Origin of the sequence: Cupriavidus sp. USMAA2-4, from assembly GCF_001854305.1 — a bacterium.
Lineage (GTDB): Bacteria > Pseudomonadota > Gammaproteobacteria > Burkholderiales > Burkholderiaceae > Cupriavidus > Cupriavidus malaysiensis.
Genome location: NZ_CP017748.1, coordinates 3209805 through 3265665, shown reverse-complemented (window position 1 = coordinate 3265665; position 55861 = coordinate 3209805). Strand labels below are relative to the sequence as shown.

Annotated in this window: 56 protein-coding genes (2 of these 56 only partly in view); 41 read left to right on the top strand and 15 right to left on the bottom strand. The window is 66.3% G+C overall.

The annotated features are described in order from the left end of the window. The 6 genes in view from BKK79_RS14495 to BKK79_RS14470 are tightly spaced (at most 30 nt apart) and all read right to left on the bottom strand, a layout consistent with a single transcriptional unit that may run on beyond the window. Window positions 1-18, bottom strand: the start of a protein-coding gene (locus tag BKK79_RS14495; RefSeq protein ID WP_008642580.1) for an SDR family oxidoreductase. It extends 765 nt beyond the left edge of the window; 18 of the gene's 783 nt are visible here — the first part of the coding sequence; it begins with the start codon at window positions 16-18; its stop codon lies beyond the left edge, outside the window. 30 nt (window positions 19-48) lie between these two features. Continuing rightward, the gene (locus BKK79_RS14490) at window positions 49-849 is read right to left on the bottom strand and encodes an enoyl-CoA hydratase/isomerase family protein (protein WP_008642581.1); all 801 of its coding nucleotides are present in this window, start codon (window positions 847-849) and stop codon (window positions 49-51) included. Next, window positions 846-2027, bottom strand: a complete 1182-nt coding sequence (locus tag BKK79_RS14485) for a thiolase family protein (protein ID WP_008642583.1) — start codon at window positions 2025-2027, stop codon at window positions 846-848. Before BKK79_RS14485 ends, BKK79_RS14490 begins: the two co-directional genes overlap by 4 nt. 27 nt (window positions 2028-2054) lie before the next feature. Beyond that, window positions 2055-3731, bottom strand: a complete 1677-nt coding sequence (locus tag BKK79_RS14480; RefSeq protein WP_008642585.1) for a long-chain-fatty-acid--CoA ligase — start codon at window positions 3729-3731, stop codon at window positions 2055-2057. A gap of 11 nt (window positions 3732-3742) precedes the next feature. Continuing rightward, window positions 3743-4801: a CaiB/BaiF CoA transferase family protein gene (locus tag BKK79_RS14475; protein ID WP_008642587.1), complete on the bottom strand. Its 1059-nt coding sequence runs from the start codon at window positions 4799-4801 to the stop codon at window positions 3743-3745. 2 nt (window positions 4802-4803) lie between these two features. Continuing rightward, on the bottom strand, window positions 4804-5949 hold the full coding sequence (locus BKK79_RS14470) for an acyl-CoA dehydrogenase family protein (RefSeq protein ID WP_008642589.1): 1146 nt from the start codon (window positions 5947-5949) through the stop codon (window positions 4804-4806). Window positions 5950-6143: 194 nt separating this feature from the next. Between BKK79_RS14470 and BKK79_RS14465 the strand changes: the two genes are divergently transcribed. The 22 genes from BKK79_RS14465 (at window position 6144) to BKK79_RS14365 (ending at window position 28014) form a co-directional block, all read left to right on the top strand. Then, a complete protein-coding gene (locus BKK79_RS14465) occupies window positions 6144-7184 on the top strand; it encodes an AraC family transcriptional regulator (RefSeq protein ID WP_034201272.1) in 1041 nt (346 codons plus the stop codon). A 305-nt stretch (window positions 7185-7489) separates the two neighbouring features. Further along, window positions 7490-8539, top strand: coding sequence for an MBL fold metallo-hydrolase (locus tag BKK79_RS14460; RefSeq protein WP_021025934.1), 1050 nt, complete (start codon window positions 7490-7492; stop codon window positions 8537-8539). Between the two features lie 399 nt (window positions 8540-8938). Further along, the gene (locus BKK79_RS14455) at window positions 8939-10306 is read left to right on the top strand and encodes an MFS transporter (RefSeq protein ID WP_017234568.1); all 1368 of its coding nucleotides are present in this window, start codon (window positions 8939-8941) and stop codon (window positions 10304-10306) included. Window positions 10307-10330: 24 nt separating this feature from the next. Continuing rightward, window positions 10331-12115, top strand: a complete 1785-nt coding sequence (locus tag BKK79_RS14450) for an acyl-CoA dehydrogenase (RefSeq protein ID WP_034201270.1) — start codon at window positions 10331-10333, stop codon at window positions 12113-12115. Between the two features lie 12 nt (window positions 12116-12127). Then, window positions 12128-12598, top strand: a complete 471-nt coding sequence (locus BKK79_RS14445) for a MaoC family dehydratase (protein WP_008642609.1) — start codon at window positions 12128-12130, stop codon at window positions 12596-12598. Window positions 12599-12619: 21 nt separating this feature from the next. Then, window positions 12620-13369, top strand: a complete 750-nt coding sequence (locus BKK79_RS14440; RefSeq protein ID WP_008642611.1) for an electron transfer flavoprotein subunit beta/FixA family protein — start codon at window positions 12620-12622, stop codon at window positions 13367-13369. 34 nt (window positions 13370-13403) lie between these two features. Then, the gene (locus BKK79_RS14435) at window positions 13404-14336 is read left to right on the top strand and encodes an electron transfer flavoprotein subunit alpha/FixB family protein (protein WP_008642612.1); all 933 of its coding nucleotides are present in this window, start codon (window positions 13404-13406) and stop codon (window positions 14334-14336) included. A 14-nt stretch (window positions 14337-14350) separates the two neighbouring features. After that, complete coding sequence (locus tag BKK79_RS40340) at window positions 14351-14551, top strand: hypothetical protein (protein WP_124988613.1); 201 nt, start codon at window positions 14351-14353, stop codon at window positions 14549-14551. Between the two features lie 158 nt (window positions 14552-14709). After that, window positions 14710-15621 (top strand): LysR family transcriptional regulator, encoded by a 912-nt coding sequence (locus tag BKK79_RS14430; protein ID WP_008642614.1) that lies wholly within the window; start codon window positions 14710-14712, stop codon window positions 15619-15621. A gap of 25 nt (window positions 15622-15646) precedes the next feature. Next, window positions 15647-15877, top strand: a complete 231-nt coding sequence (locus BKK79_RS14425; protein WP_008642615.1) for an EexN family lipoprotein — start codon at window positions 15647-15649, stop codon at window positions 15875-15877. 226 nt (window positions 15878-16103) lie between these two features. Beyond that, the gene (locus BKK79_RS14420) at window positions 16104-18134 is read left to right on the top strand and encodes a conjugal transfer protein TraG (protein ID WP_008642616.1); all 2031 of its coding nucleotides are present in this window, start codon (window positions 16104-16106) and stop codon (window positions 18132-18134) included. Beyond that, entirely contained in the window at window positions 18131-18586 is a 456-nt protein-coding gene (locus tag BKK79_RS14415) for a ribbon-helix-helix protein, CopG family (protein WP_008642617.1), read from the top strand. The genes BKK79_RS14420 and BKK79_RS14415 overlap by 4 nt, the downstream gene beginning before the upstream one ends. Then, window positions 18583-19620 (top strand): P-type conjugative transfer ATPase TrbB, encoded by a 1038-nt coding sequence (gene trbB / locus BKK79_RS14410; RefSeq protein ID WP_008642618.1) that lies wholly within the window; start codon window positions 18583-18585, stop codon window positions 19618-19620. The genes BKK79_RS14415 and trbB overlap by 4 nt, the downstream gene beginning before the upstream one ends. Next, window positions 19617-20000, top strand: a complete 384-nt coding sequence (locus BKK79_RS14405) for a TrbC/VirB2 family protein (protein ID WP_008642619.1) — start codon at window positions 19617-19619, stop codon at window positions 19998-20000. Before trbB ends, BKK79_RS14405 begins: the two co-directional genes overlap by 4 nt. Next, window positions 19997-20281 carry a VirB3 family type IV secretion system protein gene (locus BKK79_RS14400; RefSeq protein ID WP_008642620.1) on the top strand — a complete coding sequence of 95 codons (285 nt, stop codon included), beginning with the start codon at window positions 19997-19999 and terminating at the stop codon, window positions 20279-20281. Before BKK79_RS14405 ends, BKK79_RS14400 begins: the two co-directional genes overlap by 4 nt. A 10-nt stretch (window positions 20282-20291) precedes the next feature. After that, the gene (trbE, locus tag BKK79_RS14395; RefSeq protein ID WP_008642621.1) at window positions 20292-22739 is read left to right on the top strand and encodes a conjugal transfer protein TrbE; all 2448 of its coding nucleotides are present in this window, start codon (window positions 20292-20294) and stop codon (window positions 22737-22739) included. Further along, entirely contained in the window at window positions 22736-23473 is a 738-nt protein-coding gene (trbJ, locus tag BKK79_RS14390; protein ID WP_008642622.1) for a P-type conjugative transfer protein TrbJ, read from the top strand. The genes trbE and trbJ overlap by 4 nt, the downstream gene beginning before the upstream one ends. A gap of 12 nt (window positions 23474-23485) precedes the next feature. Continuing rightward, on the top strand, window positions 23486-24793 hold the full coding sequence (trbL, locus tag BKK79_RS14385) for a P-type conjugative transfer protein TrbL (protein ID WP_034201269.1): 1308 nt from the start codon (window positions 23486-23488) through the stop codon (window positions 24791-24793). Between the two features lie 11 nt (window positions 24794-24804). Further along, window positions 24805-25509, top strand: a complete 705-nt coding sequence (trbF, locus tag BKK79_RS14380) for a conjugal transfer protein TrbF (protein WP_008640769.1) — start codon at window positions 24805-24807, stop codon at window positions 25507-25509. Next, window positions 25506-26504, top strand: a complete 999-nt coding sequence (trbG, locus tag BKK79_RS14375; RefSeq protein ID WP_008640770.1) for a P-type conjugative transfer protein TrbG — start codon at window positions 25506-25508, stop codon at window positions 26502-26504. Before trbF ends, trbG begins: the two co-directional genes overlap by 4 nt. Window positions 26505-26506: 2 nt before the next feature. Beyond that, window positions 26507-27769 carry a TrbI/VirB10 family protein gene (locus BKK79_RS14370; RefSeq protein ID WP_034201268.1) on the top strand — a complete coding sequence of 421 codons (1263 nt, stop codon included), beginning with the start codon at window positions 26507-26509 and terminating at the stop codon, window positions 27767-27769. Further along, a complete protein-coding gene (locus BKK79_RS14365; protein ID WP_008642645.1) occupies window positions 27766-28014 on the top strand; it encodes a DUF2274 domain-containing protein in 249 nt (82 codons plus the stop codon). The genes BKK79_RS14370 and BKK79_RS14365 overlap by 4 nt, the downstream gene beginning before the upstream one ends. A gap of 336 nt (window positions 28015-28350) precedes the next feature. Here BKK79_RS14365 and icd read toward each other — a convergent pair whose 3' ends face one another. Then, window positions 28351-29601, bottom strand: a complete 1251-nt coding sequence (gene icd, locus BKK79_RS14360; protein WP_071037923.1) for an NADP-dependent isocitrate dehydrogenase — start codon at window positions 29599-29601, stop codon at window positions 28351-28353. Between the two features lie 258 nt (window positions 29602-29859). On the opposite strand from icd, the gene BKK79_RS14355 reads away from it, so the two are divergent. The 3 genes from BKK79_RS14355 (at window position 29860) to BKK79_RS14345 (ending at window position 31480) form a co-directional block, all read left to right on the top strand. Next, window positions 29860-30486 (top strand): pseudouridine synthase, encoded by a 627-nt coding sequence (locus tag BKK79_RS14355; RefSeq protein ID WP_071015213.1) that lies wholly within the window; start codon window positions 29860-29862, stop codon window positions 30484-30486. 125 nt (window positions 30487-30611) lie between these two features. Beyond that, the gene (locus BKK79_RS14350; RefSeq protein WP_071015215.1) at window positions 30612-30833 is read left to right on the top strand and encodes a hypothetical protein; all 222 of its coding nucleotides are present in this window, start codon (window positions 30612-30614) and stop codon (window positions 30831-30833) included. 176 nt (window positions 30834-31009) lie between these two features. Continuing rightward, on the top strand, window positions 31010-31480 hold the full coding sequence (locus tag BKK79_RS14345; protein WP_083384141.1) for a DUF192 domain-containing protein: 471 nt from the start codon (window positions 31010-31012) through the stop codon (window positions 31478-31480). 23 nt (window positions 31481-31503) lie between these two features. Here BKK79_RS14345 and BKK79_RS14340 read toward each other — a convergent pair whose 3' ends face one another. Further along, on the bottom strand, window positions 31504-31989 hold the full coding sequence (locus BKK79_RS14340) for a YajQ family cyclic di-GMP-binding protein (RefSeq protein WP_071015218.1): 486 nt from the start codon (window positions 31987-31989) through the stop codon (window positions 31504-31506). 127 nt (window positions 31990-32116) lie between these two features. Between BKK79_RS14340 and murB the strand changes: the two genes are divergently transcribed. After that, entirely contained in the window at window positions 32117-33127 is a 1011-nt protein-coding gene (gene murB, locus BKK79_RS14335; protein ID WP_071037922.1) for a UDP-N-acetylmuramate dehydrogenase, read from the top strand. Window positions 33128-33152: 25 nt separating this feature from the next. Here the strand turns inward: murB and BKK79_RS14330 are convergent, their stop codons facing one another. The 3 genes from BKK79_RS14330 to argF form a co-directional block, all read right to left on the bottom strand. Then, on the bottom strand, window positions 33153-34193 hold the full coding sequence (locus BKK79_RS14330) for a patatin-like phospholipase family protein (protein WP_071037921.1): 1041 nt from the start codon (window positions 34191-34193) through the stop codon (window positions 33153-33155). Between the two features lie 61 nt (window positions 34194-34254). Next, the gene (gene ppnP, locus BKK79_RS14325) at window positions 34255-34566 is read right to left on the bottom strand and encodes a pyrimidine/purine nucleoside phosphorylase (RefSeq protein WP_071037920.1); all 312 of its coding nucleotides are present in this window, start codon (window positions 34564-34566) and stop codon (window positions 34255-34257) included. 179 nt (window positions 34567-34745) lie between these two features. Continuing rightward, window positions 34746-35669, bottom strand: coding sequence for an ornithine carbamoyltransferase (gene argF / locus BKK79_RS14320; protein ID WP_071037919.1), 924 nt, complete (start codon window positions 35667-35669; stop codon window positions 34746-34748). 396 nt (window positions 35670-36065) lie between these two features. Here argF and BKK79_RS14315 point away from each other — a divergent pair, with 396 nt between their 5' ends. Then, window positions 36066-36365 (top strand): DUF3579 domain-containing protein, encoded by a 300-nt coding sequence (locus BKK79_RS14315; RefSeq protein WP_071015232.1) that lies wholly within the window; start codon window positions 36066-36068, stop codon window positions 36363-36365. A gap of 251 nt (window positions 36366-36616) precedes the next feature. On the opposite strand, the gene rpsT is transcribed toward BKK79_RS14315, so the two are convergent. Next, the gene (rpsT, locus tag BKK79_RS14310; protein ID WP_071015234.1) at window positions 36617-36883 is read right to left on the bottom strand and encodes a 30S ribosomal protein S20; all 267 of its coding nucleotides are present in this window, start codon (window positions 36881-36883) and stop codon (window positions 36617-36619) included. A 371-nt stretch (window positions 36884-37254) separates the two neighbouring features. On the opposite strand from rpsT, the gene murJ reads away from it, so the two are divergent. Then, window positions 37255-38805: a murein biosynthesis integral membrane protein MurJ gene (gene murJ, locus BKK79_RS14305; protein ID WP_071015237.1), complete on the top strand. Its 1551-nt coding sequence runs from the start codon at window positions 37255-37257 to the stop codon at window positions 38803-38805. A gap of 82 nt (window positions 38806-38887) precedes the next feature. Then, window positions 38888-39736, top strand: coding sequence for a SirB1 family protein (locus BKK79_RS14300; protein WP_071015240.1), 849 nt, complete (start codon window positions 38888-38890; stop codon window positions 39734-39736). 91 nt (window positions 39737-39827) lie between these two features. On the opposite strand, the gene BKK79_RS14295 is transcribed toward BKK79_RS14300, so the two are convergent. Beyond that, on the bottom strand, window positions 39828-40481 hold the full coding sequence (locus BKK79_RS14295; RefSeq protein ID WP_071015243.1) for a VTT domain-containing protein: 654 nt from the start codon (window positions 40479-40481) through the stop codon (window positions 39828-39830). Between the two features lie 138 nt (window positions 40482-40619). On the opposite strand from BKK79_RS14295, the gene mutL reads away from it, so the two are divergent. From mutL to BKK79_RS14280, 3 genes are all read left to right on the top strand, one after another. Beyond that, on the top strand, window positions 40620-42665 hold the full coding sequence (mutL, locus tag BKK79_RS14290) for a DNA mismatch repair endonuclease MutL (protein ID WP_071037918.1): 2046 nt from the start codon (window positions 40620-40622) through the stop codon (window positions 42663-42665). Continuing rightward, window positions 42665-43615, top strand: coding sequence for a tRNA (adenosine(37)-N6)-dimethylallyltransferase MiaA (miaA, locus tag BKK79_RS14285; protein ID WP_071037917.1), 951 nt, complete (start codon window positions 42665-42667; stop codon window positions 43613-43615). Before mutL ends, miaA begins: the two co-directional genes overlap by 1 nt. Before the next feature lie 87 nt (window positions 43616-43702). Next, window positions 43703-44224, top strand: coding sequence for a GNAT family N-acetyltransferase (locus BKK79_RS14280; protein ID WP_071015250.1), 522 nt, complete (start codon window positions 43703-43705; stop codon window positions 44222-44224). Window positions 44225-44329: 105 nt separating this feature from the next. On the opposite strand, the gene purM is transcribed toward BKK79_RS14280, so the two are convergent. Next, window positions 44330-45382 (bottom strand): phosphoribosylformylglycinamidine cyclo-ligase, encoded by a 1053-nt coding sequence (purM, locus tag BKK79_RS14275; protein WP_071015253.1) that lies wholly within the window; start codon window positions 45380-45382, stop codon window positions 44330-44332. Between the two features lie 189 nt (window positions 45383-45571). On the opposite strand from purM, the gene BKK79_RS14270 reads away from it, so the two are divergent. The 9 genes from BKK79_RS14270 (at window position 45572) to BKK79_RS14230 (ending at window position 55799) form a co-directional block, all read left to right on the top strand. Further along, window positions 45572-46642, top strand: coding sequence for an AI-2E family transporter (locus BKK79_RS14270; RefSeq protein WP_071015256.1), 1071 nt, complete (start codon window positions 45572-45574; stop codon window positions 46640-46642). Between the two features lie 30 nt (window positions 46643-46672). Further along, window positions 46673-47380 carry a DnaA regulatory inactivator Hda gene (gene hda, locus BKK79_RS14265; RefSeq protein ID WP_071015258.1) on the top strand — a complete coding sequence of 236 codons (708 nt, stop codon included), beginning with the start codon at window positions 46673-46675 and terminating at the stop codon, window positions 47378-47380. 90 nt (window positions 47381-47470) lie between these two features. Further along, window positions 47471-48145 (top strand): HAD family hydrolase, encoded by a 675-nt coding sequence (locus BKK79_RS14260; protein ID WP_071037916.1) that lies wholly within the window; start codon window positions 47471-47473, stop codon window positions 48143-48145. Window position 48146: 1 nt separating this feature from the next. Next, entirely contained in the window at window positions 48147-49649 is a 1503-nt protein-coding gene (gene pcnB, locus BKK79_RS14255) for a polynucleotide adenylyltransferase PcnB (RefSeq protein WP_071015263.1), read from the top strand. After that, window positions 49646-50158 (top strand): 2-amino-4-hydroxy-6-hydroxymethyldihydropteridine diphosphokinase, encoded by a 513-nt coding sequence (gene folK / locus BKK79_RS14250; RefSeq protein ID WP_071015267.1) that lies wholly within the window; start codon window positions 49646-49648, stop codon window positions 50156-50158. The genes pcnB and folK overlap by 4 nt, the downstream gene beginning before the upstream one ends. 45 nt (window positions 50159-50203) lie before the next feature. Then, window positions 50204-50845 (top strand): deoxynucleoside kinase, encoded by a 642-nt coding sequence (locus BKK79_RS14245; protein WP_071037915.1) that lies wholly within the window; start codon window positions 50204-50206, stop codon window positions 50843-50845. 137 nt (window positions 50846-50982) lie between these two features. Beyond that, on the top strand, window positions 50983-51804 hold the full coding sequence (gene panB, locus BKK79_RS14240) for a 3-methyl-2-oxobutanoate hydroxymethyltransferase (protein WP_071015273.1): 822 nt from the start codon (window positions 50983-50985) through the stop codon (window positions 51802-51804). Between the two features lie 312 nt (window positions 51805-52116). After that, a complete protein-coding gene (locus BKK79_RS14235) occupies window positions 52117-54858 on the top strand; it encodes a cation-transporting P-type ATPase (RefSeq protein WP_071037914.1) in 2742 nt (913 codons plus the stop codon). A gap of 44 nt (window positions 54859-54902) precedes the next feature. Next, window positions 54903-55799 carry a universal stress protein gene (locus BKK79_RS14230; RefSeq protein ID WP_071015280.1) on the top strand — a complete coding sequence of 299 codons (897 nt, stop codon included), beginning with the start codon at window positions 54903-54905 and terminating at the stop codon, window positions 55797-55799. A 58-nt stretch (window positions 55800-55857) separates the two neighbouring features. Here the strand turns inward: BKK79_RS14230 and BKK79_RS14225 are convergent, their stop codons facing one another. Then, window positions 55858-55861 carry the final stretch of a chorismate-binding protein gene (locus BKK79_RS14225; RefSeq protein ID WP_232346320.1) on the bottom strand. Its footprint extends 1742 nt past the window's final position, so the window shows 4 of its 1746 coding nt (coding positions 1743-1746); the start codon falls outside the window, past its right edge; it ends in the stop codon at window positions 55858-55860.

Below are 55861 nucleotides of genomic sequence, written 5' to 3'. Positions count from 1 at the left end.
GTCGGAATTGAGTTGCATGATTTTTGCTCGATGGATGAGAGACAGGCGCTATTGGCCCGTGAAGTGGGGGAGGCGCTTGCCGAGGAATGCGGCTTGCCCCTCCAGGTTGTCGGCCGAATGCAAAGCGACGAGGAAATTACGCTTCTCATGCTCCAGGCCTTGCGCGAGCGGAGTTTCAAAGCTGGCCAGTGCCGCATCTTTCGCCAGTGCCACGGCCAGCGGCGAATTGGATGCAATCCGGTTGGCCATCGCCAACGCCGTCGGCAGGGCCTGGCCGTCAGCCGTCACCTCGGCGACCATGCCCGCATCGCAGGCTTTGCGGGCGTCGATGAAATCGCCGGTCAGCAGCAGGGCCATAGCCTTGGACTTGCCGATGGCATGGATCAGACGCTGGGTGCCCCCGGCCCCGGGAATGGCGCCCAGCTTGACTTCAGGCACGCCGAACTTGGTGGACTCGCCAGCGATAGCAATGTCACAGGCCAACGCCAGTTCCGTGCCGCCGCCCAGCGCGAGCTTTTCCACGGCTGCGATGACGGGCTTAGGGAAGCGCTCCAGTTCCGCCCAGAAGTGGCCACCTGCCGCCGCACGGTCGCCCAGCAGCGGTTCGGCGCGCAGAGAGTCGAAGGCCGTGATGTCGGCCCCTGCACAAAACACGCCCTCGGCGCCGGTGATGATGACCGCGCGTACGGCATCGTCGTCGCGCAGTTGCACGAGCTGTGCACGCAGGCCATCGAATACTGCGCGGTTCAAGCTGTTCTTCGCGCGCGGGCGGTTGATGATCAAGGTGACGATGGCGCCTTCGCGGCTGACGAGCACTTCGCTGGCTTCGCTCATGGTGGCCTCGTTCATGCCAGGCGCTCGATGATGGTGGTGTTGGCCGTGCCCGAAGCCTCGCAGATGGTCTGCAAGCCATAGCGGCCGCCTCGGCGCTCCAGCTCGCACAGCAGGTCGGTGAGCATGCGCGCGCCAGTGGAGCCCAGCGGATGGCCGATGGCCACCGAGCCGCCATTGACGTTGAGGCGGTCGTCCGGAATGCCGAATTCCTGCTGGAACATCAGCGGCACGCCGCCGAATGCCTCATTGACTTCAAACAGGTCGATGTCGGCCGGGGTCAGCCCCGATTCCTTCAACGCCTTGCGGGTGGCATCGAGCACAGCAGTGAACTGGATGACAGGGTCGGCTGCCGCCACTGCGGTGCTGACGAAGCGCGCACGCGGCTTCAGGCCGTGCTGCTGGGCGTAGGCGCGGCTGGCGATCAGCAGCGCGGCGGCGCCGTCGCTGATCTGCGAGGAGTTAGCAGCCGTTGTAGCGCCGTCTGCGGCAAACACGGGCTTAAGCGTAGCCATCTTCTCGGGGTTGGGGTCGGCGCGCATGCCCTCGTCGGCGGTGACGAGCGGGCTGTCTGGGTCGGTCGGATCCTCATGCAGCCGCACGAGTTGGTCTTGGACACGACCAGCCCGCGAAGCCTCAATGGCGCGCCGATGGCTGCGCACGGCGAAGGCGTCCAGCGCCTCGCGCGTGAGGCCGAAGCGCTTGTTCATCAACTCCGACGAAGCGCCTTGCGGTATCAGCGGGTTGCCCTGGTAGCGCGCCAGCTCACGCGGGCTGTATTGCGCGCCGAGCGGCGCGCCGGGCTTGAATGACGGCGGCATGGGCGCCTGCGACATCGACTCTACCCCGGCGCCGATGGCCAGTTGGTAGGCGCCCGCTTGAATACCGTGCACGACAAAGCTCACCGCCTGCTGGCCGGAGCCGCATTGCCGGTCGACCGTCACCGCCGGGACGGATTCTGGCAGCCCCGCCGCCAGCACGGCATGCCGGCCCAGATTGCCGTGCTGCTGGTCCCACTGCAGCACGCAACCGACGATCACATCGTCCAGATCGGCGGGGTTGATGCCGGAGCGCTCGACCAGCTGACGCAGCGTCTCACCCAGCAGATCAACGGGGTGCCATTTCTGCAAGCGCCCGCCGCGCTTGCCCACGGGGGTGCGCAGCGCACCGACGATGACGGGTTCATGGTCATTCATGTTGTTTTCCTGTAGCAAAAGGTTGGCTCACTCGGCGTAGCGGTCCGCATGCTCAACGCGTATGCGCTTCTTGTCGAGCTTGCCGACGCTGGTCTTGGGGATGGCTTCGACGAACAGAACCTGGTCCGGCAACTGCCACTTGGCGAACGCGCTGCTCAGGTGTTCCTGCAGTTGTTCCTGGGTCGCCTGCTGACCGGGCTTCAGCACCACCAGGGCCAGCGGCCGTTCCTGCCACTTAGCATGCGGAATGCCGACCACTGCGGCGTCACGCACAGCCGGATGGCCCATGAGCAGGTTCTCCATGTCAATGGATGAGATCCATTCACCGCCGCTCTTGATCACGTCCTTGATGCGGTCGGTAACCTTGAGGTAGCCGTTCTCGTCCACCGTGCCGACATCGCCCGAGCGCCACCAGCCGCCCTCCAGGAAGCGGTCGCCTGAATCCGGCATGTCGTGATAGCTGGTCGTGATCCAGGGGCCGCGCAGGCAGATCTCGCCAGCCGACTGTCCGTCGTGCGGGAGGTCCTGGTCGTCTGCATCGAGAATGCGGATGTCCACCCCGGTAAGGATCAGGCCCTGCTTGCGCTTGAGGTTCCACTGCTCGTCCTGGGTCAGGCGCTTCTTGAGCGTGGACTTGAGGCGGTTGACCGCCACCAGCGTCGTGGCTTCGGTGGCGCCGTAGCCGTGCACCACCTCGGCACCCGTCAGTTCGTAAAAGCCGATCATCATCGACAGAGGTGGCTCGGTGGCGCCGGACAGCATGCGCATGCGGCTGAAGTCCGGCTTGACCGGCAACGTCTCGATGTACTGCAGCATAGGCTGGAAGATGGCCGGTGCGCCGTTGGTGATGGTCACGCCCTCGGCGATCATGGTGTCGACCAATGGCTTGGTGTCCTCGGCGGCGTAGCGGCCCGGCAGCACGATCTTGTCGCCCAGCAGCGTGGCCGCCTGCGGCAGGCCCCAGCACTGCCCGTGGAACATGGGCGTGATGAGCATGACGCAGTCGTCCAGCGTCATGCCCATGTTGGTGGCCATGCCCGTGGAATGCAGGTAGATTCCGCGGTGCGAGTAGTACACGCCCTTGGGCTTGCCCGTGGTGCCGGTGGTGTAGCAGGCGCTGTAAGCCGAGGTTTCGTCGATCTCGGGCCAGTCGATCTTGGCGTCGGCGGCGGCCAGCAGGTCTTCGTAGTGCAGCAGCGGCGCCAGCGTGGTCTTGACCTGGTCCAGCGGCTTTTCGGTCATAACGATCCAGCCCTTGATCTGGGGCGAGTTCGCTGCGACGGATTCGGCAATAGGCAGCAATGATTCGTCCACGCAAACGTAGGACACGTCGCTATGGCCGACAACGTAGCCCAGGTCCTCGGGGCCCAGGCGCAGGTTCATCTGCAGCATGACCGCGCCCAGGCCGGGGATGGACCAGTACAGCTCGAAGTGGCGCCGGCTGTTCCAGTCCAGGACGCCGACCCGGTCGCCCGGCTCGACGCCGAGCGCGCGCAGCGCATTGGCGCTGCGGCAGACGCGTGCGTAGCAGTCGGCATAGGTGTAGCGGTCCCAGCCGCCGCCGGGTGTGCGATACACGATCTCCTGATCCCCATGGGTGCGTGCAGCGTGGCGGATCAGCGTCGTGGTGTTCAGTTGGCGCTCGTTGCCCGTGGTGGACGGGCAGCCGCGGACAGGCTTGGTGGGCTGGACGGTTTCGGTCATGTGCTTGTCTCCTAGGTAGTTGTGTCGAGTGCCTGGAACCGTGGGGCCGGGGCCGCTTCGATGGCGCCGGAGGGGGTGATCTGGTAGATGCCCCGTGCCGCGTTATGCGGATGCTGCACCGACTCGGCGAGGCTGAGCACGGGTGCAAAGCAAGCGTCGCTGCCTTCGAGCAGCGCGCACCAGTGCGCTCGGGGCTGGCTGCGGATGAGGGCTGCGATGCGCTCTTTCAGCGCCGGCCACGTTGCCGTGTCGTACTGGTCGGCAGGCTCCACGTCCGCCAGGCCCAGCTTCGACAGCAGCAAGGCGTAGAAAGGCGGCTCGATCGCGCCGAGGCTGATGAAGCCGCCGTCGGCGCAGGCGTACACGTCATAAAACGGCGAATCGTGAAACGGACTCGGCTGCGCGCCATCGATCTGCCCATTGGCGCGAATCCAGTGCACCAGGGTGCCCAGCATTGCCACGATGTCAACGATGGCGGCGTCCACGACCCGGCCGCGGCCGGTGGCGCGCGCATCGACCAGCGCGCAGGCGACGCCGAAAGCCATGCCCAGCGCCCCGGCCGCGTCCCCGAGTACCGTGGGCGGAACGATGGGCGCTTGCCCTTTGTGTGCCGACAGCGACAGCAGGCCGGTCAGCGCGACGTAGTTCATGTCGTGTCCGGCGGCCTGGGCGAGCGGGCCGTCCTGGCCCCAGCCCGTCATGCGGCCGTAGACCAGCCTGGGGTTGCGCGCCGCACACTCGGCGGGGCCGAAGCCCAACCGTTCCATCACACCGGGGCGAAAGCCTTCGATCAAGGCGTCTGCCTGAGCGATCAGGTCCAGGGCACGCGCCTTGCCTTCGGGCGACTTCAGGTCGATGACCTCGACCGTCTTGCCGCGGCGCAGCGGGTTCTCCACCGCCCCGCCCAGCCGCCGCGCCGCAGCGGCCTGCTCGGCGCGTGTCAGCGTAATCACCTCGGCGCCCATGTCAGCTAGCATCCTGGCGGCCAGCGGGCCTGGCCCTATGCCCTCGAACTCCACCACGCGGACGCCGTGCAGCGGCATCTGCAGCGTATGCAACGTGTGCGACATGTTCACAGCTTCCTCGAAACCAGGTCTTTCAGGACCTCGTTGGCGCCGCCATAGATCTTCTGCACTCGCGAAGCGGCATACATCCGCGCGATCGGGTACTCGGCCATGTAGCCGTAGCCGCCGAACAATTGGAGGCATTCGTCCACCACGCGGCACTGCTGCTCGGTGCACCACCACTTGGCCATATAGGCGGCCTCGTTATCCAGCGTGCCGTCCAACAGGCGCTGGGTGCAGTCGTTGACGAAGCTGCGCACCACATGCGCGGTAGTGGCCACCTCAGCCAGTTTCTGGCGCGTGAGCTGCATATCGAAGAGGGGCGCACCGAAGGCCTTGCGCTGCTTCGTGTACTCCACCGTGACGGCCAGTGCCTGCTCGATAGTGGCGGCCGCCGGCACGGCAATGAGCATGCGCTCGTAGGGCAACGCGCCCATCAACTGCCCGAAGCCCTTGCCTTCGACCTCGCCCAGCAGTTGGTCGGCTGGCACGCGCACGCCGTCGAAGAACAACTCCGCCGTGTCCGATGCCTGCATGCCGATCTTCTCCAGTAGTCGGCCAACGCGAAAGCCGGGCAGATTCTCGGTTTCCAGCACAAACAGCGACACCCCCTTGCTGCCCGCGCCGCTGGTGCGCGCCGCGACGATCAGCAGGTTGCCAGTGAAGCCGTTGGTGATGAAGGTTTTGGCGCCGTCGATCACGTAGTGGTCTCCGTCACGGCGGGCCCGGGTGGAAATGGCCTTTAGATCCGAGCCGCAACCCGGCTCGGTCATCGCGATGGCGGCCAGCATCTCGCCGTTCGTCACCTTGGGCAGCCAGCGCTGCTTTTGCGCTTCCGTGCCGAAGTCCAGGATGTAGTGCGAAGCGATGGTGTGCACCGCGATATTGACTGGCATCTCGGCCTTGGCTAGCTCGTCCTGCACCACCAACTGGTAGGCAAGGCTGGCGCCGGCGCCTCCATAGGTCTCGGGCATCTCGGGCAGCAGAAAGCTCATCTCGCCGAATGGACGCCAGACCTCGCGCGGGATGTAGCCCTGACGGCGCCATTCATCGAGCCGGGGCGTGAATTCGGCGGCAACGTAGCGGCGCACCTGCTCGCGAAATGCGTCGATCTCGCCGTCCATCCAGGCGTGGCGATAAAGCTGTGGCAACATGAGAGCGTCTCCTTATATGTTGGCTTCTGTCCCCGCATCGGACGTTCCGCGCAGTGCCACTGCCGAAATGTTTTGGGGATGACACAATCGTAGTAATTGGCCCCTGCAAGGGCAATGGCGGATTACCTCAATCAACTGACAATTAACTTCTTTCGGCCTATGCGACCGGCGTTGGCCCCTTAGAATCACACGCCATGCTGGAACCCGTCTTAACCGCTCCCATCTTTGCCGTGCATGGCCTGCTGGACGGTGCGCGCGGCAAGGGGCTGGCCACGCCAGAATGGCTGGTAGGTGTGCTGGGGCGCGCGGGCATCAGTGAATCGCTGCTGGAGTTGGAGGAGTCGCGCGTGACCGTGGAGCAGTTCAACGCGCTGTTCATCGCCGTCAAGGACAGCCTGAACGACGAGTGCCTGGGCTACCTGCATGGGCGGCCGATGCGCCCGGGCAGCTTCGCACTGATGGTGCGCAGTGCGTTCACTGCCCACTCATTGTCGTTCGCCCTGCGCCGCCTGGGTGAATCCTTTGCTTTGCTGCAGGACGATGTGGCGCTAGTCCCCGTGACTGAGGGCAGGCTGACGGGTGTCGCGCTCGATATGCGTGGCGGCCCGGGCGCGCATGCCGACTTCCTGCACGCACATCTGCTGCGCGTGTTCTGGCGACTGCTGGTATGGCTGCACGGCGGCCGACTGGTGCCGCAGCGCTTCGACTTCAACTTTGCGCCGCCACCTCACGCGCAGAACTACCAACGCATCTTTTCCGGCACGTTGTGCTTTGGGCAGCCGCGCACGGCCGCCTGGTTCGACGCCGATGCCTTCAAACAGCCGGTGCGGCGCGATCGGGACGCGCTGCAGTCCTTCCTGCGCGCCACGCCAGGCAACGTGGTGGGGCCGTACCTGAACGAGCGCAGCGCCAGCGCGCGGGTCCGCATGGTGCTGCAGCGGGCCAGTCCCGAATGGCCTGATCTGGCCATCACTGCGCAGCGCCTGCACATGTCGGTGAGTGCGTTGCAGAGGCACTTGGCCTCCGAGGGCACTTCTTTCCAGGCGCTAAAGGACCAACTGCGGCGCGACATGGCGATCGTACGCCTGACCAGCAGCGAAGCCTCGCTCGCCGCCATCGCCGCTGACCTGGGCTTCACCGACAGCACCGCCTTCCAACGCGCCTTCAAGGTCTGGACCGGCAGCGCGCCGGGAGCCTACCGTGCCCGCTCGCGCACCAAGCAGTACCTTACATAGAGGTATCCGACCAATTTCAGCTTGGCCGCCGAGGAGATCGGCGCCTTCATGGCTACCGGGGCCGTGGCCTGCTTCGGGCGAGGCTCTTGTGCGCTCAAGAGACTGTTGACCGCCGTTGGGGGTTGCACCGACGGCAGCGCAGTGACTGGCTGCGCCAGGACGCAGACGTTTTCCGTCAGCCTATCGAGGTCATTCGTCATTGTCACTTGTCAGTGCTGACCTTAAGCTAAAAATGAACTCGCACAGCATAAGAGTGATGGCTGTGCACCATTGAAGCGGCATTGCCAGAATGTAAACCAAGCATCATGACCGACGCAGCCCCGGCACTCTCGTATCCGTTCTCTCATCTCCCGCTGCCTGGTCAAGCCATTGAAATCAAGCCAGGTGTGCTGTGGCTACGCATGCCGCTGCCGTTTTCCCTGGATCACATCAACCTCTGGGTATTGAGCGATGGTTCTGGTTGGGCGGTCGTGGACACCGGAATTCGTAGCGTGGACGTAATGAACGCATGGTTCGCCTTGTTCGCTCCTCAGGGGCCGCTAGCAGGCCGTCCTGTCTCCCGTGTAATGGCGACGCACATGCACCCGGATCACGTGGGCATGGCGGGATGGTTGACACGTCGCTTCGAATGCGCGCTGTGGATGACACGAGACGAGTATTTAAGCTGTCGGGTGATGCTTGCCGATTCAGGGCGGGAAGCGCCAGTCGATGGTGTTCGCTTCTACCGGAGAGCCGGATGGAGCGACACCGAGGTCGATGAGTATCGCACTCGGTTTGGTGACTTCGGCAAAATGATTCATCCTTTGCCTGACAGCTTTGTACGGCTCACGGATGGTCAGATGTTGCGGATCGGGAATCAGGAATGGGAGGTCATTGTTGGCACAGGACATTCTCCCGAGCACGCGTGCTTTTACTCGCGCGAACTGGATTTGCTGATATCGGGAGATCAGGTTCTTCCCAGGATCAGTTCCAATACCTCCGTGTACGCCACCGAGCCGCATGCTAATCCTTTGCAGGGCTGGCTCGACTCCATCGACCGATTGCTGCAACGCGTACCTGGGAGCGTCTTGGTTCTGCCTGCCCACAACGAACCTTTCTATGGCCTGCACCTACGGTTGGAGCAACTACGTGCGAGCGCCGTGAAAGGCACAGACCGTGTCAGGCAACAACTTGCGCAGCCTTTAAGGGTCATCGACCTAGTTCGCGTCTTGTACCGTTCGTCCACTGTTGCGGAGCAAATGCACCTCAACCTCGCGACCGGAGAGACACTCGCCCACCTGAACTATCTCGACCAGCGTGGGGAAATCGTGTCTGCAGAGGATGAAGACGGCGCCATGCGCTATCGGCTCGCCTGATGCGCTAATTTGCCCTCAAGGATGTAGAAGCAACCCAATCAAGCCCAGTCATTGACTGGGTTCTTTGTGGGGGGGTGTTTCGAGAGCAATGGGTATTTGCACCAGCGCGCCGTGTATGGCCTTCGGTCCTTTGAACACCTTGTTTGCGAACTGGTCTTGAAGTGGCACCTTTCACAGATGCTCGACAGGGTTCATCTCAATTTTGCTTGACGCTTGACCTCTTGGCGCACTTGACGGGGCCCTCAGAAAGGGGCCGTTTGTCATTCGATCGGGGCGCTTCGTCATCGCGGATTGCTGCACCGGCACCTACGATTCCTTGCGTGCGCTGGACGATATGTAGCGGTGCGGCGATGACCGCCGTCCCCACGATCCGGAGCCAAGTTCAAAGGAGACAAACACGTGTGCCAAATCGACATGCAGAAGCTCGCCGACGACGCTCGCTTCAACCGCTTTCATGCCAAGGTGCTTCTATGGTGCCTGTTGATTCTCATCATTGACGGCTATGACATCGCCGTGGTGGGCATCGCCCTGCCGTCCATCATGCAGCAGATGGGCGTGAACGCATCGACTGCCGGTTTCATGGCCAGTTCGGCGCTGTTTGGCATGATGTTCGGTGCTATGGTTCTGGGCACGCTGTCCGACCGGATTGGTCGTCGCTGGGCCCTCTCCATTGGTGTCATGCTGTTCAGTGTGTTCACTGCGGCCGCCGGATTCACCAAGGACCCCATCAGCTTCAGCGTGGTGCGCTTCATTGCTGGCTTGGGGATTGGTGGCGTGCTCCCGGTCATCGTGGCACAGATGGTCGAGTATTCGCCCAAGAAGATCCGCAGCCTGATGACGGCACTGATGACTTCGGGCTACGCACTGGGCGGCATCCTGGCTGCGGTGCTGGGCAAGCAACTGATCGGCGAGTATGGCTGGCAGGCCGTGTTCATCGCGGCGGGGGTGCCCGTGCTGCTAGTTCCGTTCATCCTGAAGTTGGTGCCGGAGTCCATGACCTACCTGATCGCTCAGCGTCGCAATGGTGAGCTAGCCGAAGTGGCACGCCATCTCCAGCCGGGCGGCAAGCACCCGGCGGACGCCCAGTTCTTCGTGCCGGCAGCTGACCGCATGGCAGGTGCACCGGTTACCCGCCTTTTCCAGGACGGGCGGGGCCTGAGCACGGCGCTGTTCTGGGTCGCCTTCTTCTCGGGTCTGTTCATGGTCTATGCGCTCAGTAGCTGGCTGACCAAGCTGATGGCGATGGCTGGCTACAGCCTGGGGTCTGCCCTCAGCTTCGTGATCGCGCTGAATGTTGGCGCGATCATCGGTGCCGTGTGCGGCGGGTGGCTCGCCGACAAGTTCAACATCAAGTGGGTGCTGGTGGCGATGTATGCGCTGGGCGGCGTGCTGCTGTACCTGATGACGTTCCAGACCTTGACCGAGGTGCGCTATCTGATCATTGGCGCGGTCGGCGCCTGCACCACTGGTGCGCAACTGGTGGCCTATGCCTTCTGCGGGCAGTTCTACCCGATGTCCATCCGCTCGACCGGTATCGGCATGGCCTCCGGCGTAGGGCGCCTGGGTGCTATTGCGGCGCCTCTGCTGATCGGCCAGATCGTCGCACTGGAACTACCGCTGGAACAGAACTTCCTGGTGATCGGCGGTTTCGGAGTCCTCGGCGCAATCGCCCTGGCGTTTATCAAGTACGGCGGCCCGACGTCGGCGACTCCGCAAGAGGCCGTGCCAGAACTGCGCCCGTTGCAGCCGACACCGCAAAACGCTTGATCGCTACCATCAAAGGAGTCCGCCATGTCTGTCTATACCGCGCCCTTGCGCGACATGCTGTTCACGATGAAGGAAGTCGGAGGCCTGGAAGCGATCTGCGCCCAGCCCGGCCATGAAGAGACCACACCCGACCTGGTCGAGGCCATCCTGCAGGAGGCAGCCCACTATGCCGCCGGCGTGCTGGATTCACTCAACCGTACGGGCGATGTGCAGGGCGCGCGCTGGCACGATGGCGAGGTCACGCCCGCCGATGGCTTTCGCGAGGCCTGGTCCAGCTTCTGCGAGAACGGCTGGATTGGAATGCCGGCCTCCACAGAGTGGGGCGGTCAAGGACTGCCCACGCTGGTGTCCACCGCCGTGCTGGAGATGTGGAAATCGTCCAACCTGGCCTTCAGCCTGTGCCAGATGCTCACGCTCGGTGCCGTGGAGGCGATTGCCCACCACGGCAGCGAGGCGCTCAAGCAGCGCTTTCTGGAGCCCATGGTCGCCGGCCGCTGGACCGGCACCATGAATCTCACCGAGCCGCAGGCCGGATCCGATCTGGCCGCGCTGCGCAGCCGCGCCGTGCCCGAGGGGGATCACTACCGCATCAGCGGCAACAAGATCTTCATCACCTGGGGCGAGCACGACATGACCGAGAACATCGTGCACTTGGTGCTTGCCCGGCTGCCCGATGCGCCGCCGGGCGTGAAAGGCATCTCGCTGTTTCTGTGCCCGAAGTTCCTGGTCAATGACGACGGCTCCCTGGGCGAACGCAACGACCTGGCCTGCACCTCGATCGAGCACAAGCTGGGCATCCACGGCAGCCCCACGGCCTCTATGACTTTCGGCGACAACGGGGGCGCGATCGGTTATCTCGTCGGCGAGCCGCACCAGGGGCTGGCGTGCATGTTCACCATGATGAACCACGCACGGCTGAACGTCGGGCTGGAGGGCGTGGGCGTTTCCGAGCGTGCCTACCAGCATGCCCGGGCCTATGCGCTCGAGCGCGTGCAGGGCAAGCCGGCGCTGGCCGGCAGCAGCACCATCGCTGGCCACCCCGACGTGCGGCGCATGCTGATGGACATGAAGGCGCGCACCGAGGCCATGCGCGCGCTGGCCTATTTCTGTGCCGGCCAGATGGACCGCGTCGCCGGACACCCCGATGCGCAGGAGCGCGCGCAGGCACAGGCCCTGGTTGGCCTGCTGACGCCTGTGGTCAAAGGCTGGTGCACCGACAGCGCACAGGGCATCACCTCCGATGGCCTGCAGATTCATGGCGGCATGGGCTATATCGAGGAAACCGGGGCCGCGCAGTACTTCCGCGATGCCCGCATCACGACGATCTATGAAGGTACCACCGGCATCCAGGCCAACGACCTGATCGGCCGCAAGCTGGCACGCGAGGGGGGACGCACGCTGAAGGGCTTGTTGACACGTATCGACAGCGATGCGCGCCAGTTGATGGATGCGCGCGACCCGGAGCTCTCGTCCATCGGCGACGCGTTGATGAGAGCAGTTCGGGCTCTGGAGGACGGGGCTGACTGGCAGCTGGCCCACAGTGACGCGCAGCCGCAGGACTGCGCCGCGGGGGCGGTGCCTTTCCTGCGATTGGCGGGCACCGTGATCGGTGGCTGGCTGTCGGCGCGCATGGCCGAAGCCGCCACGGCGCAGTTGGCGGCGGATTCCAGCGATGCGGGCTTTCTGCGGGCCAAGCGCATCACGGCCAGCCACTATGCGACGCACATCCTGGTGGAGGCCTCCGCGCTGCGCGACATCGTGGTCCATGGCGCGGCCAGCACGTTGGCATTGTCGGACGACCAGCTCTGAGAGATATAGACGATGAACGACCTGAATGGCTACGACGTCGAGGATCTGCAGCCGGGCATGAACGCCTGCTTCTCGAAGACCATTACCGAAGCGGACATCGTGATGTTTGCTGGCGTCTCCGGCGATACCAATGCGGTACATCTCAACGAAGAGTTCGCGGCCACGACGCGATTTGGCGCACGCATCGCGCACGGCTTTCTGACGGCCAGCGTGATTTCTGCAGCGGTCGCAAACCGGCTGCCGGGGCCAGGTACGGTCTATCTGGGGCAGCAATTGCGCTTCAAGGTGCCTGTCAAACCGGGCGACACCGTTCATGCCGCGGTCACCGTACTGTCGGTGGAGGTGGCCAAGGCACGGGCAGTGCTGTCCACGGTCTGCCGAGTCAAGGACACCGTAGTCATCGAGGGCGAGGCAACGGTGATGATCACTTCGCGTGCGCAGCGCGCAGCAAGCGAGCTCCAGGCCATGCCCTCGGTGGCCTGAACCTCAATAGGAAATCCTCTCATGAAAATTCTCGTATCCGTAAAACGCGTGGTGGACTACAACGTCAAGGTGCGTGTGAAGTCCGACGGCAGCGGCGTGGACATCGCCAACGTCAAGATGAGCATGAACCCCTTCGACGAGATTGCTGTTGAGGAAGCCGTGCGCCTGAAAGAAAAAGGCGTGGTCACCGAAGTGATCGCCGTCTCCTGCGGCGTGGCCCAGTGCCAGGAAACGCTGCGCACTGCCATGGCCATCGGCGCCGACCGCGGCATCCTGGTCGAGACCAATGAAGAACTGCAGCCGCTGGCCGTGGCCAAGCTGCTCAAGGCTCTGATCGAAAAGGAACAGCCCGGCCTCGTGATCCTGGGCAAGCAGGCCATCGACGACGACTGCAACCAGACGGGTCAGATGCTGGCGGCGCTGGCCGACCTGCCGCAAGCCACCTTCGCCTCCAAGGTCGAGATCGCTGGCGACAAGGTGAACGTGACCCGCGAAGTGGACGGCGGCCTCGAAACCCTGGCGCTGAACATACCTGCGGTCATCACCACCGACCTGCGCCTGAACGAGCCGCGCTACGTCACGCTGCCCAACATCATGAAGGCCAAGAAGAAACAGCTGGACACCTTCAAGCCCGAGGAACTGGGCGTGGACGTGGCACCCCGCATCAAGACGCTGAAGGTCAGCGAGCCGCCCAAGCGCGGCGCCGGAGTCAAGGTGCCCGACGCGGCCACCCTCATTGACAAGCTCAAGAACGAAGCCAAGGTCATCTAAGGCTCATCACAACAACATCGAAAGGACACCAGCCATGACCGCACTCGTTATTGCAGATCACGACAACGCAAGCATCAAGAGCGCCACCCTCAACACCGTCACGGCCGCCAAGGCCTGCGTCGGTGACGTGCACGTGCTCGTCGCCGGCGAGAACGCCGCCGCCGCCGCTGCCGCCGCCGCCCAGATCGCTGGCGTCGCCAAGGTCATCCACGCCGACGGCGCGAGCCTGAAGCACGGCCTGGCCGAGAACATCGCCGCCCAGGTGCTGGCCATCGCGGGCAACTACAGCCACATCCTGTTCCCAGCCACCGCCGGCGGCAAGAACGTGGCCCCCCGCGTGGCCGCCAAGCTCGACGTGGCGCAGATCAGCGACATCACCAAGGTCGACGGCCCCGACACCTTCGAGCGCCCCATCTACGCCGGCAACGCCATCGCCACCGTGCAATCGGGCGACGCCACCAAGGTCATCACCGTGCGCGGCACTGGCTTCGACGCCGCGTCCGCCACCGGTGGCGCAGCAGCGGTCGAGACCGTCGCCGCCGTCGCCGACTCCGGCAAGAGCAGTTTCGTGGGTTCCGAGATCGTCAAGAGCGACCGTCCCGAGCTGACGGCCGCCAAGATCATCGTCTCGGGTGGCCGGGCGCTGGGCAGCGAAGAGAAGTTCAAGGAAGTCATCACCCCGCTGGCCGACAAGCTGGGCGCCGCCATCGGTGCCAGCCGCGCCGCGGTGGACGCGGGCTACGCCCCCAACGACCTGCAGGTCGGCCAGACCGGCAAGATCGTGGCGCCGCAGCTGTACATCGCCTGCGGCATCTCGGGCGCCATCCAGCACCTGGCGGGCATGAAGGACTCCAAGGTGATCGTGGCGATCAACAAGGACCCGGAGGCACCGATCTTCTCGGTGGCCGACTACGGGCTGGAGGCGGACCTGTTTGCCGCCGTGCCGGAGATGACAGCAATTATCTAAATAGGAGCATGACTATGGCCTTGCTGCGCCAGTATTTGTTCGAACTGCGAGCGGCCCTTGAGGCAGGCGCGGCAAGTTGCGATAGCCAAGAAGTGCCGAGTATATTGAATCCCTGTTTTACCGAAATTGCTGCTATCGATCCATCAACCATGGCGGAATCAAATGTGCTATTCAGACCATCTTCGATTGTCAACAAGGTACCACTAGTTCAATGAAGCGGGTCTTGTAGTAATCGCACTCAGTCGCTAACTCGCCGACAACGACTTACAGGCTCGATATATTGGTACATCGGCATTACGACCGGTATTCTCCGCCTTCAAAGTCCCAAGAATCCGGGGGGGGCTTGCGTGTCGCAGGAATGGAAAATTTTCCAATGGAGCTTAGACATTTACGCTACTTTCTCACGGTCGCCGAGGAGCTTCACTTTGCTCGGGCTGCAGAAAAACTGCATATGGATCAGTCACCTCTATCCCGTGCCATCAAAGATCTGGAAGACGAACTAGGAGCAAAGCTATTCACCCGTACCACACGCAACATTCGACTGACTCATGCCGGCAAAGTATTTCTGGAGCGGGTTCCACGTATCTTTGAGGCACTGGAACAAGCGCGCGATGGTGCGAAATCGGCCGCCAGTGGGTTTCATGGCCAGTTGCGCATTGCCCTGTCCGACGGTATCACGCCATCGCGGCTGCCTGCCTTGCTGGCCCGTAGCCGCGAGGAAGAGCCCGAAGTAGAAATCCGCCTGTTCGAGGTACCACTGGATCAGCAGATCAGAGGCTTGCAAGAAGACCTGTACGACGCGGGCTTGTCTATGGCGGACGAGGTAGGCGACGGCATCGTGACGACTCCCGCGTGGGATGACGAATTGATGGTGGCGCTGTCTTTGCGCCACCCCTTGCTGGAGCACCGGCGCATTCCGCTGGAGATGGTGTTGCAGCAACGGTTGGTGCTCGGCGACCCGGCCGCATGCCAGGGGCATACTCGCCAGATAGACCGCATCCTGCAGAAGCGGGACGAGGAGTTGCAGATCCTCCAGCGCGTTGCCACCTTCGACGTGATGATGGCCCTGGTATCCGCAGGACTGGCGGTTGGTCTGGCAGGTGCAGCGCATATCGCATCCAGTAAAGAGCCTGGAGTCAAGGCCCGTCAGTTGGCGGGAACGCCACCCATGCTGACAACTTATCTGCTGCGTCGAGATACTGAACCGTCACCGATGCTGACCCGGTTCATTCAACGTGTCGTCACCATGGATTCGGCTGGTGCCGATAACGTGACCGATTCGTGAATCCGAAATCCAAAGGACGCTCGCCATGAACAAAATCGTGATGTCCGTGATTGCCGTTGTGATGACGGCCTGTGGTCCTGCCAATCCTACAGAGACAGTGGATGAGCTGGTGGCGAACCCCGCACGCATCAAGGAAATCCAGCGCCAATGCAAGGAAGATCGCGCGAAGATCGGCGATGAACTTTGCATGCGCGCAGCCGCAGCCGCCGAACGGCGCTTCTTCGGCGACAGGCCGGAGCAGAAGAAAGCCCCGTAGCCCACGCAAGGCGCACCGGCGTCGCGCTTCTGCGACAGCTTGCGCACTGTTACCTCGATACGCCGCAGCGCCTTTGTGCCTGCGGCATTTTTATTGTCTTCGCCACAGCAAGAACTATGGCTTTTTAAGCCTTAATCCCGGCGATTTCAGTCTTTGACCGGTACTCCCTATGGCATTGATCCTGATAGGGGCGGCACGTTGTTGTGCCGTTCTCGGAGGCAGGATCATGCAAGGGACGAACGTGCTGTTCGGTCAGATTGCCGTCGTATTCGGCATCGTGATCGCCGGAGTGTGGAGCGCCACGCAATGGACGGCAGCGGCTCTGGGGTACCAGCTACGCCTGGGATCGCCGTGGTTCGATTTCCTCGGCACGCCGGTCTATCACCCGTGGCGCCTGTTCGAGTGGTGGTTCTTCTTCGATGCCTACGCGCCGCATGTCTTCGACGTGGGCGGGGTCATTGCAGCGGGCAGTGGCCTGTTCGCGGTGCTGGTCGCCATCGGCATGTCGATCTGGCGCTCGCGCCAGTCCAAGCTGGTCACGACCTATGGCTCTGCGCGCTGGGCCAACGCGGAGGACATTCACAAAGCGGGCCTTGACCAGTCCGCGGGCGTGTTCCTCGGCCTGCATCGCCAGCAGTACCTGCGCCATGAAGGCCCGGAACACGTCCTGACCTTCGCGCCCACCCGCTCGGGCAAGGGTGTGGGCCTAGTGGTGCCGACCCTGCTGTCGTGGCCCGCATCCGCCGTCATCCACGACATCAAGGGCGAGAACTGGAGCATTACCGCAGGTTGGCGTTCGCGCTTCTCGCACTGCCTGCTGTTCAACCCGACGGATAGCCAGTCGGCGGCCTACAACCCGCTGCTCGAAGTGCGGCGCGGCGGGCATGAGGTGCGCGACGTGCAGAACATCGCGGACATCCTGGTCGATCCAGAAGGCGCACTGGAGCGGCGCAACCACTGGGAGAAGACTTCGCATGCGCTGCTGGTTGGAGCCATCCTGCATGTGCTCTACGCGGGCGAAGACAAGACGCTGCGCGGCGTGGCGAACTTCCTTTCCGATCCTGCCTGCCCATTCGATCTGACCTTGCACCGCATGATGACCACGCCCCACCTCGTGAATGAGGAGGGTGGTGGCCCGCATCCGGTGGTGGCTTCAGCGGCGCGCGAAGTGCTCAACAAGAGCGACAACGAGCGCTCGGGCGTGCTGTCCACGGCCATGTCGTTCTTGGGCCTCTACCGCGACCCTACGGTGGCCGAAGTCACGTCGCGCTGCGACTGGCGCATCGCTGACCTGATCGCGGCCGAGCATCCGGTGTCGCTGTACTTGGTGGTGCCGCCTTCGGACATTTCGCGGACGAAGCCGCTGATCCGCCTGATCCTCAACCAGATCGGGCGACGCCTCACCGAATCGCTTGACGGCTCCGATGGCATCGAGCGCCGCCACAAGCTGCTGCTGATGCTCGATGAATTCCCCGCGCTCGGGCGGCTGGATTTCTTCGAGACGGCGCTGGCCTTCATGGCGGGCTACGGCATCCGCAGCTTCCTGATCGCGCAGAGCCTGAACCAGATCGATAAGGCCTACGGCCAGAACCATTCGATCCTGGACAACTGCCATGTGCGCGTGACCTTCGCCACCAACGATGAGCGCACCGCCAAGCGGATATCCGAGACACTGGGAACCGCCACCGAACTGCGCGCGCAGCGCAACTATGCCGGCCATCGGCTCGCGCCCTGGCTGGGGCACCTCATGGTGTCACGGCAGGAGACAGCCCGCCCGCTGCTGACGGCCGGCGAAGTCATGCAGCTACCGCCCGACGAGGCGGTGGTGATGGTCTCCAGCGTGGCGCCGATCAAGGCCAGGAAGCTGCGCTACTACGCGGACGCCAACTTCAAGCGACGGGTGCTGCCGCCGCCGGTGCTCGCCGCGGGGCGCTATGCCGACGTGCCGCCGGCCCGTGCGGATGACTGGAGTGGGCTGGCGATTCCCGCCGTGCCCGTCGCACCGGCCGCGGCATCGGCCGATGGCCTGGAGCACCTGGGTTCGACCGATGACGGCGGCCCGCGCCGTCAGCCCGAACTCTCCGAGACCGTCGCCTACGACCCCGACCTGGTTGCGCCCGCAGCCGACCTCGGGCTGCTCGATGACGACGACATGCCTTTGCCTCTTTCGGTCTCCCTCCCGCGCCAGCTCGACCCGGCCCTGCAGCGCACGGCCCGGCTGGCATCCCTCGACCCTGACGACGGAATCGCGCTATGAGTCAGCACCGCTTGAATCTCTTCATCCAGCCCGAGCACGCCAGGCGGCTCGACGAACTGGCCGCCGCCAAGGGCGTGTCCAAGTCCAGCATCGTCGCGGCAGCGCTTGCATCGTGGCTGTCGCCCGACGCTGGCGACCAGCGCGAAGCCGCCATCGCCAAGCGACTGGATCGCCTGTCGCGCCACGCCGAGCGCCTGGAGCGCGACCAGAACATTGCCATCGAAACGCTGGCGCTGTTCATCCGCTACTTCCTGACCGTCAGCACACCTGTTCCCGAGGCCCATCAGGACGCCGCCCGCGCCCAGGGTAAGGCCCGCTTCGAGCAGTTTGTCGAACAGCTTGGCCGCCACCTGCTGCGTGGGCGCAGTCTGGTGCGCGACGTGGTGGACGAACTGAATCCCGATCCGATGCGGATGGCGGACACGGCCGAAGCACAGGAGCGAGCCTCATGAGCGCCGTTCCTTCCTCCTTCACGGCCACATCGCTGGATCGCCGCATCCAGATGCTGCGCACGGCAATGGGGCCGCTGATCGCTGCCGCGCTCGAAGACCCGGACGTGGTGGAAATCATGCTCAATCCCGACCGGACGCTCTGGGTGGATCGCCTGTCCACGGGCCGCGCGCCGATGGGCGTGGAGCTGTCCGAGGCCGATGGCGAACGCATCATCCGCCTCGTGGCTGCCCACGTCGGCGCCGAAGTGCATCGGGGTCAGCCACTGCTGACAGCCGAGCTGCCGGAAACCGGCGAACGCTTCGAGGGCATCCTGCCGCCCGCTGCACCGGGGCCAGCCTTCGCGCTGCGCAAGCGCGCCTTCGGCGTGATCCCGTTGTCGCGCTACATCGAGGACGGGATGATGACCGCCGCACAGGCGGGCCTGCTGGTGCGCGCTGTGCGCGAGCGCCAGAACATCCTGATCGCCGGTGGGACGAGTACCGGCAAGACCACCCTGGCCAATGCGTTGCTGGCCGAGATCGCCGCCACCGGCGACCGCGTGCTGGTGCTCGAAGACACGGTGGAGCTGCAATGCGCAGCCCGCGACCACGTACCGCTGCGCACACGCCAGGGCGTGGTGTCCATGACCGAGCTGGTGCGGTCTTCGATGCGCCTGCGCCCGGATCGTGTCGTCGTCGGCGAGGTGCGCGGCGCCGAGGCGCTGGATCTCATCAAGGTCTGGGGCACCGGCCATCCAGGCGGCGTCGCCACCATCCACGCCGGCTCCGCGCTGGGCGCATTGCTGCGCCTGGAGCAACTGATTCTCGAAGTGGCGGTGAACCCGCCCCGTGCGCTGATCGCGGAAGCGGTCAATGTGGTCATCCACATCGCCGGGCGCGGGCGCAAGCGCCGCATCGAGAGCATCGCCCGCGTCGTCGGCTTCGATGGCGTGGGCTACCAACTGGCGGATGCACTGGAGGCTCCATTCCCGGAGCTGCTGCCGCAGTCCGACCTTTCCTCCCCGTCCCCTGACCACTCTGGAGAACTGCCATGACGCAGATGATCGTTCCTGCTTTCCGTACTTCCGCAAATCCTCTTCGCCGGCCCGCGCGGCTGGATAACCTGGCTCGCCCGGCCATGCAAGGCTTGATGCTCGCGGCGCTGATGCTGCTGCTTGCGGGCACCGCCCAGGCCGCGGGTTCCTCGATGCCCTGGGAAGGGCCGCTGCAATCCATCCTCGAATCCATCCAGGGGCCGGTGGCCCGGATCATCGCGGTCATCATCATCATCGCCACGGGCCTGGCGCTGGCCTTCGGCGATACCTCGGGCGGGTTCCGCAAGCTGATCCAGATCGTCTTCGGTCTGTCGATCGCGTTTGCCGCGTCCTCGTTCTTCCTGTCGTTCTTCAGCTTCTCGGGCGGGGCCGTCGTATGAACGCGGCCCACGATGGCGTGCAGGGCTTCGCTCCCGGCTTTGAGGTGCCGCTGCATCGCTCGCTGACCGAGCCGATTTTGATGGGCGGCGCTCCGCGCACCGTGGCCATCACCAACGGCACCTTGGCCGCTGCCGTGGGCCTGGGCTTGCAGATGTGGATTCCCGGCGTGGTGCTCTGGATCGTCGGTCATGCGCTGGCGGTTTGGGGCGCGCGCGTCGATCCGCAGTTCATGCAGGTCTTCGCCCGCCACATCAAGCACCGGCCGCTGCTGGACGTGTGAGGGGAATGCCATGCTGAACCTTGCCGAATACCGCCAGCGGCCCGCATTGCTGGCCGACTGGCTGCCCTGGGCCGGGCTGGTTGCGCCGGGCGTCGTGCTGAACAAGGATGGCTCGTTCCAGCGCACGGCGCGCTTTCGTGGCCCCGACCTCGACAGTGCCACGCAGGGCGAGCTGATCTCTACGTCAGCACGATTGAACAACGCGTTGCGCAGGCTGGGTTCGGGCTGGGCCTTGTTCATCGAAGCCGAGCGCCGGCCCGCCGCCAACTACCCGCACTCGGAGTTTCCCGAGCCGCTGTCGTGGCTGGTAGACGAGGAACGCCGCGCCGCCTTCCAGGACTCGGGCAACCACTTCGAGAGCGGCTACCACCTGACGCTGATGTATCTGCCGCCCGAGGAGGCACGCGCCCGCGCGGCGGGCCTGCTCTACGAGAACCGTCCGACCGAAGGCGTGGACTGGCGCGAGCGCCTGACGGCCTTCGTCGCGGAAACGGATCGCATCTTTGACCTGCTCGATGGCGTGATGCCGGAGATCGCGTGGCTCGATGACAGCCAGACGCTGACCTACCTGCACTCGACCATCTCCACGCGGTGCTATCGCGTCGGTGTGCCGGAAGTGCCATTCCATCTCGATGCGCTGCTGGCCGATTCCGCGCTCATTGGCGGGCTGGCGCCCATGCTGGGCGATCAGCACCTGCGCGTGGCGACGGTGCGCGGCTTCCCGACCTCGACCTGGCCGGGGATTCTGGATGACCTCAACCGCCTCGGCTTTGCGTATCGCTGGTCAACCCGGTTCCTGTGCCTCGACAAAGCCGATGCGGAAAAGGAGCTTTCCCGCCTGCGCCGCCAATGGTTCGCCAAGCGCAAGAACGTCATCGCATTGCTGCGCGAAACCATCTTCCAGCAGGAAACCCCGCTGGTCGATACCGACGCGAGCAAAAAATCGGCGGATGCCGATGCGGCGTTGCAGGAGCTGGGCAGCGACCAAGTGGCCTTCGGCTATGTCACCACCACGGTGACGGTGCTCGATGCCGACCCGGCGAAGGCCGATGAGAAGCTGCGCATGGTGGAACGCGTCATCCAGGGGCGCGGCTTTGTGACGATCCCCGAAACGCTCAATGCCGTGGATGCCTGGCTATCGTCGATTCCGGGGCACGCCTACGCGAACGTGCGCCAGCCCATCATCTCGACGCTGAATCTGGCACATCTGATGCCGGTGTCCGCCGTATGGGCCGGGCCGGAGAAGAACGACCACCTCGACGGCCCGCCGCTGATCGTCACGCGCACCGAGGGGGCAACGCCGTTCCGGCTGGTGACGCACATTGGCGACGTGGGCCATACCTTGGTGGCCGGCCCCACGGGCATGGGCAAGTCGGTCTTGCTCGCCACCTTGGCGATGCAGTTCCGTCGTTATCGCGGCTCGCGCATCTTCGCCTTCGACATGGGGCGCTCGATGCGCGCCACCATCCTGGGCCTGGGCGGCGAGCACTACGACCTGGGCACGGATGGAGAAATTGCCTTCCAGCCGCTCGCCCGCATCGACCGCGAGGGCTATCGCACCTGGGCGGCCGAATGGCTCGAAGGCCGCTTGCGGCATGAGGGTGTCGCGGTCGGCCCCGACGAGAAGGTGGCCATCTGGTCGGCACTCGGCAGTCTCGCCGGTGCTCCGCTGGAGCAGCGCACGATGACCGGGCTTTCCGTCTTGCTGCAATCGAACGCACTGCGGCAAGCGCTGGCGCCCTATGTGCTAGGTGGCGCACACGGCAAGTTGCTGGATGCGGATTCGGATCGCCTGGGCGCTGGTTCCGTGCAGTGCTTCGAGATGGAGGAACTGATGCACAGCAAGGCCGCTGTCATGGCCGTGCTGCATTACCTCTTTGCGCGCTTCGATGAACGCTTTGACGGTGCGCCGACGCTGCTGATCCTCGACGAAGCGTGGCTGTTTCTCGATGACCCGGTGTTTGCGGCGCACATCCGCCAGTGGCTCAAGACGCTCAGGAAGAAGAACGTCAGCGTCATCTTTGCCACGCAGAGCCTGGCGGACATCAAGGATTCGAGCATCGCGCCGGCCATCATCGAGAGCTGCGCGAGCCGCATCTTCCTGCCCAACCCGCAGGCGACCGAGCCGCAGATTCGCACGATCTACGAAGGCTTCGGGCTCAACAGCCGCCAGATCGAGATCGTGGCGACTGCACAGCCCAAGCGGGACTACTACTACCAGTCGCGTCTCGGCAATCGCCTGTTCGACCTCGACCTGGGCGCCGCGACCTTGGCCTTCGCGGGTGCGTCCACGCCGCAAGACCAGCGCGACATCGACGCGGTGCTCGCTGCCGCCACCACCTCCACATCTTCCGCTTCCACCCCGTTCGCGGCCACCTGGCTGCGCCATCGCGGCCTGCATTGGGCCGCCGAACTGCTGTCCTCGTTTCCTTCCCACCCGCAGGAGAACTCACCATGAAAACCCGCATCCTTCCCGCCGCAATCGCCGCCGTCCTGACCGGCTCCCTGATGTTCGCCCAGCCCGCGGCGGCCCTCATCGTGTTCGATCCGTCCAACTTCGTGCAGAACATGCTGACGGCCATCCAGACGCTGCAGCAGCTCTACAACCAGATCAAGCAGTTGCAGAACGAGGCCAAGATGTTGGAGAACCAGGCGCGCAACCTGGCGAGCTTGCCATCCAGCGTGGTCGGTCAGTTGCGCGCCAACCTGGCGTTGACCCAGCGGCTGATCGACCAGGCCAAGGGCCTGGCCTACGACGTGACGAACATGGACAAGGAGTTCAAGCGCCTGTATCCCGAGCAGTACGCTGCCACCGTGAGCGGCGACCAGATGTACCGGGACACGCAGGAACGCTGGAAGAACACGCTCACCAGCCTGCAGACCGCGATGCAGATGCAGGCCCAGGCCTCGCAGAACCTCAAGGATGACGAGGCCGTGCTGGCTGACCTCGTGGGTAAGAGCCAATCGGCCGTGGGCGCGCTGCAAGCGATGCAGGCCATGAACCAGTTGCTGGCCCTGCAGGCCAAGCAGTCGATCCAGACGCAACGCTTGCAGCTCACGCAGGATCGCGCCGTATCGCTGGAGCAGGCGCGGCAGGCCGCGGCCACGGAGCGCGGGCGCGAAATCACGCGGCGCTTTCTGGGCTCTGGAACGCCATACACGCCGCACCCCGTCGATTTCTACAACCGCTGACGGGGCCGGGCCATGAACGACGTATCGGTCATCGACCGCTTTCTCGATGTTTTCTCGCGCTACATCGACTCGGGCTTTGGGCTGCTGCAGGGCGAGGTGGCGTTTCTGACAGCCACGCTGATCGTCATCGACATGACGCTCGCCGGACTGTTCTGGGCGATGGGCCATGCCAGCGGCCAGGGCGAGGACGTGATCGCCAAGCTGATCCGCAAGGTGCTCTATGTGGGCGCCTTCGCCTACATCATCGGCAACTTCAACATGCTCGCGGGCGTGGTGTTTCGCTCTTTCGCGGGGCTGGGCCTGACGGCCAGCGGTTCCAGCGTGAGCATGGGCAACTTCCTGCAGCCGGGGCGGCTGGCCAAGACCGGCATCGACGCGGCGGCCCCCATCCTGGAGCAGATCAAGCAGATGGCGGGCTTCCCGGAGGTGTTCGTCAACATCACCTCCATCGTGGTGCTGTTCCTCGCGTGGGGCATCGTCCTCCTGTGCTTCTTCGTGCTGGCGGTGCAGCTCTTCGTGACGCTGATCGAGTTCAAGCTGACCACGCTCGCGGGCTTCGTGTTGGTGCCGTTCGCCCTCTGGAACAAGACGGCGTTCCTGGCCGAGAAGGTGCTGGGCAATGTGGTGTCTTCGGGCATCAAGGTGCTGGTGCTCGCGGTCATCGTGGGGATCGGCACCGGGCTGTTTGCCGAGTTCAGGATTCCCGCAGGTGCCGAGCCCTCCATCGACCAGGCGCTGGTCATCATGCTGGCTTCGCTGTCCATGCTGGCCCTGGGCATCTTCGGGCCGGGCATTGCCACCGGGCTGGTGTCCGGCGGGCCACAGCTTGGAGCCGGTGCGATGGCCGGAGCAACGCTGGGGGCCGCAGGCGCTGCCATTGGCGTCGGGGCTGCGGCTGCTGGCGTCGGCAGCGCCGTGGCTGCAGGGGCGCGGATGGCACCTGGTGCAGCCCGCCTTGCGGCCGGCGGCGCGCGCGGCGCCAAGGCGGCTTTCGATGCTGGCTCTACGGCCGCAGGCAGTGGCATCCAAGGCGCTGCCGCTGGCGCGGGCAACGTGGCCAAGACCGCCGGGCAAAAGGTAGCCGACGGCGCACGCTCGATGAAGGAGCGCGTGGCAGCGGCCTTCCGGCCGGATGAGGCGCCGGCATCTGGCGCTGATGCCGCAGATGCGCCTCCATCCAACGAACAGCCTGCCTGGGCCAAGCGCCTGCACCGCAGGCAGCAGCTCACCCATGCCGCGACCACGGCCGCCCACACGCTGCGCGGCGGCGACGGCGGAAGCTCCAGCCAGGGGCCAAGCCTTCGTGATTCCGATTCATAAGGAGAACTCCCATGCGATTCAAACGACCGCAGGTGCGCTACGCCGATACGCCGCAGCCTGCCACCCCGTACCAATCCGCCGCCCAGGTCTGGGACGACCGCATCGGCTCGGCCCGCGTGCAGGCGAAGAACTGGCGGCTTATGGCCTTCGGCTGCCTCACGCTGGCGGTGCTGATGGCCGGCGGCCTGGTCTGGCGCTCGGCGCAGTCCATCGTCACGCCCTACGTGATCGAGGTGGACAACGCGGGCCAGGTGCGCGCTGTCGGCGAAGCCGCCACGCCGTACCAGCCCAGCGATGCGCAGATTGCTTACCACCTGGGCCGCTTCATCGGCCTGGTGCGCTCGCTGTCCATCGACCCCATCGTGGTGCGGCAGAACTGGCTCGATGCCTATGACTACACCACGGACAAGGGCGCCGTGGTGCTCAATGAGTACGCGCGGGTGGCTGATCCGTTCTCGCGCATCGGCAAGGAGTCGGTGACGGTGCAGGTGTCCAGCGTGACCCGCGCCAGCGACCAGTCCTTCAACGTGCGCTGGACCGAGACGCGCTTCGTCAACGGCGCGCTGGATCGCACCGAGCGCTGGAACGCGGTGATCTCCACGGTGCTGCAGACCCCGCGCACGGAGCAGCGCGTGCGCAAGAACCCGCTGGGTATCTACGTCAACGGGCTGGCGTGGAGCCGCGAGCTGGAAGGAAACGAAGGAGCAAAACCATGAATGGACATTTCCGTAAACCCGCCTTGCCTGTGATCCTACTGGCATCCACCGTTTTGTTCTCGGGCTGCGCCACGCAGGGGACTCCGCCGCCATCCATCTCGTTGGATGGGCCGGTGCAGGCCCAGCCGCTGCCCGAGGCGCCGAAGCCCGTGGAGGTCGTGACCGTGCCCGAGGTGCTGGCACTGCCTGGACAGATGAAGCCGCTGGCCGGTGATGCCAAGGCCACACTGGAATCGCCCGACGAGAAGGTGCGCGTGACCCGTGCGAACACGGAGGCCCGTGTTGCGCCCACACGCGAGGGCTATGTGAACGCCATCCAGGTCTGGCCGTTCACTGATGGCGCGCTGTACCAGGTCTATGCGGCCGTGGGTCGCGTGACCGTGATCGCGCTCCAGCCGGGCGAGGAACTGGTGACGGTGGCTGCCGGTGACACGGTGCGCTGGATCGTGGGCGACACATCGAGCGGCAGCGGCGATGCGCTGCGCGTCAATGTGATGGTCAAGCCCATCCGCTCGGGCCTCAAGACCAATTTGGTCATCACGACCAGTCGGCGCACCTACCTGCTAGAACTGACTTCGACCGAGAAGACATGGATGGCTTCGGTGTCCTGGGAATACCCCAAGGACAGGATGCTGGCCCTGCAGCGCCAGGCACAAGCGGCCAGCGCCGCCGCGCCGGTCGATGCCGGGCTGTCGCTGGAGAAGATCCGTTTCCGCTACGCGGTCAGCGGCAGCAATCCGCCGTGGAAGCCGTTGCGGGCCTTTGACGATGGCGAGAAGGTCTATATCCAGTTTCCGGCGGGCATCGCTCAAGGCGAGCTACCGCCAATGTTCGTGATCGGCGCGCAAGGCGACGGACAACTGGTGAACTACCGCTTCCGCTCGCCGTACTACATCGTGGATCGGCTGTTTGGTGCGGCCGAGCTGCGCCTGGGTGGCGATAAGGGCGCCGTGGTGCGAATTGAGCGCACCGATGGCGTGGCACGGAGGAATTGAGCATGAGCCAAGACAACACCCCCGACCATGCCACTTCTCAGGGGGGCAAGGCGGCGCCCGAAGCGATGGCGTTGCGCGCCCAGCCGCGCCCGGTCACGCGCCTGAACCGGCGCACGCTGGCCATGCTCACCGGCGGCCTGTCGGTCGCCGTGCTCGGGGCCACGATCTGGGCCCTGCAGCCGCACCGGCGCGGCGCAGGCTGGCAGAACGAGCTGTACAACGTGGATCGGGTCTCAAAGTCCGAAGGGCTGGATGGGTTGCCGTCCGATTACTCGAAACTGCCGAAGGCGCCCGAGCTGGGGCCGCCGCTGCCGGGCGACCTGGGGCCGGCCATCGTGGCGGCGCAGCAGCCCACCTACATGCCGCCGGGACATGATCCCAACGACGCCTTGCGCAAGGAGGCCGAAGCGGCGGCGGCTTCGGCGGTGTTCTTCCGCTCGGGAAAGCCGGGCCAAGCCGCTGGCGCTGTCGCGCAGGCGGCGCCCGGAGCACCCGGCATGGCCAACGCCTTGGCAGGGTTCGATCCGCTGGCGGCCGGTCCGGCCTCGACGGCGGCCCAGCCCAGTGATCCCACCACCGTGCAGAACCGGCAAGACCAGAAAGAGGCGTTCCTGAAAGGCGGCTCCAAGGAGACTCGCAATTCCGGCAATCTCCAAATGCCAGCCTCGCCGTACCAGGTGATGGCCGGGACGGTGATCGCAGCGGCGCTGGTCACAGGCATCAAGTCCGACCTGCCGGGCGATGTGATCGCCACGGTGACGGAGCCGGTCTATGACACGGCTACGGGCAGGTTCCTGCTGATTCCGCAGGGCTCGCGCATTTTGGGCAAATACAACAGCCAGGTGAGCTTCGGGCAGAGCCGGGTGCAGATGGTGTGGAACCGGATCATCTTGCCAGACACATCCTCGCTGACGCTCGACAACCTTGTCGGCACCGATCCTGCGGGCTACGCAGGGTTGGAGGATGAAGTGGATCAGCATTGGGGCCGCATCTTTGCCGGGGCGGCGCTGACCACGCTGCTGGGTATCGGCGCCGAGTTGGCCGCGCCGGAGAATCGGCAGAACGGCAACCGCATCGTCATTGCCGGGCGCGATGGTCTGCAGGACAGTGTGAACCAAGTGGGGCAGGAGATGACCCGGCGCAACATGAACATCCAGCCGACGCTGACAGCGCGGCCGGGGTTGCCGGTGCGGATCATCGTGGCAAGGGATTTACAGGTTCGACCTTACCAGCCGCTCTTTCTTCAGCGTGGAGGTGCCCGATGAACATGGCCAGAAAACTCCGGCTTGGGCCGCTGCCATCGACCAGCAGCACCAAGCTGACATTCGCTTGTCCAGCCAGCCTGAAAATGGATCTAGACCGGTACGCCGCTCTTCATGCGCAGACCTATGGCGAAGCGGTCGATGCGGCCACGCTGATCCCGCACATGCTCGAAGCCTTCATGGCGGGGGATCGGGGATTCAAGCGGGGTGGCAAGGCCAAGGCCGTCGCCACCCCGAAGTCAGGATGACGATGCTCCGACATAGATTTAATGAAGAACGCGCGGCTCCAGGCCGTGCGTTCTTCGTTTGGGAAGCCGGTAATATGGGAGTTCAGGTCGGTTGCCGACGCTGCACTCCGTGTCCGATGTAGCGCGATCCGGCTTTCTCTCCCAACGCTCTCATGTGGCACCTAGCCCACACCGCCGAGGTGCCATCGGGTGGCACGATACAGAGCTAACTTGCTGTCTCGTATAAGGTTTCAGGCCAAATGGGATGCCTTGAAAATACTTGACACCGAACATTTTTTATTTGCCGGATCTGGCCCGGCAGGGGCCGCAGCGGTACTGCGGCCAGCCCTGTCCCCCTCACATATTGTCGATCATCACCTGGCCGAAGCCCGAGCACGACACCTGCGTCGCTCCTTCCAGCAGCCGAGCGAAGTCGTAGGTGACGCGCTTCGACAGGATGGACTTCTCCATCGAGCGGATGATCAGGTCGGCGGCTTCGGTCCAGCCCATGTGACGCAGCATCATTTCGGCCGACAGGATCTCCGAGCCCGGGTTCACGTAGTCCTTGCCGGCATACTTCGGCGCGGTACCGTGCGTGGCCTCGAACATGGCCACCGAGTCCGACAGGTTGGCACCCGGAGCGATGCCGATGCCGCCCACCTGGGCCGCCAGCGCGTCGGAGATATAGTCGCCGTTCAGGTTCAGCGTCGCGATCACCGAGTACTCGGCCGGACGCAGCAGGATCTGCTGCAGGAAGGCATCGGCGATGGCGTCCTTGATGACGATGTCGCGGCCGGTCTTCGGGTTCTTGAACTTGCACCACGGGCCGCCGTCGACCAGCTGGGCGCCGAACTCCTGCTGGGCCAGTTCATAGCCCCAGTCGCGGAAGGCACCCTCGGTGTACTTCATGATGTTGCCCTTGTGCACCAGCGTCACCGACGGCTTGTCGTTGTCGATGGCGTACTGGATCGCCTTGCGCACCAGGCGCTGCGTGCCCTGCTTCGAGACCGGCTTGATGCCGATGCCGGAAGTATCGGGGAAACGGATCTTCCTGACCCCCATCTCGTTCTGCAGGAAGGCGATCACCTTGCGCGCCTGCTCGCTCCCGGCTTCCCATTCGATGCCGGCATAAATATCCTCCGAGTTCTCGCGGAAGATCACCATGTCGGTCTTCTCGGGCTCGCGCACCGGCGACGGCACTCCCTTGAAATAGCGCACCGGGCGCAGGCAGACATAGAGATCGAGCTGCTGGCGCAGCGCCACGTTCAGCGAGCGGATGCCGCCGCCGACCGGGGTGGTCAGCGGCCCCTTGATCGACACCACGTATTCCTTCAGGACATCGAGGGTTTCGTCGGGCAGCCACACATCGGGACCGTAGACCTTGGTGGACTTCTCGCCTGCGTAGATCTCCATCCAGGAAATCTTGCGCTGGCCGCCGTAGGCCTTGGCTACCGCGGCGTCCACCACCTTGAGCATCACCGGCGTGATGTCGAAGCCCGTGCCATCCCCCTCGATGAAGGGAATGATGGGATTGTCCGGTACGTTCAGCGAAAAGTCCTGGTTGACCGTGATCTTTTCGCCAGCCGGAACTTTGATGTGTTGATACATGACGTCTCCAGTGCGGAACGGGGTTGTAACGGCCGCCGTCGCTTGCGTGAGCGGACAGCGAGATAGGGACACAGCAGGAGATTGTAGCGGGCGAACGTGTCTTGCATCCGCCACATCGCCGTGCCCCGATCGGTGATCGCGCCGAAAGTCTTATATAAGACATAAGACTATATTTAAATTATGCAGCAATTTCCCGGCAGCCGCCATGGCCCGCCGACAGTGTCCGCGTGCATCGAGCCTCGGGCATACTTCGGCCCCATGACCTTGCTCGCCCTCAACAAGCCGTACAACACCATGAGCCAGTTCTCGCCGCACCCGACGCGGCCGACGCTGGCCGAATGCGTGGCCGTGCCCGGCGTCTACCCGGCCGGCCGGCTCGACGCCGACAGCGAAGGCCTGCTGCTGCTGACCGACGACGGTGCCTTGCAGGCCCGCATCGCCGACCCGCAGCACAAGCTCGTCAAGACCTATCTGGCGCAAGTGGAAGGCGTGCCCGACGAGGCCGCCCTGCAAGCACTGCGCGCAGGCCTCGACCTCGGCGACTTCCGCACGCTGCCGGCGCAGGCGCGCCTGGTGGATACGCCAGACACCCTGTGGCCGCGCGATCCGCCCATCCGCTACCGCGCCGCCATCCCCACCACCTGGGTAGAACTGCGTATCCGCGAAGGCAAGAACCGCCAGGTGCGACGGATGACCGCAGCCGTCGGACACCCGACGCTGCGCCTGGTACGCACGGCGATCGGTGGCCTCGACCTGTTCACGCTCGGGCTGATGCCTGGCGAATGGCGGGAAATCACACCGGCTCTGCTCGGCCTGTCCGGCCCCGCCAGCCCCGGGCGGCAGGCTCGCGCGCCGGTGGTGAGGCGCAAGGGTTACAAACGCTAACAAATGCCGGAAAGATTCCTGTCTCTCTCGCGTCAACCGATCGCGTGGTGGCCCCGTTGTTGATCGTGACACGTCCAATTACGCGTCATCACTTCCGAATGCGTTCAAATTTCGAGGGAATCGCAATGAACAAACTGATCGCTGCTGCTCTGGTTTCCGGCCTGTTCGCCACCGGTGCATTCGCCCAAGCTTCGGCTCCGGCTGCTGCTGACGCTGCAGCGCCCGCTGCCAAGGCTGAAGCGAAGCCCGCCAAGAAGAAGCACAGCAAGAAGAAGCACGCCAAGAAGGCCGCTTCGAAGGCAGAAGCCGCTCCCGCCTCCGCTCCGGCAGAAGGCGCTTCGAAGTAAGACTTCGGAAGTCGCTTCGCACCGCCTCGGCGGTGCGTGCAAAGGCAGGCAGTCCCTCGGACGGCCTGCCTTTTTTCATGCGCGTGCCGCGCGGCACGCAAGCCTGTGTCCGGGTTATCCTTGCGCCTGGCCTTTCCCTTCCCCTAACGCAGTAACGCTGACCCCACGCCTACGCCATGTCTCCCGCGTCCAAGATCCTGCTTCAACTTGCCGCCTTGACCGCCACCACGCTCGCCTTCGCACAAGGCGCAGCCGCGCAGGCGCAGACCGGCCTGCCGGAGATCCAGCTGACCGCCGGCATGTACGCGATCCAGACCGAAGTGGCTGCCACACCGGAGTCGCGCGAGATCGGCTTGATGTACCGCAAGACCATGCCGGCGAGCCACGGCATGCTGTTCGTCTTCGAGCAGAAGGCCGGCAACTGCTTCTGGATGAAGAACACCGACCTGCCGCTGTCGATCGCCTTCCTGGCCGATGACGGCACCATCGTCAATATCGAGGACATGGCGCCGCAGACCGAGGACAACCACTGTCCGCGTGCGGCGGTGCGCTACGCGCTGGAGATGAACCAGGGCTGGTTCAAGCAGAAGGGAATCAAGGCCGGCGCGCGCATCGGCGGCCTGCCGAGGGCGCCGCAGATGCGCTGAGGCGCCCGGACGGGCGCCGCCGCTCAGTCGCGGAAGTTGTTGAAGTCGAGCGGCGCCTCGGAAACGTCCTTGCGCAGCAAGGCGATGACGCTCTGCAGGTCGTCGCGCTTGGTGCCCGACACGCGCACGGCGTCACCCTGGATGCTGGCCTGGACCTTGATCTTGCTGTCCTTGATCATGCGCACGATCTTCTTGGCCAGGTCGCCCGTCACTCCCTTCTTGATGGTGACGACCTGCTTGACCTTGTCGCCGCTGATCTTTTCAACCTTGCCGTAGTCGAGGAAGCGCACGTCCACGTTGCGCTTGGCCATCTTGTTGATCAGCACGTCCTTGACCTGGCCCAGCTTGAAATCGTCGTCGGCGAAAGCGGTCAGCTCACCTTCCTTCTGCTCGACGCGGGCGTCGGATCCCTTGAAGTCGAAGCGCGTCGAGATCTCCTTGTTGGCCTGCTCGACGGCATTCTTCACTTCGACCATATTGGCTTCGCACACTACGTCAAACGACGGCATTTCTTTCTCCTGATAAGCAATTGCCCCGGAAGCGCCGCGCCTGGCGCCAGCGCTTCCGTATAATCCTGCCAACTCCGCAGTCCAGGCCGGCCCTCGTCATTCGGCGGCCGCCTCATCCAGATCCCGCATGGCAGATCTCCACGAATTTTATCCCCTGCGCCGCCACAATACATTCGGATTCGACGTCCGCGCGCGCTTCGCGGCACATGTGCGCAGTGAAGACGACCTGGTGGCGGCGCTCGCCGACCCGCGCGTGGCGGGGTTGCCGGTACTGGTGCTCGGCGGCGGCAGCAATGTGGTGCTGACCGCCGACCTGCAGGCGCTGGTACTGCTGATGGAAATCCCGGGATTTTCGGCCCGCGCCTCCGAAACGGCATGGCTGGTCACGGCCGGCGCCGGCGAGAACTGGCACGCGCTGGTGTGCCGCACCGTGACCGAGGGCATGCCCGGACTGGAAAACCTGGCGCTGATCCCTGGCACGGCGGGCGCCGCTCCCATCCAGAACATCGGGGCCTACGGCGTCGAGTTGCGCGAGCGCTTCGCCTCGCTGCGCGCCTACGACCGCGCCAGCGGCACCTTCGTCGAACTCGATGCGGCGCAATGCGCCTTCGGCTACCGCGACAGCCTGTTCAAGCAGGCAGGCAAGGATCGCTACATCATCACGGCGGTCACGCTGCGCCTGCCGCGGCCGTGGCAGGCGGTGCTCGGCTATGCCGAGCTGGCGCGCGAGCTGCACGACGAACCGGCCCCCGGCGCTGCCGCCATCCTCGACGCCGTGGTAGCCATCCGCTCCCGCAAGCTGCCCGACCCGACGCGCATCGGCAATGCGGGCAGCTTCTTCAAGAATCCGGTGGTCAGTGCCGCGCAAGGCGCGGCACTGCTCGCCGTCCATCCCGGAATGGCGCACTACACGCAGGCCGACGGCCGCATCAAGCTGGCGGCCGGCTGGCTGATCGACCAATGCGGTTTCAAGGGGGTGCGCGACGGCGCGGTCGGTGTCTACGAGAAGCAGGCGCTGGTCCTCGTGCATCATGGCGGCGGCAACGGCGCACAGCTGCTGGCGCTGTCCACCCGCATCGCCGACGCGGTGCAGGCGCGCTTCGGCGTGCGCATCGAGCCCGAGCCCGTCGTCCTGTAGGCCGGGCCACGGAGCCAGACCTGCGTCAAAGAGGGTCGTCGGAGAGAAACTCGCGGCGGATGTCCACCGAGCCGCGCTTGCCGACATCCTTGAAGTGGTTGGCCAGCCAGGCCTGCGCCGCCGTGCGGCCGCGCTCCTTCAGCATGACGAGGAAATTCCAGTGCGTGACCAGCTTGGTCGAGGAGGACAGATCGGCCAGCGCGTCATCGGCGCGGATGGAATGCATCAGCAGGTACTTGAGGCGATCGCGGTATTCCGGTCTCAGCCAGTCTTCGTCGAGCAGCTTCTGCACGAAGGCGATGGCGCGGAACTCGCGCAGCAGCGAGGCGTTGAAGGTGATCTCGTTGAGCCGCTCCATCACCTCCTGCGGCTGCGTGGGGACACCGGGGCGACGGATCGGATTGATATGGACGATCAGGATGTCGCGCGTGTCGGTCTGGTAGAACAGCGGGAACAGGGCCGGATTGCCCATGTAGCCACCATCCCAGTAGTGGCGACCCTCGATCTCGACGGCCGGGTACAGGTAGGGCAGGCAAGCCGAGGCCAGCAGCGCGTCCAGCGTGATGTCCTGCTTCTGGAAGACGCGCACATTGCCGCTGTTGACGTCGGTGGCTGCCACGAACAGCTTGGTGCCGGCGCAACAGCGCACGCGCTCGAAATCGACCTGGGCAGCGAGCAGGTCGCGCAGCGGGTTGTACTTGCCGCCCTGGGCCGAGGCATTCCACCAGCCGGCCCACATCTTCGTCCATTCCTGCAGCGGCCAGCCGCCATGGTGGTTGCCCGCCAGCCAGTCGGCCGTCTGCTGGCCGAAGGTGGAGAACGGCGAGCCCGTGCGGGAAACGCCGTACCAGAATTCATGCAATTTCTCGCGGGCGCGCTCGCGCCCGCCTTCAGCCATGCCATCCACCAACAGCACGGCGTTCATCGAGCCGGCGCTGGTGCCGCTGATGCCGTCGAAGTCCAGCCTGCCGTCTTCCAGCAGGGCGTCAAGCACGCCCCAGCCGAAGGCACCGTGGGCGCCGCCGCCCTGCAGGGCGAGGTTGATCATCTTAGGATCGCGCGACATGGCACTCCCTCCCGCTTGCCAGGCGGCCGGCGGCGCGGCAGGCGCTGCCGGCCCGGCGTGCTCAGCCGTAGTGGCAGACGTAGTCCAGCGTTTCCAGTACTTCGATGTCGAAGTTGCTGTTGCCGGGCACGCTGAACTGCTGGCCGGCGCCGTAGGTCTGCCATGCGTCCGACCCGGCCAGGCGGATGCGGCAGCTGCCGCCATTGATCTCCATGATCTCGGGCGCGGCGGTGCCGAAGTTCAGCTTGGCGGGAAAGATCACGCCGAGCGTCTTGCGGGTGCCGTCCGGGAACAGCACCGTATGGCTGACGCACTTGCCGTCGAAATAGAGATTCGCCTTCTTGACGACGGACACGTTGTCGAACTGGGTCATGCAATCACTCCTTGCTGCTGGCCGGTGGCCGGCGCCTGCCGGTTGCCGGCCGGGTTTTCGAATCCTGGCCCACCGTGTGAAAAGAGGGGCCGCGCGGCCCCTCCCCATTCACTTCATCGACTTCATCGACTCGCCCCGCAACCAGCCGCGCGTGCCGCGCCGCCGGCCTCCTTGCGCCTTCAATAGCGGCCGCAGAGCAGGTATTCCATCAGCGCCTTCTGCACGTGCAGGCGGTTCTCCGCCTCTTCCCAGACCACGCTCTTGGGTCCGTCGATCACCGCTGCCTCGACCTCCTCGCCGCGATGGGCCGGCAGGCAGTGCATGAACAGGGCGTCGGCATTGGCGCGGTCCATCATCGCGGTGGTCACCATCCACTGCTGGAAGGCACGCTTGCGGGTCTCGTTCTCGGCCTCGAAGCCCATGCTGGTCCACACGTCGGTGGTGACCAGGTCCGCGCCCTGGCAGGCCGCCAGCGGGTCGTCGAACACCTTGAGGTGGGGGGCCGCGGTGGCGGGCACCATGGCCGGATCGAGCTGGTAGCCCGGAGGCGCGGAGAAGTGGAACTGGAAGTCCAGCCGCTCGGCCGCCTGGATCCAGGTATAGGCCATGTTGTTGGCGTCGCCGATCCAGGCCACCGTCTTGCCCTGGATGCTGCCGCGCTTCTCGATATAGGTGAAGACGTCGGCCAGCACCTGGCAGGGATGGTACTCGTTGGTCAGGCCGTTGATGACCGGCACGCGCGAATGCGCCGCAAAGCGTTCGATGATGTCCTGGCCGAAGGTGCGGATCATGATGATGTCCACCATGCGGGAGATCACCTGTGCCGCATCCTCGATCGGCTCGCCCCGGCCCAGCTGCGAATCGCGCGTGTTGAGGAACACGGCATGGCCGCCGAGCTGGTGGATGCCGGCCTCGAAGGACAGCCGCGTGCGCGTCGAATTCTTTTCGAAGATCATGGCCAGCGTGCGGTCGTGCAACGGGTGCCATGTCTCGTAGTTCTTGAACTTCGCCTTGAGGATCCGCGCGCGGTCCAGCAGGTACTCGTACTCCTCGGGAGACAGGTCGCTGAACTGGAGGTAATGCTTGATCGGGGTTGAGCTCATAAAACAAAGAAGGCGGCTCGGTGATGACACGCTGCCACCGATGCCGGGTGGCGAGGCGCGTCGCGGAGCCGCCTTTCGCGTCGCTTGCGCAATTTAACTGCAAGAATCATAAGGGATTATTTACCCTTTGGCGAGCCCGGAGGGACCCCGATCCGGCACCCCGGCACCGCCGCAGCCTTATGCGCAGGTCTTATATAAGATATAATACCCGCTGATTCACGCGGGGCGCGGCAACCCCATGCCCCCGCCCGCCACAGGCATCAAAAGTGCCCCTGCAAGCACCGACGCCCCGCAGACCGACCGGCTGGAAGCGAACCAACGCTCGCCGGCCGCGTCAAACCCGGCGCCCGTGCTCGCGGGTCTTACGCCGAGTCACCCTCCAGCCGCAGTCGTCTCATGACCCCCAACGTTCGCGAATATTTCATCCAAGGCATCACCAAGGAAGGCAAGACCTTCCGCCCGAGCGACTGGGCAGAACGGCTGTGCGGCGTGATGGCGCAGTTCCGCCCCGAAGGCGACACCGGCGACCCCCGCCTGACCTATTCACCCTATGTCCGCCCGGTGATTGCCGGCGGCGTCAAAAGCGTGGTCGTGGACGTCCGCCTCAAGGAGATCGAGCCCAAGGCCCTGGATTTCGTGCTGAATTTCGCCCGCGACAACAACCTGCAGCTGGTCGAGGCCTGCTCGCTCGGCTGAGCCCACTCCATCTCCGCCCCCCCCCTTCCCCGCCTCGCGGCCCGGCACCGACCCTCCAGGCCGCGACGAAACACTGCGCACAAGACAAACAAGACACAGCACGCAGGCACGCAATCGTCCGGCAGTCCGGCAACTGAAAGCGGAGGCCAGGAAAACAAAAAGCCCGTCACATGGACGGGCTTTTTGCTGGACGACGACCCTGGCGGATCGCCGCGACCGCGCGACCGGAGCCGCGCGCAAGCTTGCCGGAATCAGGCAGCCATCGACTTGATGGCAGCCGACAGGCGCGACTTGTGGCGTGCAGCCTTGTTCTTGTGCACGATCTTCTTGTCGGCGATGCTGTCGATCACGGCCTGCGAGTTCTTGAAGATCTCGGCAGCAGCAGCCTTGTCGCCAGTGGCGATCGCCTTGCGAACAGCCTTCACGGCGGTACGCAGACGCGAGCGCAGGCTGGAGTTGTGGGCGTTCTGGGCGACGGCTTGGCGCGCGCGCTTGCGGGCTTGTGCGGAATTTGCCATTTACTTAGTTTTCCTGAATTCAGATGCGTGCCCCGGGGACACAGCCAAAAATGCACATCTAGCGGCCCGGGATGCACGGTAAAGCACAGATAACCGAATCCGGAACGCAACTGTCCTTGTGAATCGGCGATTATACACACAGAGCAGCCGTAAACGCAAGAAGGAATCCCGCCCAACGACGGGACGGTCCGCCGCCTGCCCGATCCGTATAATAGGCGCCACTTCGGCCCGCGTGGTCCCGCTGCAACTTCCCCGCGCCCGCGTCGTCTGATTCCTGGCCCGGCGGCCCGCCGGTGCAAGTCCATCCGATTCCGCACCGACGCCGCGGCCGCACGGCCAGCGCCGGCGCTTTGCTCGCTCCAGCCTCCATCTTGAACCTGCTCAAAGCGCTCGCCACCATCAGCAGCCTGACCATGCTCTCGCGCATCACGGGCCTGGTGCGCGAGATCCTCATCGCACGCGCCTTCGGGGCCTCGGACATGACCGATGCCTTCAACGTGGCCTTCCGCATCCCCAACCTGCTGCGCCGCATCTTCGGCGAGGGCGCGTTCTCGCAAGCCTTCGTGCCCATCCTGGGCGAGTACCACAGCAAGCGCGGCGAGGCCGACACCCGGCGCCTGATCGATGCCGTCGGCACAGTGATGACCTGGGTCCTGATGGGAGTCTCGCTGCTGGGCGTGATCGGCGCCCCGGTGGTGATGACCGTGGTGGCGACCGGCTTCCGCGGGCAGAGCGAGACCTATACCGCGGCTGTCTTCATGACGCGGGTGATGTTCCCCTATATCGGCCTGATTTCCCTGGTCGCGCTCGCTTCGGGCATCCTCAACACCTGGCGACGCTTCGCCGTGCCGGCCTTCACCCCGGTGCTGCTCAACCTGTGCCTGATCTTCGCCGCGCTCTTTGTCGGCCCGCACATGCGTGAACCGATCTACGCCCAGGCCTGGGGCGTGCTGGTGGGCGGCATCCTGCAGCTCATCATCCAGATCCCCGCGCTGCGCCGGATGGGCGTGATGCCGCGCATCGGCGTCAATGTCCGCGCCGCCTGGGCCGACGCCGGGGTGCGGCGCATCCTGAAGCAGATGGTGCCGGCGCTGATGGCCGTCTCGGTGGCCCAGATCAGCCTGATCATCAATACCAATATCGCTTCGCGGCTGGCCGCAGGCAGCGTCTCCTACCTGACCTACGCCGACCGCCTGATGGAATTCCCCACGGCGCTGCTGGGCGTGGCGCTGGGGACCATCCTGCTGCCCAGCCTGTCGAAGGCCAGCGCCGAAGCCAACCATCACGAGTATTCCGGCCTGCTCGACTGGGGACTGCGGCTGACCTTTCTGCTGGCCCTGCCCTGCGCGGTCGGGCTGTTCGTGTTCGGCACGCCGCTGACGGCCGTGCTGTTCAACTACGGCAAGTTCAACGGCCACGCGGTGGAAATGACGCGGCAGGCGCTGGTGGCCTACGGCACCGGCCTGCTCGGCCTCATCCTGATCAAGATCCTGGCCCCGGGCTTCTATGCGCGGCAGGACATCCGCACCCCGGTCAAGATCGCGGTGGCCGTGCTGGTCATCACCCAACTCGCCAACCTCGCCTTCGTGCCCCGCTTCGGCCACGCCGGCCTGGCGCTGTCGATCAGCCTGGGCGCCACCCTCAACGCCCTGATGCTGTTCATCGGCCTGCGCCGGCGCGGCCTCTACGAACCGGCACCGGGGTGGACATTGTTCCTCGCGCAACTGCTGGCTGCGGTCACGCTGCTGTCCGGGCTGCTGCTGTGGTTCGCGCGCAGCTTCGACTGGGTCGCCCTGGGCAGCACGCCGCTGCTGCGCGTGGCCCTGCTGGCATCGTGCCTGGTACTTGCGGCGGTCGTCTACTTCGGTACACTGTGGCTCATGGGGCTGAGATTCACTGCCTTCAAGCGCAAGGCCGGCTGATCCGCCGCGCCGAAGGCCACGGCGGAACGTATCCGGCGCGCCAGCCAGGACGCGGCGCCCTGCGCCGCTTCAGGAACCCGATATGACCACCACGAAAGTCCTGGATTACTTCGCCAGCCTCGTGGCCGACGATGGCGGCATCCCGCTGACAGAGACGGCGCTCTCCCTTGCCCAGGACGCCTACCCCGACCTCGACCTGCAGGGCGAACTCGCCGCGCTGGACCTGATGGCCCTGCGGCTCAAGCGCCGGATCGCCGAGGGCACGCCCGCCATCCAGCGCCTGCGCCTGCTCAACCATTTCTTCTATCGCGACCTTGGCTTCGCGGCCAATGCCAACGACTACTACAACCCGGACAACTCCTACCTGAACGCCGTCATCCGGCAACGGCGCGGCATCCCGATCTCGCTCGCGGTGCTGTACATGGAGCTGGGACAGCAGATCGGACTGCCACTCAAGGGGGTGTCCTTCCCCAACCACTTCCTGGTCCGGATGTCGATCCCCGCCGGTGAGGTGGTGCTGGATCCGCTCACCGGTGAAACCCTGTCGAAGGAACAACTGCAGGAGATGCTCGATCCCTACCTCGAGCAGGAGGGCATCCGCGGCAGCGGCGAGGTGCCACTGGGCTTGTTCCTGCAGACGGCCAGCCACCGCGAGATCATCGCGCGCATGCTGCGCAACCTGAAGTCCATCTATCTGCAGGAGTCGCGCTGGCAGCGCCTGCTGGCGGTGCAGAACCGGCTGGTGATCCTGCTGCCCGGCTCGATCGAGGAAGTGCGCGACCGCGGCCTGGCCTACGCCAACCTGGAATGCTTCCGGCCGGCACTGGCCGACCTCGAGGCCTACGTGGCAGCGCGGCCCGATGCCGCCGACAGCACGCAGATCCGCGACCGCATGCCGGCACTGCGGCTGATGAGCCGGAGCTTGAGCTGAATTCCTGACCTGCCCCCCAGGCACTGACCAAGCCAAAAACAAACGGGCCGCTCACGCGGCCCGTCGGCTTGACCGAGGCAGGCCGAGCGTTTCAGCGCTGCGCCCGCGTGGGATTGCCGCGCCCGCCGCGCACCAGCTTCCACAGGCCACCCAGCAGCAGGGGCACCACGGCAGCGCCGATGCCGGCCAGCACGATCAGGTTCAGGTACTGCTTGATGAAAGGCAGGTTGCCGAAGAAGTAGCCGGCAAAGACCAGGCCGGCCACCCAGCCTACGGCGCCGATCACGTTGAACATCTGGAAACGGCCGAAGCTCATCTGCGACACACCGGCCACGAAGGGCGCGAAGGTGCGCACGATGGGGACGAAGCGCGCCATCACCAGCGTCTTGCCGCCGTGGCGTTCGTAGAAATCATGGGTGCGGCGCAGTGCCTTCTGGTCGAGGAAGCGCCAGTGCAGGTCGAACACCTTGGGTCCGATCCAGCTGCCGATCAGGTAATTGACGGTGTTGCCGCCGATGGCCGCAGTCAGCAGCAGCCCGATCAGCACCCATTCGTTCATGGCGCCGGTGGCGCAGAAGGCGCCGGCGATGAACAGCAGCGAGTCGCCCGGCAGGAAGGGCACCACCACCAGGCCCGTCTCGGCGAAGACGATCAGGAACAGCAGGGCGTAGACCCAGGACCCGTACTGCTGGATCACGGTGCCCAGGTATTTGTCGACGTGCAGCAGTATGTCGATGAACTGCAATGCGATATCCAATTCGTTCCCCGTTCTCTATTGATTCTGAAGATTCTGTAATCAGCCCCACATCATACAAGAGCCGCCGGCCATTCCCACGTCGCAGGCCACCCGCTTGGTCCGATGCGCCACACGTATAATCCGCCCATGCCCGCCACCGCTTCCCGCCCCGCGCAACCCGCGCGCCCGATCCGCCCCTTGCCCGACCAGTTGATCAGCCAGATCGCCGCCGGCGAGGTGGTTGAACGGCCGGCCTCGGTCGTCAAGGAACTGCTCGAAAACGCCCTCGACGCGGGCGCGGGACAACTGGCCATCCGGCTGGAGGAAGGCGGCGTGCGCCGCATCGTTATCACAGACAACGGCTGCGGCATTCCGGCAGCCGAGCTGCCGGTGGCACTGATGCGCCACGCGACCAGCAAGATCGCCTCGCTCGACGAGCTGGAGGCCGTGCTGACGCTCGGCTTCCGCGGCGAGGCGCTGGCCTCGATCGCTTCGGTGTCCCACCTGACACTGACCAGCCGCACCGCCGCCGATCCGCATGCCACCCAGTTGAACGCCGAGAACGGCGCGCTGCAACCCGCCTCCGGCGGGGTCGGTACCACCATCGATGTGCAGCACCTCTACTTCAACACGCCAGCACGCAGAAAGTTCCTCAAATCGGAACAGACCGAACTCGGCCATTGCCTGGAGATGGTGCGCCGTGTCGCCCTGGCGCGGCCGGACGTGGCGATCTCGGTCCATCACAATGGCAAGCCGATGGAGCATTGGAATGCCGGCGACGTCGCCACCCGCACCGCCCAGGTGCTGGGCGGCGACTTCGCGCGGGCGCGCCTGCCGCTCGACGAAGAGGCCGGCGACCTGCACCTGTATGGTTTCGCCGGCCTGCCCACCGCCTCGCGCGGCCGGCCGGACCAGCAGTTCTTCTTCGTCAACGGGCGCTTCGTGCGCGACAAGCTGCTGACGCACGCGGTGCGCAGCGCCTACCAGGACGTGCTGCACGGCGACCGCTTCCCGTCCTATGTGCTGTGCCTGGACCTGCCGCCGGAGATGGTGGACGTCAACGTCCACCCCTCCAAGATCGAGGTGCGCTTCCGCGAATCGCGCGCCGTGCACCAGTTCGTCTATCACGCGGTGCAGCGCTGCCTGGCCCGCCAGGCCGGCGAGCAGGGAGACAGCCTGCACAGCGATGCCGGCGGGGCCGCCCTCGATCGCCCGGGCAACGCAGGCGGCGGCAGTGACAGCAGCGTCCGCCCCGCCGGCATGCCGGCGGGCGCGGGACAGGCACGCGGCACGCCCTGGGTCGACTACACGGCCGCCGCGCGCCAGACGGCGCTGGGCATCGAGCAGCCGCGCCAGGCCTACCTGGGCATGGTACGTGAGGCGATGGCGCCGGCGCGGCCGGCCGGCAGCGGCGCAACGGCGCCTTTCACGCCCTCGGCCAATCCGCCGGCCTGGCTGGCCGACGCCGAGGCCGCGCGCGGCGACGAGGCACCGGGCCTGCTCGACGCGCTGGCGGCCGAACCCGCGCCGGCGGCCCGCCCGCCCCTGCCGGCGGCCACCGGCATTGCCGAAGCCGCCGACGGCGCGGACGGCGCCAGCGCGGCCGACGGTCCGCCGCTCGGCTTCGCACTGGCGCAACTGCACGGCATCTACGTGCTGGCACAGAACGCACGCGGACTGGTGCTGGTCGACATGCATGCGGCGCACGAGCGCATTCTCTACGAGCAGATCAAGACCGCGCTGGCCACGCGCGAGCTGGCGGTACAGCCGCTGCTGATCCCCGTCACGCTGCCGGCCAGCCCGGTCGAGATCGGTGCCGCCGAGGAGCACCAGGAAACGCTGGCCCTGCTGGGCTTCGACATCGCGCCGGTCTCGCCCACCACGCTGGCGGTACGCGCCATCCCCGCCCTGCTCAAGCAGGCCGACACCGAAGCGCTCGCGCGCGACGTGCTGCGCGACCTGCAGGCCTTCGGCGGCTCGCGCGTGCTGGCGGAGCGCCAGAACGAACTGCTGGCGACGCTGGCCTGCCACAGCGCGGTGCGCGCCAACCGCCGCCTGACGCTGGAAGAAATGAATGCGCTGCTGCGCCAGATGGAGCAGACCGAGCGCGCCGACCAGTGCAACCACGGCCGCCCGACCTGGGTACAGCTGAGCGTGGGCGAGCTGGACCGGCTCTTCCTGCGCGGCCAGTGATGCCCGCCGCGCCAAACCCGGTCGTCTGCCTGCTCGGCCCCACCGCGTCCGGCAAGACCGCCGCCGCGCTGGCGCTGGCCGCGCGCGCGCCGCTCGAGATCATCAGCCTGGATTCGGCCCTGGTCTACCGTGGCATGGACATCGGCACGGCCAAGCCCAGCGCCGCCGAACTGGCGACCGTGCCGCACCACCTGATCGACATCCTCGACCCCGTCGACAGCTACTCGGCGGCCCAGTTCGTCGCCGATGCCGAGCGCCTGATCGGCGAAATCCGCGCGCGCGGCCGCGAACCGCTGATCGTCGGCGGCACCATGCTGTACTACAAGGCGCTGACGCAGGGCTTGAGCGAGCTGCCCCAGGCCGATGCCGCCGTGCGTGCCGAACTGGACGCGCTGGCGGCCGCGCGCGGCTGGCCCGCGCTGCATGCCATGCTGGCCGAGGTCGACCCGGTCACCGCGGCCCGGCTGGCGCCCAACGATGCGCAGCGCATCCAGCGCGCGCTGGAGATCCACCGCCTCAGCGGTCAACCGATGTCGGCCCTGCTGGCACGCCAGGCCGAAGGCCGCACCTTCGCCGGCAGCGCCGGCGCACGCTTCCGCGTCATCGCGCTCGAGCCCGGCGACCGCGCCGTGCTGCATGCGCGCATCGCCACCCGCTTCGACGCCATGCTCGCCGGCGGCCTGATCGAGGAAGTGGAACGGCTGCGCGCACGCGGCGACCTGCATCCCGGCCTGCCGTCGATCCGCTGCGTCGGCTACCGCCAGGCCTGGGAATACCTGGACGGCGAAAGCGACCGGGACACCATGCGCGAACGTGGCATCGCCGCCACGCGCCAGCTCTGCAAGCGCCAGCTGACCTGGCTGCGCAGCACCCCGGAGCGGCTGGTGGTGGACTGCCTGGCGCCGGACTATGTGCAGCAGGTGGCAGCGCTGGCCGGCCTGGACCGCTGAGCCCGGCACGCCGTGCCAGCCCCGGCGCGGAGCCGAAGTGACGCTTGAGCGATAATCCGGCACTCATTGTTCGCATCCGAGCCTGCCATGTCCGTCGACCGTCCCACCTCCTTCACGCTGCGCGCGGCTACCGCCGCCGACTGCGGCACCCTGTTCCGCCTGATCTCGGCGCTGGCCGAGTACGAGAAGCTGAGCCATCTGGTCGAGGCCACGCCGGCCCGGCTGGAGCAGGCGCTGTTCGGTCCCCAGGCGCACGCCGAGGCCATCCTGGTCGACGCCACCACGCCGGAGGGCAGCCGCAGTGTCGGCTTCGCCCTGTTCTTCCACAACTTCTCCACCTTCCTGGCCAAACCCGGCCTGTATCTGGAAGACCTGTTCGTGGAACCGGCCTGGCGCGGGCACGGCCTCGGCAAGCTGCTGCTCCGGCACCTGGCGGCGCTGGCGCTGGAACGCGGCTGCGGCCGCTTCGAATGGAGCGTGCTGGACTGGAACACGCCGTCCATCGAGTTCTACCGGGCGATGGGCGCCGACGTGATGCCGGACTGGCGCATCTGCCGCGTCACCGGCGACGCGCTGGCCAGGCTGGGCGCACCGGCCGCGGGCATCTGACGGGTCACGGATAAGAAAAAAGCCCGCAGGCCGAAGCTTGCGGGCTCTTGATGGCGCGCCCACGTCGCACCATGCCGGCGCGCAAGGCGCGCCGCCGGTCCGGCCTCAGACCACCACGGTCTGTGCCTGGCCTTCCTCGCGCTCGCGGATCTCGCCGATCTGCCACACCGACTCGCCGGCGGCCTGCAGATGAGCGATGGCACGCTCGGCGTCTTCCTTGGCCACGATCACCACCATGCCGATGCCGCAGTTGAAGACGCGGTGCATCTCGGCATCGGCCACCTGGCCTTGCGCCTGCAGCCACTGGAACAGCGGCGGCAGGGTCCAGGCGTCGCGCTGCAGCACGGCGGTCAGGTTCTGCGCCAGCACGCGCGGCACGTTCTCGGTCAGGCCGCCGCCGGTGATGTGGGCCATGCCCTTGACCGGCAGCGCCTGCATCAGCGACAGCAGCGGCTTCACGTAGATGCGGGTGGGCGCCATGATGGCGTCCTGCAGCCGCTGGCCGTGGAAGTCGGCGTTCAGGTCGGGCTTGGCCACCTCGATGATCTTGCGCACCAGCGAGTAACCGTTCGAATGCGCGCCCGACGAGGCCAGGCCCAGCACCACGTCGCCCGGGGCGATCTTGCTGCCGTCGATGATCTCGCTCTTCTCGACCGCGCCGACGGCGAAGCCGGCCAGGTCGTATTCGCCATCCGGGTACATGCTCGGCATCTCGGCGGTCTCGCCGCCGATCAGCGCGCAGCCGGCCAGTTCGCAGCCCTGGGCGATGCCCTGGATCACGGTGGCGGCGGTGTCGACGTCGAGCTTGCCGCAGGCGAAGTAGTCGAGGAAGAACAGCGGCTCCGCGCCCTGCACCAGGATGTCGTTGACGCTCATGGCGACCAGGTCCTGGCCCACGGTGTCGTGACGCTGCAGCTGGAAGGCCAGCTTGAGCTTGGTACCGACGCCGTCGGTGCCGGAAACCAGCACGGGCTCGCGGAATTTCTTCGACAGCTCGAACAGGGCACCGAACCCGCCGATGCCGGCCATCACGCCTTCGCGCATGGTGCGCTTGGCGAACGGCTTGATGCGGTCGACCAGCGCGTCGCCGGCGTCGATGTCAACACCGGCGTCGCGGTAGGAGAGGCCGGCCTGGCCGGAGGTCGGGGTTGCGCTCATGAGATTCAGCTTGTCTTTGAGGAATTGAGAAGTGCGGCAACGCTCGCGCGGGAACCAATGTGCGGCAACCGGCATGTGCGCCGTGCCGCCGAGTCGGTCGACGGCCGCGAGTCCAGTAGAATCGCAATTTTAACGGATACCGGCTCCCGGCTTCCAGTTTCCGGCACGCACGCCACCGCAAACCGCCCGATGAACGCTCCCCTGCTGTCGCAAGAAGCCAAGCGCATCCTGCTCTGGGTGGTGCTGGCCGCCGCCTTCTTCGCGGCCATCGTGGCGCTGGCGCCGGTGCTGACGCCCTTCCTGTTCGCCTTCATCTTCGCCTACATCCTGAATCCCGGCGTGGACTGGATGGAGCGCCACCGCCTGCCCCGGGCGCTCGGCACCGTGCTGATGATCCTGCTGCTGCTGGTGATCTGCGTGCTGCTGTCGCTGCTGCTGGTGGCCGTGCTCCAGCGCGAGGTGCCGCAGTTGCGCGACCAGCTGCCGGCACTGCTGAAGAAGCTCAATGCCGTGGTGGCACCGCGCCTGGCGGAGATCGGCGTGCGCGTCCGCTTCGACTTCCCGGGGCTGCGCAGCATGCTGTCGGACCGCTTCGCCGCCAGCCCCGAGGACATGTTCTCGACCGTGCTGACCTACGTGAAGCTGTCGGGCTCGGCGCTGATCACCGCCGCCGGCACCCTGTTCATCGTGCCGATCGCCATGTTCTACCTGCTGGTCGACTGGCACCGGCTGATGCGCCGCATCGAGAATGTGGTGCCGCGCCGCTGGGTGCCCAAGGTGCGCGAACTGAGCAGCGAGACCGACGCGCTGCTGTCGCAGTACCTGCGCGGCCAGATCCTGGTGATGCTGATCCTGGCGGCGCTGTATTCGATCGGACTCAGCCTCGCCGGGTTCGACATCGGCGTGCCGGTGGGCGTCTTCACCGGCCTGGCGGTCTTCATCCCCTATATCGGCTTCGGCATGGGCCTGGCGCTGGCCGTGGTCGCCGCCCTGCTGCAGTTCGGCAACTGGTACGGGCTGGCGGCAGTGGCGGTGGTATACGGCATCGGCCAGTTCATCGAGAGCTTCTACCTGACACCGCGCCTGGTCGGCGAGCGCATCGGGCTGCACCCGTTGGTGGTGATCTTCGCCCTGCTCGCCTTCGGCCAGATGTTCGGCTTCTTCGGCGTGCTGCTGGCGCTGCCCACCTGCGCCGTGCTGCTGGTCGGCGCGCGCCAGATCCGGCGCGTTTACCTGGCTAGCGATCTCTACCGCAAGTAGGCATGGCCGCACGAAAGTAACGAATACATCATGTTCCAGCGTCCCAAGCAGCTCTCGCTCGAACTCGGCAGCCCACCGCCGTCCACCTTCGAGAATTTCTTCGTGGCAGCCAACCGCGAGCCGGTGCAACGCCTGCGCGACCTGCCCGCGGCCCTGGCCCAGGAGCGCGCCAGCGACCGCCTGATCTATCTGTGGGGCGAGGCCGGCTCCGGGCGCACCCACCTGCTGCACGCGGTCTGCGACGCCGCCCTGCAGGCCGGCATGCGCTGCCGCTACCTCAGCCCCCACCATGCGCTGGCCGACTTCATCTTCGATCCGGACTGCCAGCTCTACACGGTGGACGACGTCGAGCTGCTGGACGAGGCGCGCCAGATCGCCGTGTTCTCGCTGTACAACGAGGTGCGCGCCTATGCACGCACGGCCCTGGTGGTAGGTGGCGCGGCCGCGCCACGGGCGATGGCGGTACGCGAGGACCTGCGCACCCGGCTGGGCTGGGGCCTGGTCTACCAGCTGGCGCCGCTCTCCGACGAGGATAAGATGGCGGCGCTGCTGCAAGCCGCACGCGAGCGCGGGCTGCAGCTCTCGCCGGAAATCGCCCACTGGCTGGTGACGCGCCACTACCGCGACATGCCCAGCCTGATGGCTCTGCTCGACGCCCTCGACACCTACTCGCTGGAACGCAAGCGGGCGGTCACGCTGCCGCTGCTGCGCGAGATGTTCGCCGAATTCCGCGACTGAGCGGCCTGCGCCGCCTCCGACCCAGGACCGCCGCCCTCGCCGCCAGCCGCTTCCGACCGCCCCGACCCGCTTAATGTAAAATCGCCGCCCATGAATCTGGCACTGTTTGACCTCGACCACACCCTGCTTCCGACCGACAGCGACCACGAATGGGGCCGCTTCCTGGTGCGCCTCGGCGTCGTCGACGAGGATACCTATCGCCGCAAGAACGACGAGTTCTATGGGCAGTACAAGGCGGGCACCCTGGATATCCAGGCCTTCCTGCGCTTCGCGCTGGCGCCGCTGGCGGCCAATCCGCGCGCGCGGCTGGAGGAGTGGCGCAGCCGCTTCATGCACGAGGTGATCGAGCCGGTCATCACGCCGCAGGCGCGTGCGCTGGTCTACAAGCACCTGGAAACCGGCGACCTGTGCGCCGTGGTCACCGCCACCAACAGTTTCGTCACCGCCCCCATCGCGGCCGCCTTCGGCATCCCGCACCTGATCGCCACCGAGCCGGCCACCGCCGACGGCCGTCCGGACGGGCAGTTCACCGGCGAAGTGGCCGGCGTGCCGAGCTTCCGCGAGGGCAAGATCACCCGCGTCGAAAACTGGCTCGAGGCGCTGGGCCACAACTGGGGGAATTTCGACGCCACCACTTTCTACAGCGACTCGGCCAACGACCTGCCGTTGCTGGAGAAGGTCAGCGAACCGGTCGCCGCCAACCCGGACGATCGCCTGCGCCACCACGCCGCCGCAGCTGGCTGGCGCATCATGGACCTGTTCTGACGTGATCAAGAAGCTCATCACCCGGCTGCTCGGCAAGCCGGCGCCGAAGCAGCGCCGGCAAGGCCGCGCCCACGCACCGCGCGTCATCGCGGTCGAAGAGCACGGCATCGATCCGGCGCTGATCTCGCGCAACGCGGTCAAGGTCACTTCGACGCTGCAGCAGGCCGGCTACCAGGCCTTCATCGTCGGCGGCGCCGTGCGCGACCTGCTGCTCGGCATCAAGCCCAAGGACTTCGACGTCGCCACCAACGCCACGCCCGAGCAGGTGCAGGCGCTGTTCCGCCGCTCGCGCATCATCGGCCGGCGCTTCCAGATCGTGCACGTCACCTTCTACGGCGGGCGCGAGCAGGAAATCATCGAAGTCTCCACCTTCCGTGCCCTGGTCGACGCGGTCGCCAGCGAGACGCTGCCCGAGGGCCGCCGCCTGAAGCGCTCCGAGCTCGACAGCAAGACCCACGCCATCGACGCATCCGGCCGCGTGCTGCGCGACAACGTGTGGGGCACGCAGGCAGAAGACGCCGAGCGGCGCGACTTCACCATCAACGCGATGTACTACGACCCGTCGGCGCAGACGGTGCACGACTACCATCACGGCATGGAAGACATGCGCGCGCGCACGCTGCGCATGATCGGCGACCCCGTCACGCGCTACCGCGAGGATCCGGTACGCATGCTGCGCGTGGTGCGCTTCGCGGCCAAGACCGGCTTCGGCATCGACGAAGCCACGCGCCAGCCCATCGCCGGCCTGGCCTCGCTGATCCACAACGTGCCCAGCGCGCGCCTGTTCGACGAGATGCTCAAGCTGCTGATGTCCGGCCACGCCTGGGCTTCGCTGCAGGAACTGCGCAAGGCAGGGCTGCACAAGGGCCTGCTGCCGCTGCTCGACGTCGCGCTGGAACAGCCGCTGGGCCAGCGCTTCGTGCAGCTCGCGCTGGACAACACCGACCGCCGCGTGCAGGCCGGCAAGCCGGTCTCGCCCGGCTTCCTGTTCGCCGCGCTGTTGTGGCACCACGTGCTGCAGCGCTGGACCGCGCTGCGCGAGTCCGGCGAGCATCCGATCGCCGCGCTCAACACGGCCATGGACGACGTGCTCGAGCGCCAGACCGGCCAGCTGGCCATCCAGCGCCGCTTCGTCACCGACATGCGCGATATCTGGGGCATGCAGCCGCGCTTCGAGAAGCGCGTCGGACGCATGCCGTTCCGCCTGCTGGAATCGCCGCGCTTCCGTGCCGGTTTCGACTTCCTGCACCTGCGCTGCCAGTCGGGCGAGCTGCCCGAGGAAATGGCCGGCTGGTGGCAGTCCTTCCAGGATGCGGACTCCGACGGCCGCGAAGCCCTGATCGACTCGGCGCGCAGCGCCCGCGGCCCGGCCGCCGAGGGCGAAGGCGAGGGCGGCGCGCGCAAGAAGCGTCGCCGGCGCGGTCCGCGGAAATCGGATAAAGTGTCCTCCCGAAGCGACTCGGAAGCGGGCGAGCCCCGCAGCCAGCCGGAGGAATCGGAATGACACTTGCCTTTATCGGCATCGGCGCCAACCTGGGCGATGCCCGCCAGGCGCTGAAGGATGCCGTCGTGTGCCTGGCGCAGCAGGTCGGCATCACGGTGCTGGCGAGATCGTCTTTTTACCGCACCGCGCCGATCGACGCGCAGGGCGAGGACTACTACAACGCCGTGGTCAAGGTGGAAACCTCGTTCACGGCGGGGCAGCTGCTGCGCATCTGCCACCACATCGAGGACCAGTTCGGCCGCGAGCGCCCTTTCCACAATGCGCCGCGCACGCTCGACCTCGACCTGCTGCTGTTCGGCGACGAACAGCACGACGACGAGCACCTGACGGTGCCGCACCCGCGCGTGACCGAGCGCGCCTTCACGCTGGTGCCGCTGCTGGAGATCGACCCCGGGCTGGTGATCCCGGGGCGCGGCCGGGCTGCCGACCACCTGCCCGCGGTGGCTGGTCAGCGCATCGAGAAAATGACACCCTGCAAGTGCAAGCGCCAGCAACAGGCCGGCGCCTGAACCTGCCGCACGGGCGCCGCACCGCCTGACCCGTTTCCTTCCCCCATGCTCGACCATCTGCGCCGCATCATCGTCGAAGGCCCCGTCGGCTCCGGCAAGACCGCGCTCGCGCGGCGGCTGGCACAGACCCTGCGCAGCGGCGAACTGCTCGACGGCGTGCGCGACAACCCCTTCCTCGAACGTTTCCTGCGCGACCGCGCGCGCCATGCGCTGCCGCTGCAGCTGGCCTGCCTGACGCAGCGCGCGGCGCAGGCGCAGCGCTGGCAGGAAGCGCTGCTGGCAGGCCAGCGCATGGTGACGAACTGCCTGCACGAGCGCGACCGCCTCTACGCCGAGCTGAACCTGCCCGCCGACGAACTGGCCCTTTATGACGCCATCGCCGCGCGCATCGCCCTGCCTGCCCAGCGCGCCGACCTCGTCATCGTGCTGCACGCGCCCCCGGCGCTGCTGCATGAGCGCATTGCGCGACGCGGCGCTCCCGGCGAAACCGGTCTCGACCTGCCCTACCTGGAGCGCCTGTGCGGCGCCTACGGAGAGCTGTGCCATCGCTACGACGAGGCACCGGTCCTGATCGTCGACACCGCGCATTTCAATCCGGTGGACAATGACGGCGATTTCCGTACACTACTGACGCGCGTCGAAACGATGCGCGGCCGCAAGGCCTTTCTCAATCTCGCTGCGCCCTGACAGGCTCCGCCTGGCAGATTCCAACCATAACGACAGCGACCGCCTCCGTCGCCGGCAGGCAACCTTACGGACCGGAGCGCACCGCGCCCCGGCGGCCCGCCCCGCCGCACCGGCAATCGCTGCAGACAGGCAATGCCATGAGCTATCTCCTCGATCCCTCCCGCAAGACCGTCACCGTCCCCGCGCTGCAGGCGATGCGCGCCGCCGGCGACAAGATCGTCATGCTGACCGCCTACGATTCCAGCTTCGCCGCGCTGCTCGACTATTGCGGCGTCGATGTGATCCTGGTCGGCGATTCGCTCGGCAACGTGATGCAGGGCCAGACCACCACGCTGCCCGTCACGCTCGAGCACATGGTCTACCACACCGCCTGCGCGGCGCGTGGCAACCAGACCGCGCTGCTGGTGGCCGACCTGCCCTTCGGCACCTATCCCACCCCGGAGGCCGCCTATGAGAGCGCCGTCGCGCTGATGCGCGCCGGTGCCCAGATGGTCAAGATCGAGGGCGGCGAATGGCTGGCGCCGACGGTCAAGTTCCTGGTCGAGCGCAGCATCCCGGTGTGCGCCCATATCGGCCTGACGCCGCAATCGGTCCACGCCTTCGGCGGTTTCAAGGTGCAGGGCAAGACCGACGCCGGCGCCGAACAGCTCAGGCGCGATGCAACCGCGCTGCAGGCCGCCGGCGCCCAGCTGGTGGTGATGGAAGCCGTACCCGCCAAGCTGGCGGCCGAGGTCACGGCGCAGCTGACCATCCCCACCATCGGCATCGGCGCGGGCGTGGACTGTTCGGGCCAGGTGCTGGTGCTGCAGGACATGCTGAACATCTACCCGGGCCGCAAAGCCAAGTTCGTGCGCAACTTCATGGATGGCCAGACCTCGATCGAGGCTGCCGTACGCGCCTACGTGGCCGCGGTCAAGGACGGCAGCTTCCCCGCCGTCGAACACACCTTCTCCGCCTGACGCCCCCGCGCCGGGGCCATGCCCCGGCTCCCCGGCCGCGGCCCGCCGGACATGGCCGGCCGCAGCCCGCCTTCAGCGACCCCCTCCACGCCCGCCCCCCCTCCGGGCAAGGGCAGCCATCTCCCGCCCGCCGCGCCGCCAAGAAAGTTAATTGTCACGCACTTTCAAGGGCACCGGCCAGGTTCCTTGTCGTCCGCTTTCTTGATGCAGCGCAGTTCCCGCCGCAAGGGGCCACGGTAAGATGGCCGGGCAGTTCACTCATACCGCAATTGGGAAACCGGTCCGCCAGGACCCCGACAAGGCCCTGATTCTATGACTGATCCCCCTGCCGGCCACTGCGACCCGGTACCGACGCCACCCCCCTGGCACACCCTGTCCGACGTGGAAGTCGCGCGAGTGCTGCGTACGGACCCGGCCGGCGGCCTCACCGACACGGAGGCCACGCGGCGGCTCGCCGAGGTCGGTCCCAACCGACTGGCGCCGCCCAAGCGGCGCGGTCCGCTGATGCGGCTGCTGCTGCAATTCCACAACATCCTCCTCTACGTCATCCTGGCCTCGGCCGTCATCTCGGCCATCCTCGGCCACTGGGTGGATGCCGGCGTGCTGCTGGTGGCGGTGCTGGTCAACGCGGGCATCGGCTTCATCCAGGAAGGCAAGGCGGAGGCGGCCATCGATGCCATCCGCGCCATGCTGTCGCCACACGCCACCGTGGTACGCGACGGTGCACGGCGCGAGATCGACGCGGCAGCGCTGGTTCCCGGCGACGTGGTGGCCCTGGCCTCGGGCGACCGCGTACCCGCCGACCTGCGCCTGCTGACCGTCAAGGAACTGCGCGTGGAAGAGGCCGCACTGACCGGCGAATCGCTGCCGGTGGAGAAAAGCGCCACGCCGGTGGCCGCCGATGCGCCGCTGGGCGACCGCTTCGGCATGGCCTACTCGGGCACGCTGGTGGTGTACGGACAGGCTACCGGTGTGGTGGTGGCCACCGGCAGGGCGACCGAGCTGGGCAAGATCGACGGGATGCTGGGCGACATCGAGAACCTGGCCACGCCGCTGCTGCGCCAGATCGACCGCTTCGGCCGTGGCCTGGCGATCGCCATCCTGCTGCTGTCGGCGCTGACGTTCGTGGCCGGCATCGCCTGGCGCGGCCACGCGCCGGCCGCAATGTTCATGATGGTGGTGGCGCTGGCGGCCTCGGCCATCCCCGAAGGACTGCCGGCCATCATGACGGTCACGCTGGCCCTCGGCGTGCAGCGCATGGCGCGGCGCAACGCCATCGTGCGGCGCCTGCCGGCGGTGGAGACGCTGGGCTCGGTGACGGTGATCTGCTCGGACAAGACCGGCACGCTCACGCGCAACGAGATGACCGTGCAGCGCATGGTCTGCGCCGGCCGCGTCTATGACGTCGGCGGCGTGGGCTACGCGCCCGACGGCGAATTCCGCGTCGACGGCCGCGCGGTCGATCCCGGCGACGCGCCGGCACTGGCGATGGCGCTGCGTGCGGGGGTGCTGTGCAACGACGCCCGCATGCGCCACGAGGACGGCCTGTGGCATGTGGAGGGCGACCCCACCGAAGGTGCGCTGCTGGTCGCCGGCAGCAAGGCCGGACTATCGCAGCAGTCGGCCGGCGAGAGCTGGCCCCGGCTGGATTCTATCCCCTTCGAATCCGAGCACCGCTTCATGGCCACCTACCACCGCGATGCCGGCGGCGCACCGTGGATCCTGGCCAAGGGGGCACCGGAGCGCATCCTCGACATGTGCGCCCTGCAGTGGGACGGCGATGGCGAACACGCGCTCGATGTCGACTACTGGCGCCGCATGGCCACCGACACCGCGGCCCAGGGCCTGCGCCTGCTGGCGCTGGCCTGCAAGCGCGCCGCGCCGGCGGACGCGCGGCTGGATTTTGCCGACATGGAGAGCGGCTACACGCTGCTGGCCCTGGTCGGCATCATCGATCCGCCGCGCGAGGAAGCCATCCGCGCCGTCGACGAATGCCACCGTGCCGGCATCCGCGTCAAGATGATCACCGGCGACCACGCGGAAACCGCCCGCGCGATCGGCGCGCAACTCGCCATCGGGGTCGGCAAGCCGGCGCTGACGGGCAGCGAGGTGGCGCTGATGGACGACGCCGCGCTGCGCCGCGTGGCCATGGAAGTCGACGTGTTCGCGCGCGCCAGCCCCGAGCACAAGCTGCGCCTGGTGGCGGCGCTGCAGCAGGCCGGCCAGGTGGTGTCGATGACCGGCGACGGCGTCAACGATGCCCCCGCGCTCAAGCGTGCCGACGTCGGCGTGGCGATGGGGCTGAAGGGTACCGAGGCCGCCAAGGAGGCCGCCGACGTGGTGCTCGCCGACGACAATTTCGCCGCCATCGCGCGCGCCGTGCGCGAAGGCCGCGCGGTCTACGACAACCTGAAGAAATTCATCCTCTTCATGCTGCCCACCAACGGCGGCGAGGCCCTGATCGTGATCGCAGCCATCCTGTTCGACCTGCCGCTGCCGCTGACCCCGGCCCAGGTACTGTGGATCAATATGGTCACCTCCAGCGCGCTGGGCCTGGCGCTGGCCTTCGAGCCCGCCGAGCCGGGCCTCATGGCGCGGCGCCCGCGCCCGGTCGGCGAGCCGTTGCTGTCGGGCTTCTTCGTCTGGCGCGTACTGATGGTGTCGGTACTGATGATGGCCGGCGCACTCGGGCTGTTCCTGTGGGAACTGGCCGACGGCACCAGCCTGGAGACGGCGCGCACGATGGCGGTCAACGCCGTGGTCGCCGCCGAGATGTTCTACCTGCTCAACAGCCGGCATATCTTCCATACCGTGATCAGCCGCGAGGGCCTGTTCGGCAACCCCTACGTGCTGGCCTCGATCGCCGCCTGCGTGCCGCTGCAGCTCGCCTACACCCACCTGCCGGTCATGCAGACCGTATTCGGCTCGACCGACCTGAGCGCGCTGGAATGGGCCAAGGCGATCGGCGCCGGGCTGCTGGTGTTCTGCGGCTCGGAGCTGGAGAAGACCGTGATCCGCCGCCTGCCGGTCGGCCGGCGGCTGGCAACCCGCTGAGCGCCGTGCCGCGCCTGCCGGCATTCCAAACCCGTGAGAACGCCATGACCACGTCCACCGCCCCCGACCCGACACCATTCCCCGCCCGCCTGCTGCTGGCGACCGACCTTTCCGCGCGCTGCGACCGCGCGCTCGACCGTGCCGCCCAGCTCGCCGGCCAGTGGCAGGCCGGCCTGCTGGTCGGCCACGTGCTCGATCCCGCCGCGCATCCGGACCAGGCCCTGGCCTGGGCCGCCGGCACCGGCGCGGGCGACGCGCTGCGCATCGCCCGCCAGCAGCTCGCGCGCGACCTGGCGGGCCTGCCGGTGCAGGCCGACATGCAGATAGCGAAGTCCAAGGACGTGGCGGCCGGCATCCGGGACATGGCCGACGCGGCCGGCGCAGACCTCGTGGTCACCGGCGTGGCGCGCTTCGAGCTGCTGGGACGCTTCCTGCTCGGCTCCAGCGTCGAGCGGCTGGCACGCAGCCTGCCGCAGCCCCTGCTGGTAGTGCGCAACCGCCCGCACGGCCCCTATCGCGAAATCGTGGTCGCCTGCGACTTCTCGCCGGCCTCGCGCGATGCGCTGCGGTGCGCCGCGCGGCTGTTCCCCGGACAAGAGCTGACCGTCTTCCACGCCTACCAGCAGCCCTATTCCGGAATGGCCGACACCGCGCCGCCGGCGCGCGGCATCCCGCAGGCGGAACAGGATGCCTGCGCCGCCTTCCTCGCCGACAGCAAGCTGCCCGCCTCGACGCGGGTGCGCCCGGTGATCCTGCGCGGTGCGCTGGAGCTGCTGCTGACCCAGCACGTGCGCCGGCACGAAGCCGACCTGGTGGTGATGGGCGCGCAGGGTCGCGGCGCACTGGCCAGCGCGCTGCTCGGCAGCACCGCGGCACGGCTGCTCGACTGCCTGCCGTGCGACGCACTGGTGGTGCATCGGCCGCGCGCGGCGGCCGACTGAGTCTGTGCGACGCCGCTTGGCCCGGTCCGGCCGGGTTCGGAACGGATCCAGGCCGGTTTCAG

Excerpts from the sequence above, each read along its gene's own strand:
- trbL (WP_034201269.1), top strand. The coding sequence starts at position 23,486 with ATGAACGACGTATCGGTCATCGACCGCTTTCTCGATGTTTTCTCGCGC.
- BKK79_RS14460 (WP_021025934.1), top strand. The coding sequence starts at position 7,490 with ATGACCGACGCAGCCCCGGCACTCTCGTATCCGTTCTCTCATCTCCCG.
- BKK79_RS14370 (WP_034201268.1), top strand. The coding sequence starts at position 26,507 with ATGAGCCAAGACAACACCCCCGACCATGCCACTTCTCAGGGGGGCAAG.
- BKK79_RS14465 (WP_034201272.1), top strand. The coding sequence starts at position 6,144 with ATGCTGGAACCCGTCTTAACCGCTCCCATCTTTGCCGTGCATGGCCTG.
- BKK79_RS14340 (WP_071015218.1), bottom strand. The coding sequence starts at position 31,989 with ATGCCGTCGTTTGACGTAGTGTGCGAAGCCAATATGGTCGAAGTGAAG.
- BKK79_RS14230 (WP_071015280.1), top strand. The coding sequence starts at position 54,903 with ATGACCACGTCCACCGCCCCCGACCCGACACCATTCCCCGCCCGCCTG.
- argF (WP_071037919.1), bottom strand. The coding sequence starts at position 35,669 with ATGAGCTCAACCCCGATCAAGCATTACCTCCAGTTCAGCGACCTGTCT.
- trbB (WP_008642618.1), top strand. The coding sequence starts at position 18,583 with ATGAGCGCCGTTCCTTCCTCCTTCACGGCCACATCGCTGGATCGCCGC.
- BKK79_RS14300 (WP_071015240.1), top strand. The coding sequence starts at position 38,888 with ATGACCACCACGAAAGTCCTGGATTACTTCGCCAGCCTCGTGGCCGAC.
- BKK79_RS14235 (WP_071037914.1), top strand. The coding sequence starts at position 52,117 with ATGACTGATCCCCCTGCCGGCCACTGCGACCCGGTACCGACGCCACCC.
- BKK79_RS14420 (WP_008642616.1), top strand. The coding sequence starts at position 16,104 with ATGCAAGGGACGAACGTGCTGTTCGGTCAGATTGCCGTCGTATTCGGC.
- BKK79_RS14400 (WP_008642620.1), top strand. The coding sequence starts at position 19,997 with ATGAACGCGGCCCACGATGGCGTGCAGGGCTTCGCTCCCGGCTTTGAG.
- BKK79_RS14415 (WP_008642617.1), top strand. The coding sequence starts at position 18,131 with ATGAGTCAGCACCGCTTGAATCTCTTCATCCAGCCCGAGCACGCCAGG.
- BKK79_RS14365 (WP_008642645.1), top strand. The coding sequence starts at position 27,766 with ATGAACATGGCCAGAAAACTCCGGCTTGGGCCGCTGCCATCGACCAGC.
- BKK79_RS14355 (WP_071015213.1), top strand. The coding sequence starts at position 29,860 with ATGACCTTGCTCGCCCTCAACAAGCCGTACAACACCATGAGCCAGTTC.
- BKK79_RS14260 (WP_071037916.1), top strand. The coding sequence starts at position 47,471 with ATGAATCTGGCACTGTTTGACCTCGACCACACCCTGCTTCCGACCGAC.
- BKK79_RS14330 (WP_071037921.1), bottom strand. The coding sequence starts at position 34,193 with ATGTCGCGCGATCCTAAGATGATCAACCTCGCCCTGCAGGGCGGCGGC.
- BKK79_RS14350 (WP_071015215.1), top strand. The coding sequence starts at position 30,612 with ATGAACAAACTGATCGCTGCTGCTCTGGTTTCCGGCCTGTTCGCCACC.
- rpsT (WP_071015234.1), bottom strand. The coding sequence starts at position 36,883 with ATGGCAAATTCCGCACAAGCCCGCAAGCGCGCGCGCCAAGCCGTCGCC.
- ppnP (WP_071037920.1), bottom strand. The coding sequence starts at position 34,566 with ATGACCCAGTTCGACAACGTGTCCGTCGTCAAGAAGGCGAATCTCTAT.
- BKK79_RS40340 (WP_124988613.1), top strand. The coding sequence starts at position 14,351 with ATGGCCTTGCTGCGCCAGTATTTGTTCGAACTGCGAGCGGCCCTTGAG.
- BKK79_RS14405 (WP_008642619.1), top strand. The coding sequence starts at position 19,617 with ATGACGCAGATGATCGTTCCTGCTTTCCGTACTTCCGCAAATCCTCTT.
- BKK79_RS14280 (WP_071015250.1), top strand. The coding sequence starts at position 43,703 with ATGTCCGTCGACCGTCCCACCTCCTTCACGCTGCGCGCGGCTACCGCC.
- murB (WP_071037922.1), top strand. The coding sequence starts at position 32,117 with ATGGCAGATCTCCACGAATTTTATCCCCTGCGCCGCCACAATACATTC.
- BKK79_RS14315 (WP_071015232.1), top strand. The coding sequence starts at position 36,066 with ATGACCCCCAACGTTCGCGAATATTTCATCCAAGGCATCACCAAGGAA.
- BKK79_RS14475 (WP_008642587.1), bottom strand. The coding sequence starts at position 4,801 with ATGTCGCACACGTTGCATACGCTGCAGATGCCGCTGCACGGCGTCCGC.
- panB (WP_071015273.1), top strand. The coding sequence starts at position 50,983 with ATGAGCTATCTCCTCGATCCCTCCCGCAAGACCGTCACCGTCCCCGCG.
- mutL (WP_071037918.1), top strand. The coding sequence starts at position 40,620 with ATGCCCGCCACCGCTTCCCGCCCCGCGCAACCCGCGCGCCCGATCCGC.
- BKK79_RS14425 (WP_008642615.1), top strand. The coding sequence starts at position 15,647 with ATGAACAAAATCGTGATGTCCGTGATTGCCGTTGTGATGACGGCCTGT.
- BKK79_RS14345 (WP_083384141.1), top strand. The coding sequence starts at position 31,010 with ATGTCTCCCGCGTCCAAGATCCTGCTTCAACTTGCCGCCTTGACCGCC.
- BKK79_RS14245 (WP_071037915.1), top strand. The coding sequence starts at position 50,204 with ATGCTCGACCATCTGCGCCGCATCATCGTCGAAGGCCCCGTCGGCTCC.
- BKK79_RS14485 (WP_008642583.1), bottom strand. The coding sequence starts at position 2,027 with ATGAATGACCATGAACCCGTCATCGTCGGTGCGCTGCGCACCCCCGTG.
- trbF (WP_008640769.1), top strand. The coding sequence starts at position 24,805 with ATGCGATTCAAACGACCGCAGGTGCGCTACGCCGATACGCCGCAGCCT.
- trbE (WP_008642621.1), top strand. The coding sequence starts at position 20,292 with ATGCTGAACCTTGCCGAATACCGCCAGCGGCCCGCATTGCTGGCCGAC.
- icd (WP_071037923.1), bottom strand. The coding sequence starts at position 29,601 with ATGTATCAACACATCAAAGTTCCGGCTGGCGAAAAGATCACGGTCAAC.
- BKK79_RS14430 (WP_008642614.1), top strand. The coding sequence starts at position 14,710 with ATGGAGCTTAGACATTTACGCTACTTTCTCACGGTCGCCGAGGAGCTT.
- BKK79_RS14470 (WP_008642589.1), bottom strand. The coding sequence starts at position 5,949 with ATGTTGCCACAGCTTTATCGCCACGCCTGGATGGACGGCGAGATCGAC.
- purM (WP_071015253.1), bottom strand. The coding sequence starts at position 45,382 with ATGAGCGCAACCCCGACCTCCGGCCAGGCCGGCCTCTCCTACCGCGAC.
- BKK79_RS14445 (WP_008642609.1), top strand. The coding sequence starts at position 12,128 with ATGAACGACCTGAATGGCTACGACGTCGAGGATCTGCAGCCGGGCATG.
- BKK79_RS14490 (WP_008642581.1), bottom strand. The coding sequence starts at position 849 with ATGAACGAGGCCACCATGAGCGAAGCCAGCGAAGTGCTCGTCAGCCGC.
- hda (WP_071015258.1), top strand. The coding sequence starts at position 46,673 with ATGTTCCAGCGTCCCAAGCAGCTCTCGCTCGAACTCGGCAGCCCACCG.
- BKK79_RS14450 (WP_034201270.1), top strand. The coding sequence starts at position 10,331 with ATGTCTGTCTATACCGCGCCCTTGCGCGACATGCTGTTCACGATGAAG.
- BKK79_RS14480 (WP_008642585.1), bottom strand. The coding sequence starts at position 3,731 with ATGACCGAAACCGTCCAGCCCACCAAGCCTGTCCGCGGCTGCCCGTCC.
- BKK79_RS14435 (WP_008642612.1), top strand. The coding sequence starts at position 13,404 with ATGACCGCACTCGTTATTGCAGATCACGACAACGCAAGCATCAAGAGC.
- folK (WP_071015267.1), top strand. The coding sequence starts at position 49,646 with ATGACACTTGCCTTTATCGGCATCGGCGCCAACCTGGGCGATGCCCGC.
- miaA (WP_071037917.1), top strand. The coding sequence starts at position 42,665 with ATGCCCGCCGCGCCAAACCCGGTCGTCTGCCTGCTCGGCCCCACCGCG.
- trbG (WP_008640770.1), top strand. The coding sequence starts at position 25,506 with ATGAATGGACATTTCCGTAAACCCGCCTTGCCTGTGATCCTACTGGCA.
- BKK79_RS14270 (WP_071015256.1), top strand. The coding sequence starts at position 45,572 with ATGAACGCTCCCCTGCTGTCGCAAGAAGCCAAGCGCATCCTGCTCTGG.
- trbJ (WP_008642622.1), top strand. The coding sequence starts at position 22,736 with ATGAAAACCCGCATCCTTCCCGCCGCAATCGCCGCCGTCCTGACCGGC.
- BKK79_RS14440 (WP_008642611.1), top strand. The coding sequence starts at position 12,620 with ATGAAAATTCTCGTATCCGTAAAACGCGTGGTGGACTACAACGTCAAG.